Source organism: Paenibacillus sp. P3E (genome assembly GCF_001909045.1).
Lineage (GTDB): Bacteria > Bacillota > Bacilli > Paenibacillales > Paenibacillaceae > Paenibacillus_AQ > Paenibacillus_AQ helianthi.
Window position 1 is genome coordinate 1 of sequence record NZ_LVWH01000161.1, and the last position, 57,671, is coordinate 57,671.

At 47.2% G+C, this 57,671-nt stretch carries 58 protein-coding genes and 1 pseudogene (1 of these 59 running past the window's edge); all 59 read left to right on the forward strand.

Annotation, left to right across the window (positions count from 1 at the left end; all coding sequences use genetic code 11):
- Positions 1–55: 55 nt before the first annotated feature.
- Positions 56–520 (forward strand): MarR family winged helix-turn-helix transcriptional regulator, encoded by a 465-nt coding sequence (locus A3842_RS13675; RefSeq protein ID WP_074088073.1) that lies wholly within the window; start codon positions 56–58, stop codon positions 518–520.
- Positions 521–871: 351 nt separating this feature from the next.
- Positions 872–2,029 carry an ADP-forming succinate--CoA ligase subunit beta gene (sucC, locus tag A3842_RS13680; protein WP_074088075.1) on the forward strand — a complete coding sequence of 386 codons (1,158 nt, stop codon included), beginning with the start codon at positions 872–874 and terminating at the stop codon, positions 2,027–2,029.
- Between the two features lie 30 nt (positions 2,030–2,059).
- The gene (sucD, locus tag A3842_RS13685; protein ID WP_074101788.1) at positions 2,060–2,989 is read left to right on the forward strand and encodes a succinate--CoA ligase subunit alpha; all 930 of its coding nucleotides are present in this window, start codon (positions 2,060–2,062) and stop codon (positions 2,987–2,989) included.
- 203 nt (positions 2,990–3,192) lie between these two features.
- Complete coding sequence (dprA, locus tag A3842_RS13690) at positions 3,193–4,311, forward strand: DNA-processing protein DprA (RefSeq protein ID WP_074101789.1); 1,119 nt, start codon at positions 3,193–3,195, stop codon at positions 4,309–4,311.
- A 32-nt stretch (positions 4,312–4,343) separates the two neighbouring features.
- Complete coding sequence (gene topA, locus A3842_RS13695; RefSeq protein ID WP_074101790.1) at positions 4,344–6,440, forward strand: type I DNA topoisomerase; 2,097 nt, start codon at positions 4,344–4,346, stop codon at positions 6,438–6,440.
- A gap of 23 nt (positions 6,441–6,463) precedes the next feature.
- Positions 6,464–7,822, forward strand: coding sequence for an FADH(2)-oxidizing methylenetetrahydrofolate--tRNA-(uracil(54)-C(5))-methyltransferase TrmFO (gene trmFO / locus A3842_RS13700; protein ID WP_074101791.1), 1,359 nt, complete (start codon positions 6,464–6,466; stop codon positions 7,820–7,822).
- 115 nt (positions 7,823–7,937) lie between these two features.
- Positions 7,938–8,480, forward strand: a complete 543-nt coding sequence (gene hslV, locus A3842_RS13705) for an ATP-dependent protease subunit HslV (RefSeq protein ID WP_074088084.1) — start codon at positions 7,938–7,940, stop codon at positions 8,478–8,480.
- Positions 8,481–8,512: 32 nt separating this feature from the next.
- Positions 8,513–9,913 (forward strand): ATP-dependent protease ATPase subunit HslU, encoded by a 1,401-nt coding sequence (hslU, locus tag A3842_RS13710; RefSeq protein ID WP_074088086.1) that lies wholly within the window; start codon positions 8,513–8,515, stop codon positions 9,911–9,913.
- A gap of 378 nt (positions 9,914–10,291) precedes the next feature.
- Complete coding sequence (flgB, locus tag A3842_RS13715) at positions 10,292–10,699, forward strand: flagellar basal body rod protein FlgB (protein ID WP_074101792.1); 408 nt, start codon at positions 10,292–10,294, stop codon at positions 10,697–10,699.
- Between the two features lie 6 nt (positions 10,700–10,705).
- Positions 10,706–11,155, forward strand: coding sequence for a flagellar basal body rod protein FlgC (gene flgC, locus A3842_RS13720; protein WP_074088089.1), 450 nt, complete (start codon positions 10,706–10,708; stop codon positions 11,153–11,155).
- 33 nt (positions 11,156–11,188) lie between these two features.
- Complete coding sequence (fliE, locus tag A3842_RS13725) at positions 11,189–11,497, forward strand: flagellar hook-basal body complex protein FliE (protein ID WP_074101793.1); 309 nt, start codon at positions 11,189–11,191, stop codon at positions 11,495–11,497.
- Positions 11,498–11,531: 34 nt separating this feature from the next.
- A complete protein-coding gene (fliF, locus tag A3842_RS13730) occupies positions 11,532–13,121 on the forward strand; it encodes a flagellar basal-body MS-ring/collar protein FliF (protein WP_074088092.1) in 1,590 nt (529 codons plus the stop codon).
- 4 nt (positions 13,122–13,125) lie between these two features.
- Positions 13,126–14,142 (forward strand): flagellar motor switch protein FliG, encoded by a 1,017-nt coding sequence (gene fliG / locus A3842_RS13735; protein ID WP_074088093.1) that lies wholly within the window; start codon positions 13,126–13,128, stop codon positions 14,140–14,142.
- The gene (locus A3842_RS13740; protein WP_074088095.1) at positions 14,135–14,986 is read left to right on the forward strand and encodes a FliH/SctL family protein; all 852 of its coding nucleotides are present in this window, start codon (positions 14,135–14,137) and stop codon (positions 14,984–14,986) included. Before fliG ends, A3842_RS13740 begins: the two co-directional genes overlap by 8 nt.
- Positions 14,967–16,292, forward strand: coding sequence for a flagellar protein export ATPase FliI (gene fliI, locus A3842_RS13745; RefSeq protein ID WP_074088096.1), 1,326 nt, complete (start codon positions 14,967–14,969; stop codon positions 16,290–16,292). The genes A3842_RS13740 and fliI overlap by 20 nt, the downstream gene beginning before the upstream one ends.
- Before the next feature lie 6 nt (positions 16,293–16,298).
- Positions 16,299–16,742, forward strand: coding sequence for a flagellar export protein FliJ (gene fliJ, locus A3842_RS13750; RefSeq protein ID WP_074088097.1), 444 nt, complete (start codon positions 16,299–16,301; stop codon positions 16,740–16,742).
- 18 nt (positions 16,743–16,760) lie between these two features.
- Positions 16,761–17,708, forward strand: a complete 948-nt coding sequence (locus A3842_RS13755) for a MotE family protein (RefSeq protein WP_244169767.1) — start codon at positions 16,761–16,763, stop codon at positions 17,706–17,708.
- 193 nt (positions 17,709–17,901) lie between these two features.
- Positions 17,902–19,245 (forward strand): flagellar hook-length control protein FliK, encoded by a 1,344-nt coding sequence (locus A3842_RS13760; protein WP_178382351.1) that lies wholly within the window; start codon positions 17,902–17,904, stop codon positions 19,243–19,245.
- A 24-nt stretch (positions 19,246–19,269) separates the two neighbouring features.
- Positions 19,270–19,755, forward strand: coding sequence for a flagellar hook assembly protein FlgD (gene flgD, locus A3842_RS13765; RefSeq protein ID WP_074088100.1), 486 nt, complete (start codon positions 19,270–19,272; stop codon positions 19,753–19,755).
- Positions 19,752–20,135, forward strand: coding sequence for a TIGR02530 family flagellar biosynthesis protein (locus tag A3842_RS13770; protein WP_074101795.1), 384 nt, complete (start codon positions 19,752–19,754; stop codon positions 20,133–20,135). Before flgD ends, A3842_RS13770 begins: the two co-directional genes overlap by 4 nt.
- 121 nt (positions 20,136–20,256) lie before the next feature.
- Positions 20,257–21,075 (forward strand): flagellar hook-basal body complex protein, encoded by an 819-nt coding sequence (locus tag A3842_RS13775; RefSeq protein WP_074101796.1) that lies wholly within the window; start codon positions 20,257–20,259, stop codon positions 21,073–21,075.
- A 121-nt stretch (positions 21,076–21,196) separates the two neighbouring features.
- Positions 21,197–21,421, forward strand: a complete 225-nt coding sequence (locus tag A3842_RS13780) for a flagellar FlbD family protein (RefSeq protein WP_074088105.1) — start codon at positions 21,197–21,199, stop codon at positions 21,419–21,421.
- Positions 21,418–21,885, forward strand: a complete 468-nt coding sequence (locus A3842_RS13785; protein WP_074088107.1) for a flagellar basal body-associated FliL family protein — start codon at positions 21,418–21,420, stop codon at positions 21,883–21,885. Before A3842_RS13780 ends, A3842_RS13785 begins: the two co-directional genes overlap by 4 nt.
- A gap of 38 nt (positions 21,886–21,923) precedes the next feature.
- Entirely contained in the window at positions 21,924–22,922 is a 999-nt protein-coding gene (gene fliM, locus A3842_RS13790) for a flagellar motor switch protein FliM (protein WP_074088109.1), read from the forward strand.
- Positions 22,912–24,207 carry a flagellar motor switch phosphatase FliY gene (gene fliY / locus A3842_RS13795; protein WP_074088111.1) on the forward strand — a complete coding sequence of 432 codons (1,296 nt, stop codon included), beginning with the start codon at positions 22,912–22,914 and terminating at the stop codon, positions 24,205–24,207. Before fliM ends, fliY begins: the two co-directional genes overlap by 11 nt.
- A gap of 27 nt (positions 24,208–24,234) precedes the next feature.
- Positions 24,235–24,600 carry a response regulator gene (locus A3842_RS13800; RefSeq protein WP_019910416.1) on the forward strand — a complete coding sequence of 122 codons (366 nt, stop codon included), beginning with the start codon at positions 24,235–24,237 and terminating at the stop codon, positions 24,598–24,600.
- Positions 24,601–24,609: 9 nt separating this feature from the next.
- The gene (locus tag A3842_RS13805; protein WP_074088113.1) at positions 24,610–25,140 is read left to right on the forward strand and encodes a flagellar biosynthetic protein FliO; all 531 of its coding nucleotides are present in this window, start codon (positions 24,610–24,612) and stop codon (positions 25,138–25,140) included.
- Complete coding sequence (fliP, locus tag A3842_RS13810; protein WP_074088115.1) at positions 25,137–25,901, forward strand: flagellar type III secretion system pore protein FliP; 765 nt, start codon at positions 25,137–25,139, stop codon at positions 25,899–25,901. Before A3842_RS13805 ends, fliP begins: the two co-directional genes overlap by 4 nt.
- Before the next feature lie 22 nt (positions 25,902–25,923).
- Positions 25,924–26,193: a flagellar biosynthesis protein FliQ gene (gene fliQ, locus A3842_RS13815; RefSeq protein WP_074088117.1), complete on the forward strand. Its 270-nt coding sequence runs from the start codon at positions 25,924–25,926 to the stop codon at positions 26,191–26,193.
- Between the two features lie 10 nt (positions 26,194–26,203).
- Positions 26,204–26,989, forward strand: a complete 786-nt coding sequence (gene fliR / locus A3842_RS13820) for a flagellar biosynthetic protein FliR (protein ID WP_074088119.1) — start codon at positions 26,204–26,206, stop codon at positions 26,987–26,989.
- Between the two features lie 21 nt (positions 26,990–27,010).
- Positions 27,011–28,105 carry a flagellar biosynthesis protein FlhB gene (gene flhB / locus A3842_RS13825; protein ID WP_074088120.1) on the forward strand — a complete coding sequence of 365 codons (1,095 nt, stop codon included), beginning with the start codon at positions 27,011–27,013 and terminating at the stop codon, positions 28,103–28,105.
- Positions 28,106–28,126: 21 nt separating this feature from the next.
- Positions 28,127–30,160 (forward strand): flagellar biosynthesis protein FlhA, encoded by a 2,034-nt coding sequence (gene flhA / locus A3842_RS13830; protein ID WP_074088122.1) that lies wholly within the window; start codon positions 28,127–28,129, stop codon positions 30,158–30,160.
- Positions 30,157–31,578, forward strand: coding sequence for a flagellar biosynthesis GTPase FlhF (gene flhF / locus A3842_RS13835; protein ID WP_074088123.1), 1,422 nt, complete (start codon positions 30,157–30,159; stop codon positions 31,576–31,578). Before flhA ends, flhF begins: the two co-directional genes overlap by 4 nt.
- A complete protein-coding gene (locus A3842_RS13840; protein ID WP_074088124.1) occupies positions 31,575–32,456 on the forward strand; it encodes a MinD/ParA family protein in 882 nt (293 codons plus the stop codon). The genes flhF and A3842_RS13840 overlap by 4 nt, the downstream gene beginning before the upstream one ends.
- Positions 32,457–32,491: 35 nt before the next feature.
- A complete protein-coding gene (locus A3842_RS13845; protein WP_074088125.1) occupies positions 32,492–33,892 on the forward strand; it encodes a protein-glutamate methylesterase/protein-glutamine glutaminase in 1,401 nt (466 codons plus the stop codon).
- Positions 33,893–33,926: 34 nt separating this feature from the next.
- A complete protein-coding gene (locus A3842_RS13850; protein WP_074088127.1) occupies positions 33,927–36,005 on the forward strand; it encodes a chemotaxis protein CheA in 2,079 nt (692 codons plus the stop codon).
- A gap of 28 nt (positions 36,006–36,033) precedes the next feature.
- Positions 36,034–36,495, forward strand: a complete 462-nt coding sequence (locus A3842_RS13855; RefSeq protein WP_074088129.1) for a chemotaxis protein CheW — start codon at positions 36,034–36,036, stop codon at positions 36,493–36,495.
- A gap of 36 nt (positions 36,496–36,531) precedes the next feature.
- Complete coding sequence (locus A3842_RS13860) at positions 36,532–37,125, forward strand: chemotaxis protein CheC (protein WP_371915998.1); 594 nt, start codon at positions 36,532–36,534, stop codon at positions 37,123–37,125.
- Positions 37,118–37,615 carry a chemotaxis protein CheD gene (locus A3842_RS13865; RefSeq protein ID WP_074088133.1) on the forward strand — a complete coding sequence of 166 codons (498 nt, stop codon included), beginning with the start codon at positions 37,118–37,120 and terminating at the stop codon, positions 37,613–37,615. Before A3842_RS13860 ends, A3842_RS13865 begins: the two co-directional genes overlap by 8 nt.
- Positions 37,616–37,617: 2 nt before the next feature.
- Positions 37,618–38,037, forward strand: coding sequence for a hypothetical protein (locus A3842_RS13870; protein WP_074088134.1), 420 nt, complete (start codon positions 37,618–37,620; stop codon positions 38,035–38,037).
- Positions 38,038–38,087: 50 nt separating this feature from the next.
- Positions 38,088–38,876: a FliA/WhiG family RNA polymerase sigma factor gene (locus A3842_RS13875; protein ID WP_074088136.1), complete on the forward strand. Its 789-nt coding sequence runs from the start codon at positions 38,088–38,090 to the stop codon at positions 38,874–38,876.
- Positions 38,877–38,903: 27 nt separating this feature from the next.
- A complete protein-coding gene (locus A3842_RS13880; RefSeq protein ID WP_074088138.1) occupies positions 38,904–40,307 on the forward strand; it encodes a flagellar assembly protein A in 1,404 nt (467 codons plus the stop codon).
- Between the two features lie 79 nt (positions 40,308–40,386).
- Positions 40,387–40,698, forward strand: coding sequence for a hypothetical protein (locus A3842_RS13885; RefSeq protein WP_074101797.1), 312 nt, complete (start codon positions 40,387–40,389; stop codon positions 40,696–40,698).
- A 35-nt stretch (positions 40,699–40,733) separates the two neighbouring features.
- The gene (locus tag A3842_RS13890) at positions 40,734–41,309 is read left to right on the forward strand and encodes a hypothetical protein (protein ID WP_083609584.1); all 576 of its coding nucleotides are present in this window, start codon (positions 40,734–40,736) and stop codon (positions 41,307–41,309) included.
- Complete coding sequence (locus tag A3842_RS13895; RefSeq protein ID WP_074101799.1) at positions 41,306–41,950, forward strand: hypothetical protein; 645 nt, start codon at positions 41,306–41,308, stop codon at positions 41,948–41,950. Before A3842_RS13890 ends, A3842_RS13895 begins: the two co-directional genes overlap by 4 nt.
- Before the next feature lie 188 nt (positions 41,951–42,138).
- On the forward strand, positions 42,139–42,840 hold the full coding sequence (gene rpsB / locus A3842_RS13905) for a 30S ribosomal protein S2 (RefSeq protein ID WP_020434093.1): 702 nt from the start codon (positions 42,139–42,141) through the stop codon (positions 42,838–42,840).
- Positions 42,841–42,973: 133 nt separating this feature from the next.
- On the forward strand, positions 42,974–43,624 hold the full coding sequence (tsf, locus tag A3842_RS13910) for a translation elongation factor Ts (RefSeq protein WP_074088145.1): 651 nt from the start codon (positions 42,974–42,976) through the stop codon (positions 43,622–43,624).
- A 98-nt stretch (positions 43,625–43,722) separates the two neighbouring features.
- Complete coding sequence (pyrH, locus tag A3842_RS13915) at positions 43,723–44,451, forward strand: UMP kinase (RefSeq protein WP_074088146.1); 729 nt, start codon at positions 43,723–43,725, stop codon at positions 44,449–44,451.
- Positions 44,451–45,005, forward strand: a complete 555-nt coding sequence (gene frr / locus A3842_RS13920) for a ribosome recycling factor (RefSeq protein ID WP_074088147.1) — start codon at positions 44,451–44,453, stop codon at positions 45,003–45,005. The genes pyrH and frr overlap by 1 nt, the downstream gene beginning before the upstream one ends.
- Before the next feature lie 78 nt (positions 45,006–45,083).
- Complete coding sequence (locus A3842_RS13925) at positions 45,084–45,854, forward strand: undecaprenyl pyrophosphate synthase (RefSeq protein ID WP_074088149.1); 771 nt, start codon at positions 45,084–45,086, stop codon at positions 45,852–45,854.
- A gap of 21 nt (positions 45,855–45,875) precedes the next feature.
- Positions 45,876–46,679 (forward strand): phosphatidate cytidylyltransferase, encoded by an 804-nt coding sequence (locus tag A3842_RS13930; protein ID WP_074101800.1) that lies wholly within the window; start codon positions 45,876–45,878, stop codon positions 46,677–46,679.
- Positions 46,680–46,700: 21 nt separating this feature from the next.
- Positions 46,701–47,840, forward strand: coding sequence for a 1-deoxy-D-xylulose-5-phosphate reductoisomerase (locus A3842_RS13935; protein ID WP_074101801.1), 1,140 nt, complete (start codon positions 46,701–46,703; stop codon positions 47,838–47,840).
- 146 nt (positions 47,841–47,986) lie between these two features.
- Entirely contained in the window at positions 47,987–49,261 is a 1,275-nt protein-coding gene (gene rseP, locus A3842_RS13940; RefSeq protein ID WP_074088155.1) for an RIP metalloprotease RseP, read from the forward strand.
- A 138-nt stretch (positions 49,262–49,399) separates the two neighbouring features.
- Positions 49,400–50,848, forward strand: coding sequence for a proline--tRNA ligase (gene proS / locus A3842_RS13945; protein WP_074101802.1), 1,449 nt, complete (start codon positions 49,400–49,402; stop codon positions 50,846–50,848).
- Between the two features lie 181 nt (positions 50,849–51,029).
- Positions 51,030–55,355, forward strand: coding sequence for a PolC-type DNA polymerase III (locus A3842_RS13950; protein WP_074101803.1), 4,326 nt, complete (start codon positions 51,030–51,032; stop codon positions 55,353–55,355).
- 244 nt (positions 55,356–55,599) lie between these two features.
- On the forward strand, positions 55,600–56,067 hold the full coding sequence (rimP, locus tag A3842_RS13955) for a ribosome maturation factor RimP (protein ID WP_074088160.1): 468 nt from the start codon (positions 55,600–55,602) through the stop codon (positions 56,065–56,067).
- 26 nt (positions 56,068–56,093) lie between these two features.
- A complete protein-coding gene (nusA, locus tag A3842_RS13960) occupies positions 56,094–57,191 on the forward strand; it encodes a transcription termination factor NusA (RefSeq protein ID WP_074088162.1) in 1,098 nt (365 codons plus the stop codon).
- A 35-nt stretch (positions 57,192–57,226) separates the two neighbouring features.
- Complete coding sequence (rnpM, locus tag A3842_RS13965) at positions 57,227–57,535, forward strand: RNase P modulator RnpM (protein ID WP_019910454.1); 309 nt, start codon at positions 57,227–57,229, stop codon at positions 57,533–57,535.
- Positions 57,528–57,671, forward strand: a pseudogene (locus A3842_RS32520) (YlxQ family RNA-binding protein) (its annotated part continues 175 nt past the right edge of the window); the annotation flags it as partial. The gene rnpM and the pseudogene A3842_RS32520, both read left to right, overlap by 8 nt.

Consider the following 57,671-nt stretch of genomic DNA (forward strand, 5'->3'; position numbering starts at 1 on the left):
TGATATTAATTAGAAATTGTGATAAAATAATGTCACAAAGGCAGGTGAAGAAGATATGCAAGAGACAACTACAACCCCCGAGCTGCTGCTTGAGAATCAACTGTGTTTTACCATTTACGCCTGTTCACGTGAATTCACAAAGCTATACCAGCCACATCTGGACAAGATTGGACTAACGTATTCCCAATACCTTGTAATGCTTGTACTGTGGGAACGACACCAGTGTACAGTTAAAGAGCTGGGAGAAGCGCTTTTTTTGGATTCAGGCACATTAACGCCGCTGCTGAAGAGGTTGCAGGCTGCCGGTCTGATTCTTCGCGAACGATCACTTCAGGATGAACGGAAGGTACTGATCTCCTTAACCGAACAGGGTAAGGCTCTACGGGGTGAAGCAGCATGCATCCCCGGAAAAATGGCGGAAGGTACGATGTTATCGGCAGATGAATTTGTGGGTCTGCTGGGGCAATTCAAGGACCTGCTTGCCCGTGTACACGAAGCCAATACCAATGCCGTAAAATAGCTTGTTTATGTAAAGTCAATGCAATCGTTCGCATTCCGGCATGAAATCGAGCGAAAATGTATGTATAAATCATGAAAGTTTTTAAGGAAAGCGTTTTTAAAACATGTTACAATATTCTGGGTTTCATATTATGGCGCTGGGCGGAAATCGGTTCAAAACGATATTTTCGTCCCGGATGTCATAGACAGAAACCTGTGCCGATTTCATATAATTCCGGCACGGGTATTCTGTATGTACCGGGATATTACTATATTTTACCGGTCTGGACCCGGCTTTGGACAATCAAAACGGAAAGCGGAATGGCAGCAGGCTGCCTGCTTCGCCACCGCAATACTTTAGGAGGCTTCCGGTATGAATATCCACGAGTATCAGGGAAAAGAAGTACTTAAGAAGTACGGCGTGGCCGTACCGAACGGAAAAGTAGCTTATACAGTGGAGGAAGCGGTAGAAGCCGCAGCGTCGCTGAGTACCCCGGTTGTAGTGGTCAAAGCGCAGATTCATGCTGGCGGACGCGGCAAAGCCGGAGGCGTAAAGGTCGCCAAAACAAGCGAAGAGGTTCGTGCATATGCGGAAGAGATTCTCGGAAAGACGCTGATTACCCATCAGACCGGGCCGGAAGGTAAGGTAGTAAAACGGCTGCTGATTGAGGAAGGCTGTCAGATTGTAAAAGAATACTATATTGGACTTGTTGTTGACCGTGGCTCCGGCCGTGTGGTGATGATGGCATCGGAGGAAGGCGGAACTGAGATTGAAGAGGTTGCGGCTACGCATCCTGAAAAGATTTTCAAGGAGATTATTGATCCGGCGGTAGGATTGCAGACGTTTCAAGCCCGGAAATTAGCGTACAGTATTGCGATCCCAACAGAACTGGTTAATAAAGCTGTCAAGTTCATGCAAGCGCTCTATTTGGCTTTTGTGGATAAGGATTGCTCCATTGCTGAGATTAATCCTCTCGTGGTTACGGGGGATGGAAACGTTATGGCACTTGATGCGAAGCTGAATTTCGATTCCAATGCCTTGTTCCGGCATAAGGATATTCTGGAGCTGCGTGACCTGGACGAAGAGGATGCGAAGGAGATTGAAGCTTCCAAATTCGATCTGAGCTACATCGCCCTGGACGGCAACATTGGATGCATGGTGAACGGTGCCGGACTGGCCATGGCCACGATGGATATTATCAAATACTATGGCGGTGAGCCGGCTAACTTCCTGGATGTAGGGGGCGGTGCCACCACCGAAAAGGTTACTGAGGCATTCAAAATTATTTTGTCCGACGACAAAGTAAATGGAATATTCGTCAATATTTTCGGCGGAATCATGCGTTGTGATGTTATCGCCAGCGGAGTAGTTGAAGCTGCAAGACAGCTTGGACTGACCAAGCCGCTTGTTGTCCGTCTTGAAGGCACCAATGTTGCACTGGGCAAGCAGATTCTTGCCGGGTCTGGGCTGAATATCGTAGCTGCGGATTCCATGGCGGATGGAGCCCGTAAGATTGTAGCTCTTGTGTAAAGACAATTCTAAGTAGGGATGTGACTATAGATGAGCATTCTTGTAGATAAAAATACGAAGGTCATCACGCAAGGGATCACAGGCTCGACCGGCTTGTTCCATACCAAGGGAGCCCTGGATTACGGTACCCAGATGGTAGGCGGGGTTACCCCGGGCAAAGGCGGGACCACTGTCAATATTACTTTGGACAATGGCAGTGAGGTCAGTCTGCCAGTATTCGATACGGTTGTAGCTGCCAAGGCAGCTACGGGTGCGACGGCAAGCGTAATTTATGTGCCGCCGGCTTTTGCTGCGGACTCAATCATGGAGGCAGTGGATGCCGGCCTTGAGCTGGTCATCTGTATTACTGAAGGAATCCCAGTGCTGGATATGGTAAAGGTTTCACGCTATATGGAAGGACGCCCTACCGTACTGATCGGCCCTAACTGTCCGGGTGTCATTACACCAGGGGAGTGTAAAATAGGCATCATGCCGGGATATATTCATATGCCTGGTTACGTGGGAGTTGTGTCCCGCAGTGGAACGCTTACCTATGAAGCGGTACACCAGTTGACTGAGCGCGGAATCGGACAGTCTTCAGCAGTCGGTATTGGTGGTGACCCTGTAAAAGGTTCGGAGTTCATCGATATTTTGAAGCTGTTTAATGAGGATCCTGGAACCAAGGCTGTTATTATGATCGGAGAGATCGGTGGTACAGCGGAAGAGGAAGCGGCGGAGTGGATCAAAGAGCATATGACCAAGCCAGTTGTCGGCTTCATTGGAGGTGTAACCGCGCCTCCGGGTAAACGGATGGGGCACGCCGGAGCTATTATTTCTGGTGGGAAGGGGACGGCCAGCGAAAAGATTGCTGTACTGGAATCCTGCGGTATCAAAGTTGCGCCAACTCCAGCCGAAATGGGCTCTACCCTTGTGAGCGTCCTGGAAGAACGCGGCATTCTGAACGCTTTTACGACTCACTGATATTTCACAATACATTTGCGTCCAGATTAGGTATAATCAGCTTATAAGGTAAGCAACCTTTTGTTCTCTTTCATGGGGATAAAAGGTTGCTTTTTTGGCGTTCGGCCTTTTTTTACAAGGAGGATTCCTGCTATACCTTACCTCAGGTTGGGATGCTTATTTTATTTAGAAGGCTTGCCTTCATCTAAAGGAGAGAAGTACATATGGAAAGACGCGGACTGTTGATCGGATTGAATGAAGTAGAGGGTGTTGGCTGGAAAACCATCGACAGAATTCTCCAAGCGGGACTTTTGACGGAAAATGCATTTTTGTGTAGCTATGAGGATTGGGTAAAAGCGGGGATCCCTGCGAAAATTGCTCAGAAGCTCGCTGCTGATTTTAATGAAGAATGGATTTGTACCCGCTGCTATTTAATGAAGGAAAGCGGTGTAGAGGCGGCTACTCTGTTGGATGAAGATTATCCGGAGCGACTTAAAGAAACGCCGCAGCCCCCTTGGGTGTTGTATTACAGAGGTAATCTGAAGCTCGCTTCCTGTCCTTCAATCGCAATGGTTGGAACCCGTGTGCCAACGGCCTATGGGCGTAAGGTTGGTGAAATGCTGGCTTCAGAGCTAAGTGCGGCAGGCTTCACAGTGGTAAGTGGCCTTGCCCGGGGCATTGACAGTGTCTGTCATGAAGCTGCACTGGGGAGCAAAGGCGGTACCGTTGCTGTGGTTGCTACAGGACTCGACAGGATATATCCTCCGGAGAATAGGGAGCTGGAGCGGCAGATTTCGCGTGAAGGCCTGGTACTCAGTGAGTATCCGCTGGGAACCAAAAGCCATCCCGGACTTTTCCCTCAGCGGAATCGAATTATTGCGGGACTTACACTGGGAACGCTGGTTGTCGAAGCGGATGCCCGGAGTGGCTCGCTGATTACCGCTGACGCCGCCCTTGAAGCCGGGAGAGATGTGTTTGCCGTACCGGGACCAATCACTTCACCCAAAAGCCGGGGAGCACTAGACTTAATTAAGCAAGGGGCAAAACTCGTAACCGGAGCCTCTGATATTATTGAAGAATACCTGTCGCACGTGCCTTCAAAGTCTATAGGAGATACAGAAAATGCCGTTTTGCTGCCGGTAGGTGAAGACAGGCTCAGGGAAAAGAAATTGACAAGTGAGGAGTCTCACCTATACCATATACTGCATCAAGGCCCTTTTACACTGGATGAGCTGCTGCTCAGAACGGGATGGGATTTTGGACATTTGCATTCAGTTCTGTTATCTTTAATCATAAAAAAAGCGGTATCACAATTACCAGGGGCAATTTATAAGGTAATTTAATATAGAAGGAACACTTTTAGGAGGAACAACCTATGGCGGAAGCATTGGTTATTGTCGAATCGCCGGCAAAAGCGAAGACAATTGGCAAATATTTAGGAAGTAAATATATCGTAAAGGCTTCTATGGGACATATCAGGGATTTGCCGAAGAGTCAGATTGGTGTAGAAGTGGAAAATGACTTCAATCCCAAGTATATTACGATCCGCGGTAAGGGTTCGATTTTGAAGGAACTTAAGGACGCCAGCAAAAAAGTGAAAAAAGTCTATCTGGCGGCTGACCCGGACCGCGAAGGTGAAGCCATTGCCTGGCATCTGGCGCATGCGCTGGATCTGGACAACACACAGGAATGCCGGGTCGTTTTTAATGAGATTACGAAGCAGGCTGTAAAAGATGCCTTCAAGACACCGCGCAAGATTAATATGGATCTGGTTAACGCTCAGCAGGCACGGCGTATTCTGGATCGTCTGGTCGGCTACAAGATTAGCCCGCTATTATGGAAGAAAGTCAAAAAGGGTTTGTCCGCCGGCCGTGTGCAATCTGTTGCCGTCAAAATCATTATGGACCGCGAGAATGAAATTTCGGCATTTGTACCTACGGAATATTGGAGTATTACCGCGAAGCTGGGCATTCGGGATTCACTCTTCGAAGCCAAGTTCCACAAACTGAATGGTGAAAAGAAAGAACTTGGTCAGGAAAGCGATGTTCAGGAAGTCCTGAAAGCAATCAAAGATGCTGCCTTCAAGGTAAGTGAAGTAAAAGAGAAAGAAAGACAACGGCATCCTTCCGCACCATTCACGACGAGCTCCTTGCAGCAGGAAGCAGCACGAAAGCTGGGCTTCCGTGCAGCCAAAACCATGTCTGTGGCTCAGCAGCTGTATGAGGGTGTTGAGCTCGGCAAAGAAGGAACGGTCGGTTTGATCACTTATATGCGTACCGACTCCACTCGTCTATCCGTAACCGCGCAGGATGAAGCCAAGGAATTGATCTTATCCAAATACGGTGAGAAGTTCGTCCCTGAGACACCTCGTCAGTATTCCAAAAAAGCCGCCGGATCACAGGATGCGCATGAAGCTATCCGCCCTACCTCTGCACTTCGCGAGCCTGAGATGGTTAAAGAATACATGAGCCGTGACCAATTCCGGCTGTATAAGCTGATATGGGAGCGGTTTGTTTCCAGTCAGATGTCTTCTGCAGTTCTGGATACGCTCTCGGTAGATATTACCGCAGGTGCTGCCGTGTTCCGGGCCGTCGGTTCCAAAGTGTCTTTTGCGGGTTTTATGAAGGTATATGTCGAAGGCAATGATGACGGAACCACGGATGAGGAAAAGTATTTACCTCCGCTCAAAGCCGGCGATGACCTGGTTAAACATGAGATTGAGCCGAAGCAGCATTTCACACAGCCGCCTCCGCGATACACAGAGGCACGTCTGGTTAAAACGTTGGAAGAGCTGGGAATAGGGCGTCCAAGTACTTATGCCCCTACACTGGAAACGATCCAAAAGCGTGGTTATGTGGCGATTGAAGAGAAGAAGTTCATGCCGACAGAACTTGGAGAATTAATCATCGAGCAGATGGAACAGTTTTTCCCTGAGATTCTGGATGTAGAATTCACGGCGCATATGGAAGGCGATCTTGACCATGTTGAAGAAGGCGCGGAGGATTGGGTAAAAGTATTATCTGAATTCTACACTTCCTTTGAGAAGCGGCTGGTGTTTGCTGAGGAAGAAATGAAGGAAATTGAAATTGAAGATGAAGTGTCGGATGAGCTGTGTGAGAAATGCGGCAAACCGATGGTATATAAGCTTGGTCGGTTCGGTAAGTTTCTGGCTTGCTCCGGATTCCCGGATTGCCGGAACACCAAGCCGATTGTCAAGGATATTGGGGTAAGTTGTCCGAAGTGTCATGAAGGTAAAGTCGTAGAGCGCCGTAGTAAAAAAGGCCGTGTCTTCTATGGCTGCGATCAATACCCTGGCTGTGATTTTGTATCGTGGGACAGACCATCCATTAAACCATGCCCTGTCTGCGGCTCATGGATGATTGAGAAGCGTAATAAGCAGGGGACAAAGCTCCAGTGCACTTCTTGCGATCATACCGAGGTTGTACTTGAAGGCGAAGAACTGGCAGAATAAATGCTCTACAGGAGGAAAGGAAATTGACAGAATTAGCTAAGGTTACAGTAATAGGGGCCGGCCTCGCAGGGAGCGAAGCGGCCTGGCAGATAGCTTCCCGGGGGGTTCCGGTTAGATTATATGAGATGAGACCTGTTGTGAAGACTCCTGCGCATCATACCGATCAATTTGCAGAACTGGTATGCAGCAACTCGTTGCGTGCCAATGGACTGGGTAATGCAGTTGGGGTGCTTAAGGAAGAAATGCGGCGTCTGGATTCACTGGTGCTGGGTGCAGCCGACCGTCACGCAGTTCCTGCTGGCGGAGCACTTGCTGTTGACCGTGATGGATTCTCCGGTGAAATTACTGCCAAACTGCACAATCATCCCCTAGTAGAAGTCATAAATGAAGAACTTACGCATATACCGGAGGAAGGGATCGTTGTGGTTGCGACCGGCCCGTTGACTTCTCCGGCATTATCCGCCGAGATCAAAGGCCTGTTAGGTGAAGAGTACTTTTACTTCTATGATGCCGCCGCTCCGATCGTGGAAAAGGATACCATCGACATGAGCAAGGTATATCTGGCCTCCCGTTATGATAAAGGTGAGGCGGCTTATCTGAACTGTCCGATGACGGAAGAGGAATTTGACCGTTTTTATGATGCGCTAATTTCTGCAGAGACTGCAGCAATCAAAGATTTTGAGAAAGAGATTTATTTTGAAGGCTGTATGCCGATTGAAATCATGATGAAGCGCGGCAAACAGACCGCCTTGTTCGGACCCATGAAACCGGTGGGGCTCTTGAATCCTCATACAGGTAAACTTCCTTACGCGGTTGTACAGTTACGTCAGGATAACGCTGCCGGAACGCTTTATAATCTGGTTGGCTTCCAGACACATCTGAAGTGGGGCGAGCAGAAACGGGTATTCTCACTGATTCCGGGCCTGGAGAATGCCGAGTATGTCCGCTATGGAGTAATGCACCGTAATACATTTATTAATTCTCCGAAGCTCTTGCATCCTACCTATCAAATGAAGGGCCGGGAAAGACTTTTTTTTGCCGGTCAAATGACGGGGGTTGAAGGTTACGTAGAGTCCGCTGCATCGGGGCTGATTGCTGGCGTGAATGCTGCGAGGGCAGCGCTTGGGGATGAAGGCCTCATCTTCCCTCAGGAGACCGTGCTGGGCAGTATGCCTGCTTACATCACGTCTGCCGATCCGGAACATTTTCAGCCGATGAATGCCAATTTTGGTCTATTGCCCAAGCTTGCGCAAAGAATCCGCAGCAAAAAAGAAAAAAATGAGTTTCTTGCTCATCGTGCCCTGGATAGTCTCGCCGCGTACGCCGCTCATACGGGCCTTCCGCACAATGAACCGGAGAATGCGGATCAGACTTCTCAATAAAAGAAGATATGCAGCAAAACTCATAAAGCTTAGGGTTATGCTTTCGAAGCAAGTTTTGTACGTAGATGATTCCTGGCAGTAACGCTCACAAAACTTTTAGGAGGTTGCTTAAATTATGTTACCTAGCTTTCATGCAACTACAATTTGTGCGGTGAGACATAATGGCCATGCGGCAATAGCAGGAGATGGCCAGGTTACATTTGGCGAGAGTGTTATTATGAAAACAACGGCCAGAAAGGTACGTCGTTTATATAGGGGGCAGGTTATCGCCGGCTTTGCGGGATCCGTGGCGGATGCGATTACGTTGTTCGAGAAGTTCGAGGGCAAGCTGGAGGAGCATCATGGAAACTTACAGCGTGCGGCAGTAGAACTGGCCAAGGATTGGCGCCAGGACCGCATTTTGCGGAAGCTGGAAGCGCTGATGATTGTGATGGATAAAGAAGGTATGCTGCTGATTTCCGGAAATGGAGAAATTATTGAGCCGGATGATGATGTGCTTGCCATCGGTTCAGGAGGTAATTTCGCGCTCGCTTCAGGACGTGCTTTGAAACGTCATGCCTCCAATCTAAGCGCTGCAGAAATAGCCAAAGAAGCGCTGACGATTGCATCCGAGATATGTGTGTATACCAATTCAAATATTATTGTCGAAGAACTGTAGGCACGGTGCCACAGAAAAGGGAGGAAGTCACAATGGTGAATCAATCGCTTACACCCCGGCAAATCGTAGCAGAACTAGATAAATATATTGTAGGCCAGAAGCAGGCTAAGAAATCAGTGGCTGTTGCGCTCCGCAACCGTTATCGCCGCTCGCTGCTGTCTGAAGACCTGCGGGATGAGGTTGTCCCGAAGAATATTCTGATGATCGGACCTACTGGTGTCGGCAAGACTGAGATTGCACGGCGTCTGGCCAAGCTGGTCAATGCCCCGTTTATTAAAGTGGAGGCCACCAAGTTTACAGAGGTTGGTTACGTTGGGCGTGACGTAGAGTCAATGGTCCGTGATTTGGTGGAAACCTCTATTCGTATGGTGAAACTGGAGCGGACCGAGAAAGTAAAGGACCGAGCTGAAGAAATGGCCAATGACCGGATTGTGTCTATTCTGGTGCCTGGGGGATCCAAAAATAAATCACAACGGAATCCGTTTGAGATGATTTTTGGCGGTAACAACAGCGGAAGCGATGATACCAAAGAAGAAGCGGAGGATGGCAGTCTTAGTGAGCGCCGCCGTGGAGTCAAGTTCAAATTGCTTGCAGGACAGCTGGAGGACGACATCATCGAGGTGGATGTTGAGGATACGGCACCTAATATGCTCGACATGTTCGCTGGACAAGGTAATGATCAGATGGGTATGAACATGCAGGAAATGTTCGGCAGTCTTTTACCTAAGCGGACCAAGAAGCGTAAACTTCCGATCAGAGAAGCACGGAAAGTCCTGATCCAGGATGAAGCCGCAAAGCTGATCGATATGGATGATGTCATTCAGGAATCGGTATCACGTGCCGAACAGTCTGGGATTATATTTATCGACGAGATCGACAAAGTAGCCAGTCAAGGCAAAGGCTCGGGACCTGATGTATCCAGAGAAGGGGTACAGCGTGATATCTTGCCTATCGTTGAAGGTTCTACAGTAATGACCAAGTATGGTCCAGTTAAGACTGACTATGTATTGTTTATGGCTGCTGGAGCTTTTCATGTTGCCAAACCTTCGGACCTTATACCTGAGTTGCAGGGCCGGTTTCCAATCCGTGTGGAACTGAGCAGTCTGACACTTGAGGATTTTGTCTCTATTCTGACTGAACCGGAGAACGCTCTAACGAAACAATATGTCAATCTGCTGAGAACGGAAAATATCGAAGTTCAGTTTCAGCAAGAAGCGATTTATGAGATCGCTAGGATTGCAGCCTCAGTAAACCAGAATATGGAGAATATAGGTGCGCGTAGACTGCATACTATTTTAGAGAAACTGCTGGAAGACCTATCTTTTGAAGCTCCTGAGCTTACTTTGGATACAATGGTCATTACTCCAGAGTATGTTCGTGAAAAATTGGTAGGAATCGCACAGGATCGCGACTTAAGCCAATATATCCTGTAGTACATTGAGACTTGGGACAATTCAAATTTAGGTATTTGGAATTAGCTATATACAAAATACCCCCTTAATCGGGGGTATTTATGTAATTATATGTTAAAAACAGTCATATCATGGCATTGAAAAGTAAAAAAATAGAAAAAACATGCTGTAAGCCCTCTCTTTTCAGAAAAGATAGGGCTTATTTCTTATTGTAATAATATACAAATTCTAAGAGAATCAATGTATATGAGATTGACATTATTTTTGTCCATCGACAACTTTCGACCTATATTCGGCAAGTGTGGAAGAATTTTAGCTTTTTTTGTCGAATCAAGCAGGAATTCGTAAGGCGTTTGTGGAATTCTTTTCATCACAAAGGTTTTGGAAGGGGGATTTCCATTGGGTTTATTGAACAGTGTCAGTTTTCAAAGATTGCAGGGAGGCCTAGATGCCGCCACCAAACGACAAAGTGTTCTGGCTAATAATGTAGCCAACGTTGACACTCCTAATTTTAAACGCTCTGATGTCAATTTTGAGAGCTTTTTACAGCAACAGGAGAGTGGACTTCAGTCAACACTTAATGCGAAGGTGACAGATTCCCGGCACTTCCAATTCGGAACAGGTACTATAGTACCAGCAGCAGTAGTCAGTACAGATGAAACTACATCAATGAACAATAACGACAATAATGTGGATATGGATCGTGAGCAGGCGCTAAGCGCTGAGAATCAGCTCAGATACAATGCATATGTAGAGCAGTTGAACAGCCAGATTACAATGATGCGTACAGTGGTTGAAGGGAGATAATGAGAAATGAACTTTGGTAGCAGCTTTGGAATCAGCGCTTCAGCATTAACCGCCCAGCGCTTAAGAATGGATGTGATTTCCTCTAACATTGCAAATGCAGAGACAACAAGAGCCTCTGTGGTTGATGGAAAAGCCGTTCCTTACCGGCGAAAGATGGTTGTACTTGAAACAGCCCAGAATGACAGCTTCTCCAATATCCTGCATTCGAAAATGAATAGTGGTGGAAGCCAAGGGGTTAAGGTACAGTCCATCATTGAAGATTCATCACCACTGAAGCCGGTGTACAATCCGAGTCATCCGGATGCGGATGCCGATGGGTATGTGTACATGCCAAACGTGGATATCACCAAAGAAATGGTGGATATGCTGTCTACGACTCGATCCTACGAAGCTAATCTCACGATGCTGAATGCATCCAAATCCATGGTAAGCAAAGCGCTCGAAATCGGGCGGTAAAATAAAATATAAAACACATCAGGAGGGAAACAGTTGATACAAAATTTAAGTATCGGGGCGCAGGCAATCAAGCCGTTAGCTATGAAAACCCCAGCTGCTGAGTCAACAACCGTTGAAGGTTCAGGCCAGAGCTTTAGTTCTTATTTGCAGAATGCTTTGGATCAGGTAGCGGGTCAAGAACAGCAGGCAAAAGATATGAATAACAAATTCGTCCTGGGTGAAGTCAATGTTGATCAAGCAATGATTTCTTCCCAACAGGCATTGCTGAGTTTGCAGTTGACTACACAAGTCCGGAACAAAGTGATTGAAGCCTATCAGGAAATTATGAGAACTCAAATCTAAATAATCCTAGCTTAGTTTCGGATGGGGTGACACTGTGAATGAAAGATTTGCCCAGTACCGGGAAAAAATTACCCAGTATTGGAACAGATTCAGCGGTAAACAGAAAATATTATTTTTTTCCACGCTGTTTATCATCATAATCATAATCGTAGTTTTATCGATGCAATTATCGAAGACGGAATACGAAGTGGCTTTTCAAGATTTAGATAGTACCGATTCAGCCGGAGTAATGAGTTACCTGGACACAGCTGGAGTTTCTTATCGCCTGAGTCCTGACGGTAAAAGCATCTCCGTCCCTAGTACAGATGCCGCCCGGGTCAAAGTGGACATTGGTTCGCAGGGGATTGTACAGGGGGGGTCAATCGGATACAAGGTTTTTGATGAATCATCGTCGATGATTGGTACAACGGACAGTGAGTTTAATGTGAAGTACAACAATGCTTTGAATGGTGAAGTAGAGCAGCTAATGAGAAGAATGCAGGGCATTAAAGATGCCAAGGTTCTGATCAATCTGCCCAAGGAAACTGTTTTTGCCTCACAGGAGGATCAAGAAAAGGCTTCTGCTTCCGTGGTGCTTAGTTTTGACCCTGGATTTCGACCATCCCAGGAAAATATCGATGGTTACTTCAACCTTGTGAAGACTGCTGTGCCAAACCTGCCGATTGACAACATTACGATTGCCAATAATGAAGTTGAATTAATGCCAACGGCCAAAGGCGGGCAAGCGGGAGTTTCTAGTCAGGTTGAAGAAAATTTCACTCTCAAAAAGAAATTTGAAGAGGAAGTTAAAAAGAATGTAAAGCAGTTCCTGAGTACACTCACGGGTCCGGATAAAGTTGATGTTCTAGTCTTCTCCCAATTGAATTTTGATAAGGAGAACAGACAGGAGAAACTGGTAACGCCGGTAGATACGGAGAATATGAAAGGGATTGAGATCAGCTCGCAGATTATCAGCAATTCCTATTCAGGTAAGGGAAACACTACCGGAGGGGTTGCAGGTACAGGCTCTCAAGATGTCGCGGGTTATCCAGCGGATACAGGTTCAGGAAATTCTTCTTCTGAGGAGTCTTCGGAGACGAGAAACTTTGAAGTGAACCATATCACTAAGGATATTATTGCAAGTCCATATTCTGTTAAAGATTTAACCATAAATGTTGCGGTTGAACCACCTGCAGGACAAACAACTTTGGATGCTACTACTTCGGCAGCCATTCAGAACATTTTGGTGAATATCGTTCGGGCATCTCTTGCTGATTCTGGTGTCACTTATACAGACGCAGACTTAGCTAAAAAAGTTTCGGTATATTCCCAACAATTCGGAAGTACGGATGCTAATGCAGCTGCAGGCGGACTTGCAACATGGATGATTTGGGCTATTGCCGCCGCTGCTTTACTGGTTGGTGCAGGAGGCGGGTTCCTTATCTACCGCAGCCGTAAGAAGAAGGCAGAAGAAGAAGTGGAAGAAGATATTCCGCTTCAGATTCCTACCGAATTCCCATCAATTAATATGGAGAGCGTGACGAACGAAAGTCAGGTTCGTAAGCAACTGGAAAGTCTGGCGAAGAAGAAACCGGATGAATTCGTAAATCTGCTGCGTACATGGCTAGCAGACGAACAGAGGTGAAATAATGGCAAAAGCCGCTCAGCAGGTGCTTAGCGGCCGTCAAAAGGCGGCTATCCTGCTAATCACACTTGGGCCCGAGGTATCGGCGCAAATATTTAAACATCTGAGGGACGAGGAGATCGAACAGCTGACTCTGGAAATCGCCAATGTCCGCAAGGTAGACAGTTCGGAAAAAGAGTCCATTATGGCTGAGTTTCATCAAATCTGTCTCGCTCAGGAATATATATCGCAAGGCGGTATCAATTACGCCAAAGAGATTTTGGAGAAAGCGCTTGGCTCGACTAAGGCGATGGAGGTTATCAACCGCCTGACGGCAACACTTCAGGTACGGCCGTTCGATTTTGCCCGTAAGGCTGATCCGAACCAAATCCTGAACTTTATCCAGAATGAAAATGTACAGACGATAGCGCTTGTGTTGTCTTATCTGCAATTTGAACAGGCGGCATCCATTCTGTCTTCGCTTCCACAGGAGAAGCAAGCTGAAGTGGCCAGAAGAATTGCAATTATGGACAGCACTTCTCCTGAGGTAGTCACACAAATTGAGCGGGTGCTGGAGCAAAAGCTGTCTGCTACAGTAACGCAGGACTACACTAATGCCGGCGGTATAGAATCGATCGTCCAGATCCTGAATGGTGTTGACCGCGGTACAGAGCGCACGATTCTGGATTCACTGGAGATTCAGGATCCAGAGCTTGCCGAAGAAATCAAGAAACGGATGTTCGTGTTCGAGGATATCGTCAATGTGGACAATCGTTCGATCCAGCGAATTATCCGCGACATCGAAAATGCGGATTTGCAGTTGGCTCTCAAGGTGGCCAGCGAGGAAGTACGGGATGTTATTTTCCGCAACATGTCCAAGCGTATGGCCGAAACCTTCCGCGAGGAAATGGAATATATGGGTCCGGTACGGCTGCGTGATGTTGAGGAAGCTCAGACCCGCATCGTAGGAACGATCCGCAGACTCGAAGAATCAGGTGAAATAATCATCGCCCGTGGTGGAGGAGATGACATCATTGTCTAGGCTGATCAAACATTCACAATATGTTCCGGTTGATGTACTGAAACGGCTGGAACAAGCCAGACAGCATGCAGGTCTGGATGAGGAGCCCACTGCCTCTGATGAAGCGACAGGTGAGGTGCATATTCAGGACTCTGCCAAGGAAGCGGCGGAACAGGCCCGTAAGCAAATGCTGAAGGATGCACAGGAGTTTGCTGAAGGACAGGTCAGAAACGCAGCGCAGGAAGCAGAGAATATTGTGGAATCGGCTCGGACAGAGGCTGAAGAATGGTGGCGGCAGCGCAGGGAGCAGGATGAGCATCTTGTAGAGGCTGTCAAATCCGAGGCTTATCAGCAGGGTTATCAGGAAGGGCTTGCGCAGGCTGAACAGGAAATGTCGCTTAAGCTGGCTGAAATCATGGAGGAAGCAAGACAAGTCCTTCAGGATGCCTACCGCGCCAAAGAAGTTATTATTCAAGAGGCTGAGCCCTTTTTGGTAGAACTCAGCTGTGATATAGCTGAGAAAATTGTGGACAAGCAACTGACTGTGGAGCCGCAATTTGCAATGGATCTGATCCGCAAGAATCTTGCCCGCAAGCGCGAGCAGGGGCTGATCTCCCTATGTGTGTCACCTGCGCAGTTCTCCTTTGTGAATGCAGCTAGGGAAGAACTGGCTATGGCGGTTGATTCGCAGGCGGAACTGCAAATACTCCCTGATTCAACCGTTAGGGATCATGGTTGTGTAATCCGCTCATCTTTTGGCAGTATTGATGCACGAATTGATACACAGCTTGCCGAAATCAAAAAAGAACTGATTCGAATAGCACTGGATACCGATGAGAACAGAAATGGGGAAGAGGATGCTTGACAGCGGACGGTATAAGGAGCAATTGCGGAATTTTGACCCTGTCAGAATCAACGGGAAAGTCACCCAGGTGATTGGACTAATGGTCGAGTCGGAAGGGCCGGATGCCAGCATAGGTGATGTATGCTACATCTACCCGGCCAAAGGCAATAAGCCGCTACAGGCTGAAGTTGTTGGCTTTCGCGATAACAAGGTGCTGCTGATGCCGCTCGGAGAGCTGCAAGCCATCGGACCAGGCTGTGATGTGGTGGGAACTGGCAAACCGCTTAGTGTACAAGTGGGTTCTGAGTTGCTTGGCAAGGTGCTTGACGGTTTGGGACAGCCGCTTGATGGTTCACTTATACCGGCACGAATGCCACACAGCTCAACATTCAACATTCCATCGAATCCATTAAACCGCCCACGGGTTCATGAACCCATCAGTATCGGAGTTAGAGCGATCGACGGGTTGCTTACCATAGGTAAAGGCCAGCGGGTGGGTATCTTTGCGGGATCAGGGGTTGGCAAGAGCACACTAATGGGTATGATTGCACGCAATACGTCAGCTGACGTAAACGTGATTGCCTTGATCGGAGAACGGGGCAGAGAGGTGCTGGATTTCATTGAACGCGATCTTGGACCAGAGGGTCTCCAGCGCTCAGTCGTTGTTGTCGCTACCTCTGACCAGCCCGCACTTATCCGCATCAAGGGTGCCCTTATTGCCACAACGATTGCTGAATATTTTCGTGATCGCGGCTTGAATGTCATGCTGATGATGGATTCGGTCACACGATATGCCATGGCACAGCGGGAGGTTGGGCTGGCAGTTGGTGAACCTCCTGCGATGAGGGGCTATACCCCTTCAGTATTCGCAAGTTTGCCGAAGCTGCTAGAAAGAGCCGGAACAGGGCCTTCGGGATCGATCACTGCATTCTACACAGTTCTTGTAGACGGTGACGATATGAATGAGCCTATTGCAGACGCAGTTAGAGGGATTCTGGATGGTCATATTGTGTTGAACCGGAATATCGCCAATAAGGGTCACTTCCCAGCCATAGATGTACTCTCAAGCATCAGCCGAGTGATGAAGGATATCGCTCCAGAGGAGCAGATTGCTGCAGCCGAGAATGTAAAACGGCTTATGGCTGTGTATAAAGATTCAGAGGATTTAATTAACATCGGTGCCTATCAGAGAGGCTCCAATGCCCAAATCGACGAATCAATGCACTATATCGACAGCATTTGGAATTTCACCAAGCAGAAGGTGAATGAGAAGGTCACGCTAGCCGAAGTCCAAGAGTCTTTAATTTCTCAGTTCTCAAGGAGTTGATTGATAGTGAGATTCCATTATACTTTTCAAAAAGTTGTGGACTTGAAAGCAAATGAAAAAACACAGGCAGAGTGGTTGCTCTCAAGCGCACTCGGAGAACTGCAGGCCCAGGAGAAAAGTCTTGAAGACTTAATTCAGCAACGCCGTGAGCTAATGCAGTCACTTCAGCAAGCCGCTGAACAAAAAACGCCCTTGTCTAAGCTACGAGAAATGCAGGATTATGTGGATTACCTGGATCACTGCATAGCCCGGAAGCATTCAGATATCAGCCGTGCGCATGTTGAAGTACAGCATAAGCAGGACCACCTCAGCACGAAGGTTCTGGATGAAAAGGTGTGGCTGAAGGCCAAAGACAAAGCACAGACCGCTTTTCAGCAGAACATGACTTTACGGGAACAAAACGAACTGGATGAGATGGCTACCGTCCGCTTCGCGATGAAATCCCTCTAACCCAGGAGGTTTCTGCTAGTGGCTAAAAATGAAATGGAATTTGATAACGAAGGGTCAGCCAGTAAATTTGAACGGTTTTTATTTTTAATGATACCAATTATTTTTACACTTGTGCTGCTTGGAGTACTATTGACCCTGTTCAATATGGATATCCGCCAAAATGTGCTTTCGATTGCGAATAAGATTCCTTTTGTGGAGAAGTGGGTTCCTGATCCTAAGCCAACGACTGAAGATGGTGCAAAAACAGATCCGCAGAAGCAATTGAAAGAACAGGCAACGAGCTCGGCAACTACGATTAAGGAATTGAAAAGTCAGTTAGCGGCTCAGGCGGAGCAGCTCAAGAAGTCTAATGAAGACAAGACCGATCAAGTTGCCAAGACAGAAGCGCTGCAAAAACAGATTGACAGCATGAAAGACGAAGCTGCAGCTGCGGAAGCAAAAACAGGGGAATCAGAAGATCCCTATGTGAAACAGGTGACTGAGCTGGCGAAGCTGTATGCAGGCATGAAAGCCTCCAAAGCTGCTCCAATCATGGAGAATTTAACCACGGATGAAATGGTGCAAATCTTCAGTGTAATGAATAATGCGAGCAAAACGGCGATTTTAGAAAAAATGGATCCCAAAAAAGCAGCGGATGTATCCGTGAAGCTAAAGGAAACTACGAATTCAACCGATATGGCTATTGCAGCCCTTCAATCCAGACTGAAGCAGGACGCGGCTGCAACAACGACGGCCAAAACAACAGGCAACCTGGATAAAGAGAAACTAAGCCAGACCTTTACTACAATGCCTGCTGCAGATGCTGCTTCGCTGCTGGGGTCAATGTATACCATTAACCCTGATAAAGTGATCACAATTCTTAATACGGTAAGTGACAGTGTCCGATCCTCCATTCTTGGGGAGATGACTAAGAAAAATAGTGAACAGACCGCTAAGGTTGTTAACCGGCTGATGGGCGGCAAATAATCCACTTGAGAGGAGGTGAAAAAGAATGAGTTTAGTCGTTCAATCAATGAGTGGCGGTAACACTGCTGTGACTAACGGAACGCCATCTGCGGCAAACGCGGGAACAGCGGCCGCCGGTGGGACCACACCAGTTCTCCCTTTTGCTCAGACTCTTGTTCAGAGCATGGGTGGAGCACAGACCAAAGAAACGTCAATGCCCGCAGTTTTGGGGAATTTGGCTTCCTTGCTGCAAGGACTTATGAACGCTGTACAAGCAGCTGGTGAAAAAACAGGTACAGGTGCGGAAGATACTGCGAATAGTACCGGGCAGATACAAGCACTTGCAGAGGATGTAGAGAAGCTGGATGACACTATAAGCAGTGATCCTTCTTTGATAGCAGCGCTGCAAGGATGGTTGCTCCAGGTATCGGCTTTGTTGTCTGGTAGTACTCCTGCTAATGGAAAAGTCAATGCAGAAGCTGGGAACAGCTCTACAGCAGCATTATCCCCACTAGCACAGAACCCGGAGACTTTGCGGTTTGCTGTTCAAGATGAGCTTAACAGCCTTGTTAACCTTATACAGCAATCTGCTGCTGGGGGGGATGCGAAATTAGCCTCAGAGGGTATTGCAATGTTGAACAATTTCACAGCAATCCTTGCAGAAGCGCAGGTCCCAGATGTAAAAGGTAAGCCGGTTAAAACAGCAGTCAGCACAGAAACCTCGCCAGTGGTTTTGACACCATTGTCCGAAACGGAATCCAAAGCTGATCCAAAAGCGAAAGCTCCGGTTTTTACAGACCTTCGTACAATTCAGACAGCTACAGTAAAGACTGAAAATGCTACAACTGCTACCCCTGTTATAACGGCAACGGAAGATGCTGCTGCAGAACTCACTGCAACGCCACTAACCAAAGCAACTGGAACAACTGAAGCTTCTAAGAACGGGGCAATTGCAGAATCGATACCAGGCGCAAAGCCGGTTGAAGAACATAATGAAGTCGTCACTGCAGGACAGTTATCCTTGCGGGGTGGGATTACCGCACCACTTAAGGCAGAGACACCACCAGTTCCGGTCCACCAGTTCGCGCAAGAGATGACTTCGTTTATTACTGGTAAACTGGAAATTGTTAAAAAAGGCGGGGTGGCTGAGGCTTCGATTACGCTGTTTCCGGAGAATCTCGGACAAGTCGATGTAAAGATCACTATGCAAAACGGCCATTTAGTAGCCCAGTTCTTAACGCAGCATACGGGTGCCAAAGATATGCTGGAACAACAGATGAGCCAGTTGAGATCAGCTCTTCAGTCTCAAGGGCTTCAAGTTGAGAAGCTGGAGGTCACTCAGAATAACACACCTTTGCAGTCTCAGTATAATGGTAGTCAGCAGGGTCGTGGAACTGGTTCTGGTGGTCAACAGCAAGAGAAACGTTCCAAGGAACGTACAGAGGAAATTGGAGATGCGGTACTTGCAGCTGAGCTGAACAGTGAATGGAATGAATGGGTTGCAAACACCCAACAGGAAAACCGCTCACAGGGCGGAGGTTTCTCAGCCAAGGCATAACTTAAGACAAGCGAGGTGAAAAAAATGGCATCATCAACTAATCCTATATCAACAAAGGATCAATGGAATTATCAAGTCCCTGACAGCTCGAAAAAAACTACCGGTAATTCAACACTCGGCAAGGACCAGTTCCTGAAGATACTCATTACGCAGCTTCAGAACCAGGACCCTATGCAGCCGATGGAGGATAAGGAATTTATTGCCCAGATGGCCCAATTCTCGTCTGTAGAACAGCTAATGAATATTTCAACACAAATGACAGCGATGAATCAGTCTCTTGGTGCGGTATCTGGTCTGATTGGTAAGGATATCACCTGGACGGATGCAACAACGGAGCAGCCCAAATCAGGGAATGTAGAGTCTATAGTAGTCAGCAGTGGTGTACAGTACGCTGTTGTAGGCAAAGACAGAGTTGCATTATCCGACGTCACGCAAATTAAGAATCCTGTAACGCCAGTGGAGAATGCGGCTGACAATACCGGTTCTGCAGATGGCGGGGCGACATCATGAGCGACAGACTTACAATAGGCCAGCTGTATCCAGCCAGTGTGCACCCGACAACACTTCAGCGGTCAGCAAACGCTAAGAACACTGTGAATTCAGAGGTTTCATTTGAAAGTGTGCTGCAGAAGAATATGCTGAAGTTCAGCAATCATGCAGCCAAACGATTGGAACAAAGAGGAATAGAGCTTGGCAGCCGCCAATTGGATCAAATCTCTTCCGCAGTCGATAAGGCAGCCGCCAAAGGCAGCAAAGAATCACTTATATTAATGAAAGACATGGCGTTAATAGTCAGTGTAGCGAACCGAACAGTAGTGACTGCTATGGATGGAAGTTCCATGAAGGACAATGTATTCACACAAATAGATAGTGCAGTTATCATTTCTTGACCGGCCGGTCCTTACTGGAGAGCCGGAATGACCGCCGACCGACTGACGCGGCCATAGCTCAAAACAAGTTTCCATACAAATACGGAGTCTAAGAACTCCATTATCCGGGAGGAATTCAATAATGTTAAGATCAATGTACTCAGGTGTTTCAGGTATGCGCGGTTTTCAGACAAAGCTTGACGTTATCGGCAATAACATTGCAAATGTAAATACCATTGGCTTCAAATCAGGCCGCGTAATGTTCAAAGACATCATGAGCCAGACAGTATCCGGGGTAACAGCACCTGTTGATGGAGGTCAGGGTGGTGTGAATGCCAAGCAGATCGGGCTTGGAGTTAGTATTGGTTCTGTTGATACCATGCACTTAGCTGGAAGTGCCATGACTACCAATAATCCGACAGATCTGCGAATTGATGGTGACGGTTTTTTCCTTGTTAAGCTCGCCGATGAGCAGGAAACACCGTTCCTTACTCGCGCTGGAGACTTTCATGTGGACGCCAGCCGCAACCTTCTTACCTCGGACGGTTTGCATGTGCTTGATTCTGGTGGTGCACCGATTCAATTGAATGCTGAGACTACCGCATTCACCATCTCTAATGATGGTACGGTATTACAGACATTGGGAGATGGAACGATAGATTCAGATTTGAAAGTTGGTGTAGCAAAGGTAAGTAATCCGCAAGGTCTTGAGAAAATTGGTGGTAATCTTTATCGGATGACGCTGAATGCAAATGCCGATGGTGTGCTTACTCCAACAACAGCTAACAATGCTGCAGATGGAACGGGAGCCATTGTATCCGGCCAACTGGAAATGTCCAACGTGGATCTAACCAGTGAGTTTACAGAAATGATTGTTTCCCAGCGCGGGTTCCAGGCCAACTCCCGCATTATCACGACCTCCGACGAAGTGTTGCAGGAAGTCGTGAACCTCAAGCGTTAATTTGAAAGGCCATAATCAAAAACTTGCTGTACAATAGTAACGTTTCGCCTTCTGGTGCAAAGGTTATTGCGAAGTCGTGGGGGAGGAACTCCTCCCCCTATTTTTTGTTAGGAGGCCTGTTATGATTTCGGTAACCAGATTGAATGGAACACCCATGTTTTTAAATGCTTTATTGGTAGAAATGGTAGAAGAAAGTCCGGATACGTATATTACGCTCGTAACTGGAAAAAGGCTGATCGTGCTGGAAAAGGCCGATGAAGTCATCCGTAAGATCCGTGAGTATAACAGGGACATTGGCACATATGCTGCCACCATTAAAGTCCAGTCAATGGAGGAGCTTTCATGAAAAAGATGCTGCCGTGGCTCATTACAATTCTATTAGCAATAACTCTTATCGTAGTAGCTGCATTTTTACTTATGGATAAGATCTTTCCGAGTGATTCGAACGACGTGAATACGGCAGTTCAGAAGGTTGAGACCAAAAAACTCAGCGCTGATGAGATCGTCGAATTGACTGCACAAATCACCGACATCAAAACTAATCTTGCCGATCCCGATTATATCCTTTCAGTAGACATCGCGTTCCAACTGGATTCAGCGAAGTCCAAGGAAGAATTCGAAAAGATAAAAGCTATAAAAATTACGCCGCTAATTATCAAGGCGATTGCCGATACCAAGCCTGAGGAACTAAATGGGGCAAGCGGCAAAGATCAATTCAGCAGCAAGCTGGTGAATATAATAAATAAGAATTTGACCGAAGGCACTATAACCCAGATCGAATTCACTAAATTCATTTTGGCTTCCATGTAGCTGCTGAAGGATTATTCTTTGATAGGGGGGTGATTGAATTGGTTGATGTACTATCACAAAACGAAATTGATGCTCTGCTTGCCGCTCTTTCATCCGGTGAAATGGATGCTGACGAACTTAAAAAAGAAGAAACCCAGAAAAAAATCCGCTCTTATGATTTCAAACGGGCTGTACGTTTTTCAAAAGACCATATCCGAAGCTTAACCCGGATACACGATAACTTTGCCCGCTATCTTACGACCTACTTTTCGGCCCAATTGCGCACCTTCGTACAGATCAATGTCGTTCAAGTAGAGCAGCTCCCTTATGATGAGTTTATCCGCTCCATTCCGAAGATGACGATCTTAAATATTTTTGAAGCTGAACCGCTTGAAGGCCGGATGGTAATGGAAGTGCATCCGAATATAGCCTTTGCCATGCTGGATAGACTGCTAGGCGGCTTTGGTACGGCACCTTCCAAGATCAATGCTTTGACTGAAATTGAAACCACTATAATGGAGAGGATATTCAGCAGATGCTTTGAAAGTCTGCAGGAAGCCTGGAAGACAGTGCTTGATATCAATCCCCGCATGGAGGCTTTGGAGACAAATCCTCAATTCATGCAAATCGTATCGCCCAATGAGACCATTGCACTTATTTCCTTAAGTACCAAAATTGGCGATACAACAGGGATGATTAACCTGTGTATACCTCACGTTGTTCTTGAACCTATCATGTCCAGGCTGTCGGTACACCAATGGTTTGTTTCTGAAAAAAAGGCGCGTGATGAAGTTGAGCTTGAGGCAATACGGGCGAGAGTTCATAGAGCGCAGCTGCCGATTGTGGCAGAGTTGGGTGAATCGAGTCTATCCATTGCTGAATTTCTCGGGCTCAGCGTCGGCGACGTGATTTCTCTCAACAGGACTGTGGATTCAGGACTGTCAATCAAGGTGGGGGACAAGCTGAAATTCATCGGAAGTCCTGGGATGATTAAAGAGCGTGTAGCTGTGCAAATAGACGAGATAGTCAGCGAAGGAGTTGAAGATTTTGACGAGTAAAGATTATTTGTCCCAAGAAGAAATAGATGCTCTGCTCAGACAGTCTGCAGAAGGATCGCTAGCTCCCTCGACGAAGACGGTGGATGATTACTTGACACCCTTTGAACAGGACGCACTGGGAGAGATCGGGAATATCACATTCGGGAGTGCAGCTACAGCGCTGTCCACCCTTCTGGGTAAGAAGGTAGATATCACCACTCCTGAAGTATCCATTATCACCCGCGGAGAGTTCGAAGAGGCTTTTCCAAAACCTCATGTTGCGGTACATGTACAATATGTAGATGGTTTTCAGGGCATCAATTCATTGGTCATTAAAATCAGGGATGCACAGGTTATTGCTGATCTGATGCTTGGTGGTGAAGGGGATCCAAAGGATGAAGAGCTGAATGAAATTCACATCAGTGCTGTTCAGGAAGCGATGAACCAAATGATGGGTTCTTCGGCAACATCCATGTCTACTATCTTCAATCGCTTCGTGAATATTTCCCCTCCGGGAATCGACATTTTGAATATGTCCAGCGGAGAAGGCGTAGGCAGTCTTCCGGATGATGAGACACTTATACAGATTTCATTCCGGCTCAAGATTGGGGATTTGATTGATTCCACCATTATGCAGCTGCTCCCGGTGCAATTCGCCAAAGATATGGTGACTATGCTTCTGGGAGATGTGTCGCAATCGGATCAGGAGACGGCAGCAGCAGCGGTAGAAGCGCCGCCTAAGCCAGCAGCAGCTCCGGAACCTCCGGTAGCGCCTCCGGTGCAGCAAACCCCTCCAGTACAGCCTGGAGCAGTTCCACCGCCATATCCACCTCAGGGTATGCCGCCGTATCCGGGAATGCCGGAGGGAGGTTATTATTATCCTCCAGCAGGAATGCCAGCTTATGGAATGCCGCCTTATGGAATGCCACCTCAAGGTATGCCATACCAACAGGCTCCGCCCCAGCAGCCCGCTCCTAACCGCAATGTAAATGTACAACCGGTGCAGTTTGCCAACTTAAGCAACGGCGCCTTTGGTAATATTGATGAAAATAATTTAAATTTATTGATGGACATACCACTGAGAGTAACCGTAGAATTAGGAAGGACCCAGAAGCAGATCAAAGATATTCTGGAAATGTCGCAAGGCTCAATCATTGAGTTGGACAAACTTGCCGGTGAACCTGTAGACATCCTGGTTAACAACAAGCTTATTGCCAAAGGGGAAGTCGTAGTTATCGACGAAAACTTCGGAGTTCGCGTTACGGATATCGTCAGCCAGTGGGACCGAATTCAAAAATTACAATAAAGCATACTTAGGGAGGATTTTGTAAAAATGGCTAACCGAATTCTAATCGTGGACGATGCAGCATTTATGAGAATGATGATCCGTGACATTTTGTCGAAAAACGGATTTGAGGTTGTGGGTGAAGCCCAGGACGGGTCGCAGGCTATTGAGAAATTCAAGGAACTGCGTCCTGATTTGATCACGATGGATATCACCATGCCTGAAATGGACGGAATTGCCGCCCTTAAAGAAATCAAAAAAGTAGATGCCAACGCCAAAGTCATCATGTGTTCTGCCATGGGTCAGCAGGCTATGGTTATTGATGCAATTCAAGCGGGTGCCAAGGACTTTATTGTGAAGCCTTTCCAGGCAGACCGTGTTATTGAAGCGATTAATAAAACACTGGGTGTGTAATAAGAAATCATGCCAGTCACTGTAGAGCCGCATCTGGGAACGGGTAACAATCTGCTGAATCTTTTAAATGTTATTTTTGTCCTTGCGGTAATTGTTGTGCTCATAGTGCTGCTTATCCGTTTTCTGGGACGCCGTAATCAGACTCTGATGAGTGGGCGTTCCATCCGTACACTAGGCGCTTTGGGTCTTGGACCTAACAAGTCCATACAAATTATTGAGCTCGGAGGCAGCCTCTATCTGATCGGGGTCGGTGAGAATATATCCATGATGGATAAAATCACCGACCCGGCTGAGGTAGCGTTGATCATTTCGGCATTTGAGGATCAAACTTCAGGACAGAATAACTTTCTTGCGCCGCTCGTCGCCAAGATAAGAGCCAAATTCCGTGGAGAAGTACCATCACAGGAAATTGAACTTAGTGAAACATCCTCTTTTTACGAGACACTGCAATCCAAACTTGCGCTGGCACCTGAACGTAAGGAGAAAATGGAAGAGCTGCTTCGTGATGATGTACTCAAGGATGAGTCGAGGGATTTATGAAAAATAAACTGATTCTTTCATTTATACTGCTTGTTGCATTCAGTGCTCTGCTAATGCACCCCGTTCATGCTGATCCTATTCCTAACATTGATATTAAGGTTGGAGGCAGTAACGGTTCTAGCGGCGGTACCAGTTCCATCTCTATACTGCTTCTTGTAACAGTTCTGAGTGTGGCTCCGGCTTTTCTAGTGCTAATGACTAGTTTCACTCGGATTGTCATTGTTCTGGGCTTTGTCAGAACCTCGCTCGGTACTCAACAGATGCCTCCCAACCAGGTGCTTGTAGGATTGGCGTTGTTCTTAACGCTATTCATCATGTCACCGACTCTTGCAACGGTCAACGAGACGGCGCTGCAGCCGTACATGAAGGGGACAATTACCCAGACCGAGGCGCTTAACAAAGCAGCAGATCCAATGAAGGCGTTTATGTTCAAACAGACCAACACCAAAGATTTGTTGTTATTCATGAATTATACCGGCAACAATGCTTCGGTTAAGCCTGCGTCATACAGCGACATCCCATTGACGGTGATCGTGCCTGCCTTTGCCATCGGAGAGATGAAAAAAGCTTTTACTATGGGATTTATGATTTTTATACCTTTTCTAATTATAGATATTGTGGTAGCCAGCACCCTGATGGCTATGGGGATGATGATGCTGCCTCCGGTAATGATTTCATTACCATTCAAAATAATGCTCTTTGTACTGGTAGACGGGTGGTACTTAGTCGTTAAATCACTTCTGTTAAGTTTTAACACCTGAGATTCAAGAGGAGGCATAAGGGATGAATGCGGACTTTATTATCGGTCTAGCCGGCCAAGCCGTATATTTGGTGCTCGAAACCAGTGCTCCCATGCTGATTCTTGGTCTGGTGGTAGGACTGATTGTCAGTATTTTTCAAGCAACAACGCAAATTCAGGAGCAGACCTTGGCGTTTGTTCCCAAAATTGTTGCTGTGCTGCTTGCTCTGCTCTTGTTCGGACCGTGGATTATCACGAAACTGGTGGATTTCACCAGCCAAATTTTGGGCAATCTCAATATGTACATCGGTTAATTAGATGAATATGGAAACCTTGCTGCAAAGTATTCCCGTCTTTCTGTTGATTTTTTGTCGAATTTCCGCTTTTTTTGTTGTAGTACCGGTATTTTCTTCTCAAAGTGTGCCACCCACCTTCAAAATTGGGCTTTCTTTTTTTGTAGCCATGGTTGTCTTTAGCTCAGGTGGAACAGGAATTACCGTGCCGCAGGATCTCACTTATATTCTGTTAATTGCCCGGGAAGTTTTAATCGGACTATTGCTGGGTTTTATTGGGTATTTGATGTTTATGGCGATTCAAACCGCTGGTTCATTCATTGATATTCAGATTGGATTCGGGATTGCGAATGTAATTGATCCTATGACTGGAGCGTCCGCACCGATTATCGGTAACTTCAAGTATATGATTGCTCTGCTGATGTTCCTGAGTATGAATGGTCATCACTACCTGTTGGACGCGATCGTATACAGTTACAAATGGGTGCCGATAGATAATGATCTGTTCATTAAAATGATAGATGGAAGCCTTTCGGAGTTCTTTGTCCGTACATTTGCACAATCCTTTATTTTGGCTTTCCAGATGTCAGCACCTTTAGTGACGGCTTTATTTCTTACAGATGTGGGGCTTGCATTTCTGGCTAGGACCGCACCGCAATATAATGTATTCGTCATCGGGGTGCCTCTCAAAATTATTGTTGGCCTTGCGCTGCTTCTTATTCTGATGCCGGGTCTGGCTATGCTGTTCCAGAATCTCTTCGACATTATGTTTGAGTCCATGCACAATGTGCTGGGCCTGATAGGGAAGAGTCCTTAGGTGGCTGATAGGGGGAGAGCTATGCCGAAGACGAGACGTTATAAGCTTAATCTTCAGCATTTTGGGGGAGACAAGACGGAAAAAGCTACCCCGAAGAAACGGCAAGACGCCCGTAAAAAGGGTCAGGTGGCCAAAAGTGCCGAACTGTCTGGGGCAGTTGTGCTTTTATCTGCATTGTTAACTTTGTCTTTGTTTGGCGGCTTCATGAAAGAACGGTTCATCACACTGTATACAGATGTTTTTCAGAACCGGATGATGATGGAAGTGACTCCGGAAAATGTATCTGATATGTTCAATCACTATGGCATTCAAATCTTGATTTTATTGGCTCCTTTGCTGGGTATTACGTTTGTATTGGCTCTGGTGGCAAATTTGGCGCAGGTTGGTTTTATGGCAACGGGGGAAGGAATTACACCCAAATTCAGCAAAATCAATCCGATAAAAGGTTTCAAAAATATTTTCTCCATGCGTTCCTTTGTGGAGTTTTTGAAATCCATCTTCAAACTCATGCTGATTGCTTATCTGGTCTACAGTACACTTTGGGGACAAAAGGAGAGCTTTGCTGCATTGTCTCATGTCAATGCCGAAGGCGTGTATCGGTTCGCTGCCAAGCTCGTAATGAGCCTCGGCATCAAAATTGGAGCGGCTCTGTTAATCATGGCGGCTCTTGATTATATCTACCAGAAATATGAGCACGAAAAAAGTCTTAAGATGTCAAAGCAGGATATCAAGGATGAGTACAAAAAAATGGAAGGCGATCCCATCATCAAAGGCAAGATCAGGGAACGCCAGCGAAGAATGGCTATGCAGCGCATGATGCAAGAGGTACCCAAAGCGGATGTTATTATTACCAATCCTACGCACTTTGCAGTCGCTTTGAAATACGACGGTTCTAAAATGGAAGCTCCGCAGATTATTGCTAAAGGCCAGGATTATGTAGCGCTTCGAATCCGTGAGTTGGCCAAAGAGCATGGTGTTATGACTATGGAGAACAAACCGCTCGCGCGGGCGTTGTTTCAAAGAGCGGAGATTGGTGATGTAGTTCCTGCAGACCTATTCCAGGCGGTTGCAGAAGTACTCGCTTATGTATACAAGCTTAAAGGTAAAAGGAGATAAGTCGGGGGAGGTTCACGGACATTGAAAGCTAGAGATCTAACAGTTCTACTGGGTGTTATCGGTATTGTGCTTATGATGATTCTGCCCATCCCGGCTTGGCTTCTGGATGTTCTGCTAATTATCAATATATCAATTGCCTTAACCATCATCTTAGTAGCAATGAATACAAAGGATCCGCTGCAGTTCTCGATTTTCCCCTCGCTGCTGTTGATCACAACACTATTCCGGCTTGCGCTGAACATTTCTACGACCAAACTGATTCTTTCCAGTGGTCATGCAGGTGAGGTAGTAGCCACGTTCGGAAGTTGGATTGCCCGGGGACAAATTGCAATAGGTTTTGTTGTCTTTCTTATTCTGGTGGTAGTTCAGTTCATAGTTATCACTAAGGGTTCAGAACGGGTTGCTGAGGTGGGCGCCCGCTTTACACTCGATGCAATGCCCGGTAAACAGATGAGTATTGATGCTGATTTGAATGCGGGGATGATTAATGAACAGCAAGCCCGGGAGCGCAGACGTAATGTTGAACGTGAAGCGGACTTCTTCGGGGCAATGGATGGTGCGAGTAAATTCGTCAAGGGTGATGCTATCGCCAGTATAATTATCCTGCTGATCAACCTGATCGGCGGGTTTATTATCGGAGTATCTATTCACGGACTTCCTTTTAAGGATGCACTGTCAACATACTCTGTACTTACGATCGGGGATGGTCTGGTCAGCCAGATTCCGGCACTGCTTATCTCTACTGCCTCGGGTCTGATTGTTACCCGCGCGGCATCTGAGGGCAATCTGGCAGAGGATTTGACGGGTCAGCTCCTGTCCTACCCTAAGCTTCTGTACATTGTTGCTGTAACCATTGCTTTTCTGGGATTCTTCACACCTATTACCGTGATGTCTACACTGCCGCTTGCTGGCTTAATGGGATATGCAGCTTATAGCATGAGCCAAAAAGCCAACCGTAAGCAAATTGCAGAAGAACAGCTGGTTGAAGAAAAACAGATAGAGGAAGTACGCAGTCCGGAAAGTGTAATCAACTTACTGACTGTAGATCCGATTGAATTTGAGTTTGGATACGGACTTATTCCTCTGGCAGATACAGGACAAGGCGGCGATTTGCTAGACCGGATTATCATGATCAGACGGCAATGTGCCTTAGAGATGGGTCTGGTAGTTCCTGTAATTCGCATTCGCGACAATATTCAACTAAAACCGAATGAATATGTTATAAAAATTAAAGGAAATAACGTTGGCGGTGGTGAATTATTACTTAATCACTATCTGGCTATGAGTCCTGGGTATGATGATGAGTCGATTCATGGCATCGAGACAGTGGAACCGTCATTTGGTTTGCCAGCGTTGTGGATTGACGAGTCTGTCAAGGAAAGGGCGGAATTATCGGGATATACGGTAGTGGATCCCCCTTCTGTAGTAGCTACTCATTTGACTGAACTTATCAAACGTTATGGGCACGAACTGCTTGGACGACAGGAGACCAAACAACTGGTGGACAATCTCCGCGAGAATTATCCAGTACTTGTGGATGAGTTGATTCCTTCTGTTTTGGCTATTGGGGATGTACAGAAGGTATTAGGCAAGCTGCTGCGTGAGAAAATATCCATCCGCGATTTGGTAACTATTTTTGAAACATTAGCTGATTATGGTACCTATACCAAAGATCCTGATATTCTGACAGAGTATGTCCGTCAATCGTTGTCCAGACAAATTACCCAACAATTCTCACAGGCTGGAGAGACGTTGCGGGTCATCACAGTCGGACCCAATCTGGAAAAGAAAATTTCGGAAAGTGTGCAGCAGACGGAACAGGGTAGCTATCTTGCGCTGGATCCAGTCTCGACACAGACAGTGTACCAGCGCCTCACTGAACAAATTAACCGTCTTCTTCAATCCGGACAGCAGCCTATCGTGCTCACTTCTCCAACGATACGGATGTATTTGCGTCAAGTGATTGAACGGACAATGCAGGACATTCCAGTATTGTCTTACAGTGAGCTGGAGCCTAATATTGAAATTCAGAGCGTTGGGGTGGTGAATCTATGAGAGTGAAGCGTTATGTGGTCGATACGATGCCTGACGCCATGCATTCCATCCGCACCGAGCTGGGAAGCGACGCCGTCATCCTAAGTACCAAAGAGGTCAAAGTTGGCGGTTTCATGGGAATGTTCAAAAAGAAAAAGATCGAGGTTGTCGCGGCTGTTGAGGACGCTCAAAAGCCGGGTGCATCTGGGAAAAAACCAGCAGCTCCCCAGAGCATTCCGCGTAGCGCAGTTCCCCAAGCATATCTGAAAGCCGCTGCAGCTTCTTCTGCAGTAGCAGCAGGTGGTGCAAATGAATCTGTGGCTTTGGCATCCTCCTCGGCGAACGAGGCAGCAGCGAAACGGGCATTTGCCGAGATCGCCGCTGCCTTGTCTGATGCATCAGAGAATAGAGGGGCTGTAGCAGTACTGCCTGCCGTTGAAGACGAAGAGGATGAAATCTTCATTGAACCTCAATCTGCTCTGCCTATTAACAATTATCCCAGCATGTCGTCTATAGATGAGGCAAGGGGTAAGGATACTGTTGCAGCAACATCAACTGGCTTGGAGGGTGAGGTGCTCAGGGAAATTCGCGATATGAAACAGTGGATGGAGCGGATCGCCCGGTATTCTTCAGGCGCTGTTGAGCTTCCAGAACAGTTGGAGCAACTGAGGGATCAACTGATTGAACAGGAGACAGATGTCGTTCTGGTAGATGAATGGATCAGTAATATTTTTGAGCAATGGAGTGAGGAAGGCCGTACTTGGCTTCCGCAACAGTTTGCTGAGATGCTTGAAACTCAGGTGGAAGGATTTTTGTCCGGACGCATTGCAAACGGAATTGCACCTGATACACGGATTGTCTACATCGCAGGACCTACGGGTGTAGGAAAAACAACTACGATTGCTAAGTTAGCTGCAGAGCAGCTTTTCAAGCAAGGGCGTAAGGTAGGTTTAATAACCTCCGATACGTATCGTATCTCGGCAGTTGAGCAGCTTCGTACTTATGCGGCTATATTAAATATGCCTCTAGAAGTTGTTCAGTCACCGGGTGATCTGCAGAGGGCGTTGTTCCGTTTGGAAGGCTGCGATCTGGTATTAATGGACACGGCAGGCCGCAATTACCGTAACGAAATGCTGGTTGCAGAACTTCAGAGCCTGCTGGCTAGGGAGCTTAAGAGTGAAACTTTTCTGGTGCTCAGTCTTACATCAAAAAGCCGCGATATGAAGAAAATTGCCGAGCATTTCGGCCGATATCAGCTGGATAAAGTCATCTTTACCAAGCTTGATGAGACTGGAACCTATGGCCCGCTTTTCAATGTTTTGAATGATTTTCCGCTTAAGCTTTCATATATTACCAACGGTCAGAATGTTCCTGATGATCTGCTGTTGGCTACCAAAGAGCAGATCAGCGGGATGATTTTGGGAACAGGAGGCGTATGATGGATCAGGCGCAATCCCTGAGACAGCTTGTGTCCAGCCAGGAGCCCAAACGATCATCCGGTGGAGGAACATCAGCCCGGATTATCACCGTCTGCAGTGGGAAGGGTGGTGTCGGAAAATCGAATTTCACCTTGAACTTTGCGCTTGCACTTCAAGCGATGGGCAAGAGAGTGTTATTGTTCGATGCCGATATTGGTATGGCCAATATAGATGTGCTTATGGGGGTGTCAGCCAGATATAATCTCTATCATTTACTGAAAAGAGAGGCGGACATCAGCCAGATCATTCAGAAAGGCCCCAGTGGGCTTCCTTTTATCGCAGGCGGTTCGGGAATGGATGAGCTTTTTTCGCTCTCCGAGGGTGACTTAAGCTATTTTACAGACCAGATTGCCGGGATTGCAGACTCGATGGATTTTATCCTGTTTGATACTGGAGCCGGACTCTCTAAAGAGACGATGAAATTCATCACTTCAGCAGACGACTGCCTAGTGGTGACTACACCTGAGCCAACTGCAATAACTGATGCTTATGCACTGATTAAGGTAGTGAATAACTCATATCCTGATGTTTCATTTAAGCTGATAGTTAATCAGGCAGGGGATGAGAAAGAGGCAACTGGAACCAGCGATAAAATTCGCATGGCAGCCAGCCGTTTTTTGCAGCTGGAGATTACTTTTCTCGGATTTATCAGCAGTGATACTCATGTGGTACAGGCAGTGAAGAAGCAAATTCCATTCTCAGTGGCTTTTCCGAACAGTGCGGCAGCCAAAGATGTACACCGGCTTGCGCTAAGCTATTTGGCCGCAGATTCGGCAGACACCACTAAAGTACAAGGCATCAAGGGATTTATCAGCAGGTGGTTGAAGCGAAAACATTAATTGTTCTGAATTTGAGGAACAGAGGTGGAAATGGTATGAAGCCATATCGAGTTTTGGTTGTTGATGATTCTGCGTTTATGCGCAAAATTATTTCCGATTTGATTGAAAATGATGCTAACTTTCAGGTTGCGGCTACGGCTGCTAACGGCCGTGAAGCCATTGACAAAGTAAATGAGCTTTCTCCGGATCTTGTAACCATGGATGTTGAAATGCCGGAGATGAATGGCCTGGAGGCGCTGAAAATAATCATGGCACAGCGTCCGTTGCCGGTAATTATGCTCTCTGGCATCAATGAAGAGGGGATGAAGGAAACCATTCTGGCTCTGGAATGGGGGGCATTTGACTTTATACGCAAACCGTCCATTTCGAACTCACAGGATATTATTTCTGTGGGAGTAGCGCTCAGGGAGCAAATGAATGAGGCTATGCTTGCCCGTAAGCAGCGGGAAGCCAGAGCTTCTGCATATAAGACGCCTGAGCTTCCGGCTGCAGATGTGCCTTCAGTACCTGAGCCGATGCAGAGTCCTGCCAAACGAATAATGGAGCCGATCAAGAAGTTTCCGGATCCTGCAAGTAAATTAGTGGAGAAACCAAAGGTAAAGCCGGAAATGAACCTTGCACCAGACAAGAACAAGGGCAAAAGTTCACCTGGAAGAACAGCTCCAGAGAGTGGTTCTCCGCAATTGGGGGCCAAATCGGCGGCTGCACTTTCTAAACCGGCATCTGATACAATGAAAAACCGTTCCAAGGAGGAAGCTAAACCGGCATTACCGGATTCAAAACCGGTACCTCAGACATCAACCGGTGCCAGGAATGACCCTCCTTCCGTTGCTGGGGACCGCAAGTCCTCGTATACAGGTTTGAGCAAGCTGGTTGCTGTTGGTTGTTCCACAGGAGGACCAAGAGCTTTAAAAGAATTCCTCGAACATATTCCTGCTGATTTCCCAGCACCGATTGTTATTGTGCAGCATATGCCGCCCAATTTCACCAAGTCGCTGGCACAAAGGCTCAATACGTTCAGCCCCCTTGAAGTTTCAGAAGCAGAACAGGGAATGATTCTGCGTAAGGGGGCGGCATATATTGCTCCTGGCGGTTATCATATGAGGGTTGTTCCGGCAGCAGGAGGCCAGTATTCGATTGATCTGACTTTGGGAGAAGCCCGAAATGGACATCGTCCTTCAGTGGATACACTCTTCGAATCCATACTCCCTTATACCTCACTGGAGCGGCACGCAGTGATTATGACAGGGATGGGAAGCGATGGTGCCAAAATGATGAAATCTCTTTATGATTCGGGTGTAACTTCCACCTTTGCTGAGAGCGAAGAAACCTGTGTGGTTTACGGTATGCCGCGTTCCGCTGTGGAGTTGCATTGTGTAAGACATATCCTGCCGTTGCAAGAAATTGCTCCAAGGCTGGTACAAGCCGTTAAATAACGGAAAAGTGAACTTGAAGGGGAGGTGCTCGTTAGTGGACATGAACCAGTATTTATCCATGTTTATTGATGAGTCAAATGATCATCTGCAGTCATTGAACGAAAGTATGATGGGGCTTGAAGCAAATCCTGAAGACCTGAGCATTGTGCAGGTCATTTTCCGCTCAGCACATACTTTAAAGGGTATGGCAGCTACAATGGGCTTTGAAGATTTGGCTTCACTTACACACCAAATGGAAAATGTTCTGGATTTAGTGCGCAATAACAAGCTGCGGATGCAGGATTTCATTTTTGACACGCTGTTCAAGAGTCTGGACGCCCTTGAATCCATGGTTGAGGATATTACGGGTGGTGGAGCAGGCAAAGCCGATGTATCGGCTATTGTCGCTTCATTGCAGGCAATTGTCCGCGGTGAGATCCCGACTGCTGCCGGTGCTGCGTCTGAAGCTACAGCAGCAGCGGCTCCAAAGGCTGCAGACGCTCCCGTATTCCTTGATGAGTTTCAATACTCGGTCCTGGAGCAGTCGCTCCAGGAAGGCCACAAGGTGCTGTACGTTGATGTTGCAATCCGTAAGGACTGCCAGCTCAAAGCAGTGCGGGCATATATGGTCTTTGATCTTCTCGAACGTTCGGGCGAGGTGGTCAAATCCTTCCCTTCGGTTCAGGATATAGAGCAGGAGAAATTCGAACATAGTTTCTCCCTCTATTACATAACCCAGAAGGAAGCAAGTGAAATTCAGGCGATGATCCTGAATCTGTCTGAGATCGAGAAGGTCACTGCGGTTGCACTTGATCAAGAATCACTACGTCAAATGGGTCAGGAAACGGTGGCAGCTACTTCAGAAGCACCTGCACCTGTCAAAGCATCAGAACCTGCTGTGGGCAACGGGAATGCATCTCCTGCAGCTGCTGCTCATGCCAAAGAAGAGAGCAAAGCCGCTCCAGCGAGAACTGGAGGCGCGCCTTCACGGACCATCCGTGTAGACATTGAACGCCTTGATGTATTGATGAATCTGTTCAGCGAACTCTTGATTGACCGTGTTCGGCTAGAACAGCTTGCTTCAGAAGTCCAGAACGGAGACCTGACAGAAACGGTCGAACACATGAGCAGGGTCAGCGGTGATCTTCAGAACATTGTTATGAAGTTGCGCATGGTTCCTGTTGATACCGTATTTAACCGTTTTCCGCGCATGGTTCGGGATCTGGCCAAATCATTGGATAAGAAAATTGATCTGGTGGTTACTGGTGCTGAGACTGAACTCGACCGCACGGTTATCGATGAGATCGGCGATCCACTAGTACACTTGCTGCGAAATGCTGTAGATCATGGTGTTGAAGGTATACAGGAACGTTTAGCTGCCGGTAAGTCCGATACAGGAACAGTTAACCTGCGGGCATTTCATAGTGGCAACCATGTATTTATCGAAATCGAAGATGACGGCGCTGGAATCAATCCGCAAAAGATTTTGCAGTCGGCGATAAAAAAAGGCATTCTTACCCAAGAACAAGCATCGAATTATTCCGATGATGAGGCAATACAACTTTTGTTCGCTCCGGGATTCAGTACCGCAGAGGTTATCTCCGATGTGTCGGGCCGCGGTGTGGGACTGGATGTCGTCAAATCAAAAATCACCTCATTGGGCGGGAATGTGGTGATTTACTCCACTCAAGGTAAAGGTACCAATTTCTCTGTTCAGCTCCCACTGACTTTGTCCATTATCGCAGCAATGCTTGTGCGTTTGGGTTCAGAGAAATATGCAATTCCGCTCTCGTCCATTGTAGAAACTGGCATTGTGAAGCAGTCCCAGATCAGGACAATTCACGGTAACAAAATGCTGGAATTCCGCAACAGCCACATTCCGCTGGTTTCGCTTAGCAAGATCTTCTCTATACCGGATTATGATGAAAGCACGGAAGAGGAGACTGAAATCGTGGTGATTCGCAAGGGAGAACGTCTGGTCGCCCTCGCAGTTCAAGATTTTATTGGGCAGAACGAAATTGTGATCAAGAATCTGGGCAAGTATTTGCCGGAGGTTCAAGGCATTTCAGGTGCTACTATTCTCGGTGACGGACAAGTTGCACTCATTATCGATCCGAACGCTTTTATTAAATAATTTAGGATAGAACAGGGAGGTTCATTCCATGGCTGAAGACATCAAGGTGATTGTGTTTAAACTCGGAACTGAAGAATATGGCATTGAAGTGGAAAAGGTGCAAACGATCGAGCGTATGATGCCGATTACCCGTGTACCCAAGACGTTTTCCTTCATCAAAGGGGTGATCAACTTACGTGGTGTAGTTATTCCGGTTATTGATCTGCGCGGCCGTTTTGGCATTGCGGAGGCGGAACATACGGATCAGACCCGTGTGATCATTGTAAACGTTAATGAAATGGAAGTTGGCTTTATTGTTGATTCTGCTAATGATGTCATTGACCTGAACCGGGATTCCATTGATACACCTCCAGACGTTGTGGGGGGCATCAAAGCTAAGTATCTAGACGGGGTGGCCAAAATCGGAGAAGACCGTTTGCTGATTATGCTTAACTTATCCGAAGTGCTGAACAAGAACGAAATCGTGCAATTGGAAAGTCTAGAGGGCTAACCTGTGGAGCTATTCAAAAACTTTAAGGATTTTAAAATGGATGTGCTCAAGGAAGTCGGGAATATTGGAGCTGGCAATGCAGCCACCGCGTTGTCGCAGCTTCTGGGCAAACCGATTGATATGGCTGTCCCTAAGGTGCAACTTCTGAATTTTGATGAAATTACTGACAAAGTCGGTGGTGCTGAAGAACTGGTATATGCCGTGTTCCTAAGAGTGGAAGGTGAAGCACCAGGTAATTTGTTCTTCATACTCACACCAGAGGCAGCTATTAATCTGCTTAGCCGAATTGCCGGCATTGAGCTAATGGAGGGTGACGAATTGGGAGAGATGGAACTATCCGCGCTGAACGAAATCGGCAATATTCTCGCGGGTTCCTATTTATCTTCTCTTGCAGATTTCACTTCGTTGTCTATGTACCCGACTGTACCTGCACTTGCTATGGACATGGCTGGCGCGATATTGAGCTATGGCCTGCTGCAATTTGGGCAAATGGGGGATGACGCTTTGCTGATTGATACGACTTTTCTTGAAGGGCAGAACGAAATTGAAGGGCAATTTTTCCTTATTCCCGATCCGGAATCTTTCCCGAAAATCTTCAAATCATTAGGAGTACCATTCGAGAATGATTGAAGAACAAAGCATCATCAAAGTAGGCATGGCGGATCTTAACGTAGGCAGTCAAGAAAGCCTTGTCCGTACAACTGGACTTGGCTCCTGCGTTGGAGTAACCTTGTTCGATCCTGGGAAAAAGCTTGCAGGGATGGCACACGTTATGTTGCCTTCATCTGAGATCGCCCGGGAAGGACAAATGAATATCGCCAAATTTGCGGATACCGCTTTGCCGGAGCTATTATCCCGCTTGCTTGCGCTTGGCGCCGTCCGGAGCCGTCTTGTAGCCAAAATGGCTGGCGGCTCACAGATGTTCGCTTTTGCCGGGGGGAGTGACACCATGAGGATCGGGCCTCGTAATGTGGAATCCTGCAAGATTGCTCTTCAAGCCTTGAATATTCCGCTGCTTGCGGAGGACACAGGTGGAAATTTTGGCCGAACGATAGAAATTGCCTGTAGCACCGGAATATTGTATATTCGCAGTGTTCAAAAAGGCACTAAGGAAATATAGCGATGAATGGTAAACTTCTATTAAGTCTGTTGTTTGGATTGCTTGGCTTTGGCTTTACCTTTCTAATTAACTATGGGCATAACTTACTGGGAACCAGCTTGATTCGAGGGATTTTTGGATTTATTGTCTGGTTTCTGCTTGCCTTTCTCTTAAGATGGGTATTGGGTTTTATTGTTAAGCAATCCGGTTCTCCGGAGAACGGCGAGACAGCTTCCATTGATGGGAGTGAGAACCTCGGTAGTAATTTCGATATCAGCACTCCGGGCGAAGATGAAGAACTAATCAATATGCTAAAACAGAAACCGGAACAACAAGGGAGTGGGGATGTGGAGGACTTTACACCGCTTCAACCTCCCAAACTGGTTTCTATGAAAGATCCTGAAGAATTGGCCAAGGCCGTTCGTCACCTGAAAGAAGAATAAGCGGGTTCTGCTTATGCCCGCTGACTAAACTTTGGGAAGGGTGAAAGCCGTTGAACGAGCATAAAGCTTCTCAATCGGAAACTGACGGGCTCTGGGAACAGTGGAAAGAACACGGGAATCCTGATGCCAAGAAGAAACTGATTGAGAGTTACCTCCATATTGTTGATTATGTGTCCAGCCGCTTGGCAGTGGGGTTACCCAAGAATGTCTCCAAAGATGATTTGGCCAGCAATGGTGTGATGGGCTTGATTGATGCTATAGAGAAATTCGACTACAAACGGGGGCTGCAGTTTCAGACCTATGCCTCCTGGCGGGTGCGTGGAGCGATTCTTGACTCTTTGCGCCAAAGTGATTGGGTTCCCAGATCGGTCAGGGAAAAAGCAAAGAAAATCGAGGACGCCTACCAACAGCTTGAACAGAAATACTTGAGATCTGTGAGTGACGAGGAAATGAGCCAATATCTGAACATTACAGAGCCGGAATTTCAAAATATGCTGCAGGACGTGGCAGTCATGTCACTATGCTCACTTGAAGATCCTATCCGTGAAGAAGAATCAGAGACCCGCATGTCAATATTGGTGGATGATAAGGCTAAGAATCCAGATCGAAAAGTAAATGAATTTTATTTACGTGATACCCTGACCAAAGGCATCGAGAAACTAACAGTGAAAGAACGGACAGTCGTGTCCCTTTTATATTATGAAGATTTGTCTTTGAGCGAGATCGCCGAGGTGATGTCACTGTCGCCTTCACGGATTTCGCAGCTTCATTCGAAAGCTATTTTGCGGCTGAGAGGAACACTTGAAAAAAACCGTGATCTTCTCATGCAAAACGACTAACCGGGCGACGGTGAGGGGGAGCAGAAATTGATCGGTCATTATGCTTTGAGCCAGTATATTAGTATTACCTTTTCGGAGGATAAGGGGATTGCTTACCTTCAGTTTTCTAAGAAGGATGAAAATTTCTCTTGTACGATTGAAGATCTGGAAAGCTTCCTGCACAGTCACAACATTCGCTACGGGATTCAGCGGGACATCGTTCAACGTATCAGCAGCAATCCAGAGGAATACTTTTTCAGCAGGGTGCCTATAGCAATAGGACAACCTTCTGTGAATGGTACAGACGGCCGAGTAGTACTCACTGTCGATCTGGAAGAGGACCGCAAACCGCTGGAGATGGCGGATGGGAAAGTAGATTACAAGGACCTGGTAAGGCTTCATAATGTTCTAAAAGGTCAGATTATCGCCAAAGTCATTCCGCCTCAGCCAGGAAAAACCGGCATGATGGTTACCGGTGAAGAACTGCCGTCCAAACCGGGCAAAGAAGCTCATTTCAAAGTAGGGAAGAATGTGCTTGTTGATCAGGAAGAGACGGCTATGTATGCGGCTATTGATGGTCTAGTGACTTTAACAGACAAGGGAAAGATCAATGTTTTCCCGGTATATGAAGTCAATGGTGATGTTGATTACAGCACGGGTAATATTGATTTTGTCGGAACGGTTGTGATTCGGGGCAACGTACTGACGGGCTTCACTGTTAAATCTGCAGGCGATATCCGTGTAGTTGGAGGAGTTGAAGGCGCAGAGTTGATCTCGGGCGGTTCAATCGAAATTACCGGAGGAATCATAGGCTATAACAAGGGTCTTGTGAGTGCAGGGAAAAATGTGAAGGTTTCCTTCATCCAGGATGGGAATGTAGTGGCAGGTGAGGATGTTATCGTGTCACAGAGCGTAATGCATTCTAATATCAGAGCTGGCAAGGATGTTTTATGCAATGGAACAAAGGGTTTGATTGTTGGTGGCGTAGTGCAGGCTGGTGAACGTGTAGTGGCACGGACCATCGGTAACACAATGTCGACAGCAACGGCTATAGAGGTAGGCGTAGTACCCGAACTGAGAAATGAGATTAACGAACTACGTCAAGAGCTGCGCCATCTCCTTGAGAATGAAGATAAGACTAACAAAGCGCTGTATCTGCTTAATCAACTTGCAAACAACGGCCAACTCTCTCCAGACAAGGTGGCGCTTCGCGTGAAACTGAACGCAACCAAGCAATCTCATATGCGTGATGAGAAGAAGATCAAAGAGCGCGTGCTCGAGATCGAAAAAATGCTTGAGGATACAGGCAGAGCCAGAGTAGAGGTTATTAAAACCATCTATGGAGGTTCTAAAATTGTGATTGGCAGGTATACCCGCTTCGTCAAGGACCCAACAGAAAGGGTTACCTTCATCTACAGTGATGGGGATATCTCTATGAGTCCTAATATTTAAAAATGAGGACGATACTTATCTGATTGGCGTTGCTTTGGAAAACCGGTTCTGTAACCACTTCAGTGAGGAGAGGGTATTTATGAGTCTGAAACCGGTGGAACTTCAAATTGCTTTGCCCCGGACAACTGAAGCAGGAAAGATTCAAAATGGGCTGCAGCATCGGCCTGCACTGGATCAGCAGCAGTTGGCAGGCCAGAATGTGAAACAAACGGAGCAACTCGCTCAGCGGAGCAGCGAAGTAGATGAGTCCGCTGAATCTGCTTTACGTGATGACCGAAGCGGACAACATCAATCTGGCAGTCATCCCCCCCCTCACAAACATCAGAAGCCGGAGACCAGTCATGATGCCGAACACCCTTATAAGGGGCATCGCATTGACCTCAGTCTATAATATTCTTGATTTGAACTTCTAAAGGAGATATGCACTTGCAACCATGGGTATACATCGTGCTGGTAGGCGCTGTCGCTATCGTTTATGCCCTGAGACTGCCAGTACGTGCTAAAGACGAGTCAGCAGACAGACAGAGTCTGAAAGAAACGGAAGCCGCGCTTGAATTGTATATGGCCGACATCGAGCGTGATCATGACAATATGCTGCAGCTGGTCGGCAGTATCAAACAACAGTCGCAAAACAACCGGGCTGCGCTGCAAGAGGAGATTGCCGGATTGAAGGAGCAAGTAGCTGAGTTGCAAAAAAACTCAATGTTGCTTGACGCCAGGCTGACAGCTGAGGAAAAAAGTCTATTACAGTTATCAGCGGCTTTTGGTAAAGGGAATGCGGCTGTTTCACCGGCCACCGGTCAGAGTATGCATACTGAGTCTGTAATTGATGCACCTGTTCCCAAACAGAAACCGGTCAGTTCAATCAAACAGCGTTATCCCAGGTTGTTTGAGCTGCATGAAGAAGGAAAATCTATTGACTCTATTGCCAAGACGGCAGGTCTTCAGCGTGGTGAAGTTCAGCTGATCTTGCAGCTTGCCAAACAGGAGGAGTCGGTATGATCAAGAATCGTTCGTTCATGTTGGGATTGGGTGCTGGCCTGATTATTGGTGCATTGCTGCTACAGTTAATGCTCTCCGGAGGAGCTGCACCCATGACCAAAGATGAGCTGGTCAAGGAAGCGGCTAAACTTAATTTAACCGTTAACGATCCTGCCGCAAAAGCATCAGTTGAAGACGGAACTGATCCTGCGCAGGGAACAGAGGGGACTGCCAAAGAAAATGATACTACAGCAGTTGCCGGATCTCCCAAGCCATCTGCTTCACCGAAAGCCTCTCCTGCAGTTTCACCTAAGGCTACAGTTAAGCCAACAGATGCTAACAAACCAGTGAAGCCTTCAGCTCCCGCCAAACCATCCTCCTCAGCTGCAGTTAAGCCAAAGGTAACTTCGTCGACGGTGAATACGCCTGCTACACCTGCTCCTGCGGTTGCTGGCACCATATCTGTTAAGATTCCTACGGGAATTACACTCTCCGAGACTGCTGACCTTTTGGCAGAGGCAGGTGTCATTGATGATAAAGCTGAGTTTTTGAAGAGTGCGAACAACCGTAAAGCTAATACTAAAATTCAATATGGCGGCTACAGCTTTATAAAAGGTGAGGGTATTAATTCTATCATTGACAAACTGATCACTGTAAAGTAGTTGTTTGCGGAGGAAATTTATTTGAAGCGTTGCATACGTTATTTTAATATGGTATAGTAATAAACGGTGTTAAAACACACGCCGGTTGATTTCGACAAGGGGTGCTTTCTTCTGAAGAAAGTCTTGTAGAAAGATGACACGCGGCGGAGGAGACACACAAAAAAACCAATACTAGGAGGTGTGTGGAGATGGCAGTAATTTCCATGAAGCAGCTTCTCGAAGCTGGGGTTCACTTCGGTCATCAGACTCGTCGTTGGAATCCAAAGATGGATCGTTATATCTTCACTGAAAGAAACGGAATTTACATTATTGACCTGCAAAAAACGGTTAAAAAGGTAGAGGAAGCTTACAACTTTGTAAAGAGCGTCGCTGGCGACAACGGCACAATCCTATTCGTAGGAACAAAGAAACAAGCACAAGATTCCGTAAAAGAAGAAGCTGAACGTTCGGGTATGTTCTTCATTAACCAACGTTGGCTGGGCGGTACCCTGACTAACTTCCAAACTATTCAGAAACGGATTGACCGTCTGAAGAAATTGGAACTTTGGGAAGAAGACGGTACCTTCGCAGTTCTGCCTAAGAAAGAAGTAATCCTTCTCCGCAAAGAGAAAGATCGTCTTGAAAAATTCCTGGGCGGTATCAAGAACATGAAAGGTCTGCCTAGTGCGCTGTTCATCATTGACCCGCGTAAAGAGCGCATCGCTGTTGCGGAAGCTCGTAAACTGGGTATCCCAATTGTAGCTATCGTTGATACTAACTGTGATCCGGATGAAATCGACTACGTGATCCCGGGCAATGACGACGCGATTCGCGCCGTGAAATTGCTTACTGGTAAAATGGCTGATGCAGTTGTGGAAGCTCACCAGGGCGAAGATACAACTACAGCTTAAGTAGTAGCCGGAACTTAACTAGAACTTAAATGAAAAGGGTGGTTGGCAGGTGGATAACCTCTCACTGCCCTTTTTTTAGGATAATAGACATGAAGCGTGTAACATAACGACAATCATCTGGAGGGAATTAACAATGGCAGTAGATGCAAAAGCAGTAAAAGAACTTCGCGAAAGAACAGGCGCGGGAATGTTGGATTGCAAAAAAGCGCTGGAAGAAGCTAACAACGATATTTCGAAGGCAGCAGATTTGCTTCGTGAAAAAGGTCTTTCAGCCGCTGCTAACAAAGCTGGACGTATTGCTACAGAAGGCGTTGTTGAGTCTTATATCCACGCTGGCGGACGTATCGGTGTGCTTGTCGAAATCAACTGTGAAACTGACTTCGTAGGTAAAACGGATTCCTTCAAAGAATTCGCTCGCGATATCGCTATGCAGATCGCTGCAGCAAATCCGCTGTATGTTCGTCGTGAAGAAGTACCAGCTGAAGCTGTGGAAAAAGAAAAGGAAATTCTGAAGGCTCAAGCCCTGAACGAAGGCAAGCCTGAGAAAATCGTCGAAAAAATGGTTGAAGGACGTATCAGCAAGTTCTATGAAGAATATTGCCTGCTTGAACAAACCTTCGTTAAAGATCATGAAAAGACAATCTCCCAACTTCTGAACGAAAAAATCAGCACTATCGGTGAAAATATCTCTATCCGTCGTTTTGTTCGTTACGAACTGGGCGAAGGCCTGGAAAAGAAAGTCGACAACTTTGTAGAAGAAGTTATGGCTCAAGTGAATCAATAATAGTAATCTGCATACAGAATTGAATAAAGGCAAGCATCAAAAGAGCGGAACACATACACGTAGTGTTCCGCCTTTTGTAAGAAAGTGAGGGTATACAATTGGAACAGCCGGTATTTAAGAGAGTAGTCCTTAAGGTTAGCGGTGAATCACTCGCAGGACAAAACGGATATGGCATTGATGCGGAGACGATTATTTCCATCGCGGAACAGGTCAAGGAAGTCGTTGAGCTAGGGGTTCAGGTTGCCATTGTGTGCGGTGGAGGCAATATCTGGCGTGGAATCGCGGGCAGCGCAAGTGGAATTGACCGGGCTACAGCTGATTATATGGGGATGCTCGCCACGGTTATGAACTCGCTTGCACTTCAGGATGCGTTGGAACAAATTGATGTGCCGACACGGGTGCAAACTTCAATTTCCATGCAGCAGATTGCTGAGCCCTATATTCGCCGCCGTGCTATTCGGCATTTAGAGAAGGGCCGTGTGGTTATTTTTGCAGCGGGTACGGGTAATCCGTTCTTCTCCACGGATACAACGGCAGCTCTAAGAGCAGCCGAAATTGAAGCGGAAGTCATTCTAATGGCGAAGAATAAAGTAGATGGTGTATATTCTGCTGACCCATTCAAAGATAGTACAGCCGAAAAATACGAGCAACTCACGTATATGGATGTGCTCAACAAAAATCTTGGTGTTATGGATTCCACCGCTTCCTCTCTGTGCATGGATAATAATATACCGCTCATTGTGTTTGCTATTACAGAGCAAGGCAATATCAAACGTGTCGTTCTCGGTGAGAAGATCGGAACGATTGTTAAAGGGAGTGTAGATTAATGCCACAATCGGTTAAGAAGAATGCCGAAGAGCGTATGGAAAAAGCGATTTTATCTCTGAAACGGGACTTGGCAACACTGCGGGCAGGACGTGCTTCTACATCACTCCTGGACCGTATTCAGGTAGAATATTACGGTGCGCCTACTCCAATCAACCAGTTGGCCAATATCAGTACTCCAGATTCACGGACCCTGCTGATCCAGCCTTGGGATAAAACCTCGATGTCGGACATCGAACGCGCGATTATGAAATCGGATATTGGGATTACTCCAGCCAATGACGGTACTATTATTCGCCTTTCTATTCCGCCGCTTACTGAAGAACGCCGCAGTGAACTTGTGAAGTTCACCAAGAAATTTGGTGAAGAGGCCAAGGTAGCCATCCGCAATATCCGTCGGGATGCCAATGATGACATCAAAAAGATGGAGAAAAACGGTATTTCGGAAGATGAGTCCCATGGGCACCAAGAAGACATTCAGAAGTCAACGGATAAGTTCATAGCCGAAGTTGATAAAGTGCTCTTGGCCAAAGAAAAAGAGATTATGGAAGTATAATGAAATTCAAGAGACTTCAGGCCCCTCCGTATATGGTGGGGTTTGTCTCTTTCTGATAAGAGCTTGGAGGAAACGGAAATGATCAAACGGATTCAAGCGTGGCTGAGCCGTAAAGACAGGCAGCAGGAGCCAATTGAGATTTCACCGGATAACATTCCCCGTCATGTGGCTGTCATTATGGATGGCAATGGCCGCTGGGCTAAACGTCGAGGATTACCGCGGATCGTTGGCCACCAGAACGGGATGAAGGCAGTCAAACGTACTACAATTGCTGCGAATGATCTGGGTGTGGAGTTCTTGACCATGTACGCTTTCTCTACCGAAAACTGGAAACGGCCGAAGGAAGAAGTGGATTTTTTAATGCGCTTGCCAGTCGAGTTTCTGGCTCTAGAGCTTGACGAACTTATTGAAAAAAATGTGCAAGTACGTGTGATGGGCGATACTGACGCACTGCCATCTCATACCCGTAAGGCTATGGAGGAAGCAGTCAACCGTACTAAGCACAATACAGGCCTTATTTTGAATTTTGCCTTAAATTATGGTTCGCGCAAAGAAATAGAAGATTGCATGCGGGGATTGGGACAGGACATTCAGGATGGAGTATTATCACCAGAAGATATTACATCTGAACTGATCGACAGCAGACTATTGAGTTCAGGAATGCCTGACCCTGACCTTCTTATCCGTACAAGCGGAGAGATGCGGCTAAGCAACTTTATGCTCTGGCAGGTTGCCTACAGTGAGTTCTGGTTTACAGATGCATACTGGCCGGAATTTGATAAGTCGCATTTGTTGCAGGCTGTAGCGGAGTATCAGCGACGTACACGCCGTTATGGTGGACTGAAGTAGCCTGATGGGAGATGGGAACCATTGAAGCAGCGATTGATTACCGGAATTATAGCCGGCGCGGTATTTTTAGGATTGTGCTTTTGGGGAGGCTGGCCGTACCAGCTGTTGCTGACAGCTATGGCTCTCATCGGTTTTTATGAATTTTTGAAAATGACAGGCACACAGACTTTCGGTGGTACCGCTATTGTAGGTTATCTGTCCGTAATGTGTTTTATGATCCCTTGGGATTTAATCGGTATCTCTGAATGGTTTTCTTGGGAGCAAGGGATTTGGCTATTAATGCTGGTGTTCCTCTTGCTTACAGTAATCAGCAAGAATAAGTTGGATATTAAAATAGCAGCTACATTGTTTACTGGAATTGTATACATAGGAATGGGTTTTTCCTATATGTCTATTGCACGTGGTGCGGGGGACGGGCATGGTTTGATCTGGACTTTCCTGCTGCTGTGCTGTATCTGGGGCAGTGATGCTGGTGCTTATTTTGTAGGCAGAAGCTTTGGCAAAAACAAGCTGTGGCCAGCTATAAGTCCCAACAAAACCGTGGAAGGAGCCCTTGGCGGGGTGTTGATCTCCATTCTGATTGCAATTGGTTTTGCTTTATTTGTTCCTGATCTCCTGACTATAGGACGTGCGCTTCTTATCGGAATTTCATGCGCGGTTCTGGGTCAGCTGGGTGATCTTGTACAATCTGCCTATAAACGGGTGTACGGTATTAAGGATTCAGGCTCGCTGCTGCCTGGTCATGGAGGTATTCTTGACCGCTGCGACAGCTGGATTATCGTATTTCCTTTCGTACATATCGTAATGCTTATGCCATACTACTAACGCCAGGGAGAAGGTTCTACTGTGAAAAGAATAAGTATTCTCGGCTCCACGGGTTCGATCGGGACACAGACGCTGGATGTAATCGCCATGCACCCGGATGCCTTTGAAGTGGAGGGCCTGGCCGCTGGAAGCAATACTGCCCTACTGTTAGAGCAGATTCAACGTTTCAAGCCACGCCGCGTTTCTGTGTCCTCCAAAGAGCTGGCTGAGGAGATCAGAACGAGTCTTCCTGAGGGCGTGGAGCTTTTTAGCGGGAATGAAGGACTGGTTGAGATCGCTGCAGGCGGAGATGCGGATACTTTGGTAACAGCGGTAATGGGTAGTGTCGGGTTACAGTCCACGCTTGCGGCAATTGATGCTGGAAGACATATTGGCTTAGCCAATAAGGAAACACTCGTTACAGCCGGACATCTGGTGACTGAGCGTGCCGTGAGAAAAGGCGTTCAAGTGCTCCCAGTCGACAGTGAGCATTCTGCTATATTCCAGTGTCTTAATGGTGAAAACCGTGAGGATATTGCCAATATTACGCTTACTGCCTCCGGCGGCTCATTTCGGGACTATTCCCGGGATCAGCTTAAGGAGGTTACGGTTGAAGATGCCCTGCGGCATCCGAACTGGAGCATGGGGTCCAAAATCACGATTGACTCGGCCACTATGGTGAATAAGGGCTTGGAAGTAATTGAAGCTCATTGGCTGTTCGGTTTGCCGTATGAACAAATCCAGGTAATACTGCATCCGGAAAGCATTATCCATTCTTACGTGGAGTTCCGGGACAGCAGTATAATAGCTCAGTTGGGTAACCCGGATATGCGCGTTCCTATCCAGTATGCGCTCACCTATCCGGACCGGTGGGCTTCACCGGCCAAACGATTGTCTCTGTCTCAAGTCGGTCAACTAACCTTCAGGGAAATGGATTATGTGCGTTTTCCAGCGCTGAAGCTTGCGATAGAATGCGGGAAGGCCGGAGGGACGAACACTACTGCCTTTAATGCCGCTAACGAAATCGCAGTTGCCCGCTTCCTGCGTCATGAGATTCCTTTCTTACGGATTGAAGAGATTATTGAAGAAGTACTGCAGCATCATGTAACGGTTGCATTCCCGGATCTGGAACAAATTGAGTATTGCGACTATACAACACGTGAACTTGCAAGTAAGTTGTAATCCCCTCTAAATAAGATATATCCGTGGATTTTTGCTTTACCCTGAAAAATAGGCTGGGGCTGTTGATTCTCTTGTGCAGGGTCTTGGAATAATGATAAATTAAGAGGACATACTTCGGTCTTACACCTAAAGGGGGAAAGTTACGCATGGAAATGGTAAGAGTCGTTTTTTTAACGGTGTTCATGTTTTTTGTACTGGTAACAGTGCATGAATGGGGACATTATTATTTTGCCAAACGCGCCGGTATTCTTGTGCGGGAATTTGCCATCGGTTTCGGCCCGAAACTGTTTTCTTATAAACGAAATGAAACCCAGTTCACACTTCGTTTGCTGCCCTTTGGGGGTTATGCTAGGATGGCCGGTGAAGATCCGGAGATTATTGAGATTGGTCCTGGACAAACTATTGCTGTTAGGCTGGGACAAGATAACAAGGTTAAGAACATATACCTGGATTCTCTCGACACGCGCAGAAATGTGATTCGCGGGGAAGCGCAGTACACGGATCTGGAGAACGAACTGAAGATCCGTCTGGACGTAGACGGGGAAGTAACCGTATATGATGTTCATCCGCAAGCAATGCTCATTAAAGGTACCCAGCAGACACAAATTGCACCTAAGGACCGCCAATTCGGCAGTAAAACCGTTGGTCAGCGTGCGATTGCTATTTTTGCCGGACCGGTGATGAATTTTATTCTCGCCTTTGTGCTGTTTGCTCTGCATCTGCAAATGGCGGGAATTCCCATCGAAAATCCTACGTATGTGAAAATCGGTGATGTTAGTGCCAACATGCCCGCAGAAGAGGCCGGACTGCAGAAAGGCGATATCGTCGTATCTGTAAACGGGGAGAAAATCGGCGGGGATTATCAAAAGATGATCTCGTTAACCTCCGCTTCCAAAGGCAAAGAGATGCAGTGGACATTACAGCGTGGTGAAGAAACCTATAATGTGGCTATGATTCCCCGCAGTATGGAGGGAGAAGAAGGCGGTAAAGTAGGTATTACTCCGGAGTTGCCTACTCGTCAGGCCGGGTTTGGGGAGACGTTCTCCAAATCAGGTATAGCGATGGTGGATACGACCAAGGCGATATTCATGGGCTTTAAACAATTAATCAATAATTTTAACATGGATGATATTTCAGGACCTGTTGGTACAGCAAAAATGACCGGCCAGATCGCACAGCAGGGGATTCAGTATTTAACCTATTGGGCGGCTATACTGAGCCTGTATCTGGGAATATTTAATCTGCTGCCGATTCCTGCGCTGGACGGAAGCCGGCTGGTCTTCCTTGGTGTGGAAGCATTGCGCGGCAAGCCGGTTGATCCTGGCCATGAGGGTATGGTCCATTTCGTCGGCTTTGCGATGCTGTTCCTGGTAATGATTGCTGTTACGTATAATGATATATTGCGTCTCATAAGCGGTTGATTTTCCTTGTTTCACCTAATTTTTATCATTACGTTTTTCACTTGGGTCTACACTTTTGGGGGTCCCCGCAAAGCACCTGAATCAGCTTTTATGAATATTCAACACTTTGTGGGGCTATTTTAGGAGGAGTTTCACTACATGGCCAAAGATAAGCAGTTCGTTACAGAGATTACGCCGCAGGGCGAGGATTTCTCACGCTGGTACATTGATGTTATTAAAAAGGCGGATTTGATGGACTACTCACCGGTCCGCGGTTGTATTGTGTTCAAACCGGATGGCTTTGAAATCTGGGAACATATCCAGGAAGAAATGAACCGGCGCTTCAAGGAAACAGGACATCGTAACGCTTATTTTCCGATGTTCATTCCAGAGAGCTTTTTCCAAAAGGAAAAGGACCACATCGAAGGTTTTAATCCTGAACTGCCTTGGGTCACGGAAGCGGGCGGCGATAAATTGGAAGAACGTCTGGCAATCCGGCCTACGTCGGAAACCATGATTGGGCATATGTATTCCAAATGGATTCAGTCTTACCGTGATCTCCCGGTTCTGATCAATCAATGGGCCAACGTGGTCCGTTGGGAGAAGCGTACACTTCCATTCATTCGCACGAGTGAATTCCTCTGGCAGGAAGGACATACCGCTCATGAGAATGAAGCTGAAGCTCGTGAAGAAACGATGCAGATGCTGGAGATCTATCGGGATTTTGTAGAAGGGTATCTGGCGATTCCGGTAATTACCGGACAAAAGACCCCATCGGAGCGTTTTGCCGGCGCGGTAGATACGTATTCCATTGAAGCCATGATGAAGGATGGACGAGCTGTACAGGCGGGAACTTCGCATTACCTGGGCACCAAATTTGCAGTTGCTTTTGAAATCCAGTACCTGAGCCGGGAGAATGTGCTTGAGCATGTACATACCACTTCATGGGGAACAAGCACACGTCTGATCGGTTCCATGATTATGGTTCACGGTGACGACCGGGGCCTCGCGTTGCCGCCGAAAGTTGCACCTACACAGGTTATTATGATACCGATCGGACCGCCTAAGACTCGTGACGCTGTCATCGGCCGAACAGACGAGCTGTTCAAGGAACTCAAAAACGCAGGTGTTCGCGTACGCGTGGATGACCGGGCGGATGTAACCCCAGGATGGAAGTTCAATGAGTATGAAATGCGCGGAGTGCCAATCCGTCTTGAGCTGGGGCCACGTGATATGGAGAACGGCGTCTGTGTGCTGGTCTCGCGTATCAGCGGAGAGAAGAAGGTCATCCAGCAAGCGAATCTGGTGGAAGAAATACAGGCGATGCTAGAGCAGGTGCATAACGAAATGTTCGAGCGCGCGCTGAAATTCCGTGAGGATCACTTCTATTCGGTGGATACACTCGATGAAATGAAGGCTTCCATGGAGGAGAAACGAGGCTTTGCACTGGCAGGCTGGTGCGGCTCCGAGGCGTGCGAATCCAAGGTGAAGGAAGAGACGGGTGCTACAAGCCGCAACATTCCTTTCAACCCTGCCGAGACGAAGCAAGTGTGCATTTGCTGCGGCAAACCAGCGGCGCATACGGTTGTTTTTGCCAAAGCCTATTAATTTGTTTCAGCATTGTTTATGATAAAGATTCTAGTACGTTAATCTAGCTTCTGGTGAGAGGAGTCGGCGGGCCGAAAGAACCCAAAGCTTTTTGACCCGGAAGCTTTTTAAAATCTGTCTCATTCTTATGATTTGCTGAAATCAGGCGTTTTTATTATTGCGTAAGTTAGGTGGGGGAAGCATGGAACTGAACATGGAGAGAAGAAAGCGGTTCGAGCTTTTGATGAAGCAAGGTGAAATTCCGCCCGCGATTATTGATCCTTACTTCTTGGATGGATACATTGAACGTGTGGAAATCAGCCGAGGCAATCATGACTGGCATATCGTTATTGTCAAAAAAAGTTTGGTTCCGGCCCAGACGTACCGGACCTTTGTACTGAGAATGCGTGAGAAGCTGCAGCATATTGCCAAAGTCAGCTTCTTGTTCCTATATGATGACAAAATCAGCAGAGCGGAGCTTGTGCAGGAATATTGGGGGCTTTTTCTGGAATGGGCGCAGCGTGAAATCCCTTCTGTCAATGGCTGGTTGACACGCTCCAGCCAGGAGCTGCAGGACGGTACACTTTTACTGAGCCTGAATGACTCCATGTCCCTGGAGCTGGCCCGCAAAAAAGGGATCGAAGGCGCGATTGTGAAATTTTACGATAAATTCTTCGGTCTCCCTCTGAAGGTTAAGCTCCAGATTGCCGAGAGTGAGAGCAAAGCGGATGCCTATGAGGAATTCCAGCAGAAACTGCAGCAAGAACAGCGTGAACTGGTGGAAATGATGATGATGGCCAGTGAACCTGATGAGCCTGTAGAGGAAGGGGATCCGAACGAGGTTATTAAACTCCAGGTCGGTTATGAGATTAAGGAGCAGGCTGTGCCCATTCTTGAGATTCAGGATGAGGAAAAGAAGATCACGATACAAGGGACTATTTTTGGTCTTGAGAGCAAGGAGCTTCGCAACGGAAATACGCTGTTCACTTTCTGTATTACAGATTTTACGGATTCTCTGCAAATCAAGATGTTTGCCAAGACCAAAGAAGACTTGAAGGTCATGGGACAACTGGCTAACGGCAAATGGGTCAGAGCACGCGGTAAAGTAGAATATGACCGGTTCATGCAAGTTCCCGAGCTGGTGATGATTCCTTCGGATCTGTCCGAAGTTCAGGCACCACCTGCCCGTAAAGATACAGCCCCCGTGAAGCGTGTTGAATTCCATCTGCATACGACAATGAGTACAATGGATGCGGTCGCACCGATCGATGCGTATGTTAAAACAGCCGCGAAATGGGGTCACCCCGCAATTGCCGTCACGGATCACGGTGTGGTTCAGAGCTTCCCTGATGCAGATCACGCGGCCCATAAGCACAAAATCAAAATGCTTTATGGCGTAGAAGCCAATGTTGTCAATGACTCGGTGAATATTGTAGAAAATCCGCAGCCCTTGGAGCTGAAGACAGCGACCTACGTTGTATTTGATATAGAGACCACGGGTTTATCAATTACACGCAACAATATTACCGAGCTTGCAGCGATCAAGATGTGCGAAGGCAAGGAGCTTGACCGGTATTCAACATTTGTGAACCCGCATGAAAAGATTCCTTATCATATCCAGCAACTGACCAATATTACGGATGAAATGGTGAAGGATGCACCGGACCTGGAGCCTGTGCTTCAGGAATTCGTGGATTTTGTAGGTGATAGCATCCTCGTAGCCCACAATGCAAGATTTGATATGGGATTCATTCAGGCATCACTAACGAAGCTGGGCAAACCGATATTATCAAACCCTTCGCTGGACACTCTGGAGCTGGCGCGTCTGTTGTTTCCGAGCATGAAAAATCATAGGCTGAATACATTAGCAGACAAGTATAAAGTACTGCTGGAGAGCCATCACCGTGCGGTAGATGATACCGTTGCGCTGGGGGGAATCCTAAACGGCCTGCTGGCTGATGCTGAGAAGCTCAAGAACCTTACCCGGCTTGACCGGTTGAATGATTATGTCGGTAATGATCTCTCCAACACCCGGCCGTTTCACTGCGGTATTTATGCGCTGAATCCAGTAGGGAAAAAGAATCTGTATAAGCTGATTTCCATGTCTCATACCGAATTTTACAAGCGGGTACCGTGTATACCAAAGTCCAAGCTAGAACAGTATAGAGACGGTTTGCTGGTGATTTCCGGTTGTGAACGGGGCGAGTTTTTTGAGGCGGTGCTGAACAAGACTGTGGAAGAGGCAATGGAAGTTGCGCAGTTTTATGATGTTCTTGAGATTCAACCGCTGACCATGTACATGCATCTGGTAGACAAAGGTTTTGTTGCCAGTCCAGAGGATTTACGGGGAGTGGTGCGTAAAATCTGCGAAATTGGCGAGCAGTTGAACAAGCCGGTTATTGCCACTGGAAATGTGCACTACCTGGAGCCAAGGGATAAGCTGTTCCGTGATATAACGATTCATGGAATTACCGGTTTCAGCCCGCTGAAGGATCAGCGTAAGCCGGACGCCCATTTCCGCACTACGGATGAGATGCTGGCTGAATTTGAATTCCTGGGTGCGGAGAAAGCGATGGAGGTTGTTGTTACTAACACCGTAGCCTTAGCTGAGCGTTTTGAGGAATATCCGCTTTTTCCAAGCGACCTGTTCACACCTATAATTGAAGGGGCAGACGACGAGATCCGGGAAACCTGCTACAATACGGCAAAATCGATCTATGGTGAAGAACTGCCGGAGGTTGTCGTTGCCCGGCTCGAAAAGGAGCTTGCGCCGATTATTAAATACGGTTTCTCTGCCAACTATCTAATTTCTGAGCGGCTTGTCAAGAAATCCAATCAGGATGGTTACCTGGTAGGGTCGCGTGGTTCCGTAGGATCATCTGTGGTGGCAACCTTTCTCGGAATCTCCGAGGTAAATCCGCTGCCTGCCCATTATATCTGTACAAATCTGGAGTGCAAGCATAACGAATGGTTTCTTGACGGCAGTGTGCCGAGCGGCTTCGATCTTCCAGATAAAACATGCCCAAACTGCGGAGGCAAACTCAAAGGCGAGGGGCAGGATATTCCGTTTGAGACGTTCCTTGGTTTTAAGGGAGACAAGGTTCCCGATATCGACCTTAACTTTTCGGGTGAGTATCAGCCGAATGCGCATAACTTCACCAAGACCATGTTTGGACCGGACAATGTATTCCGTGCCGGCACCATTGGTACTGTTGCAGAAAAGACCGCTTTTGGCTTCACAAAAAAATACGAGGAGCATCATCAGAAACGGTGGCGCGGAGCCGAAGTCGGGCGCCTGGCAGCAGGCTGCACCGGTGTGAAACGGAGTACGGGGCAGCATCCCGGCGGTATCGTTGTTTTGCCGGATTATATGGAGATTGAAGATATCACCCCGGTTCAGTTCCCGGCGGATGATGTCACCGCAGAATGGAAGACGACCCATTTCGATTACCATGCGTTTGATGCCAATCTGCTAAAGCTCGATATACTGGGCCACGATGATCCGACGATGATGCGTATGCTCCAGGATTTAACTGGTGTTGACCCAACGACCATTCCGATGAACGATCCGAAGGTCATGAGCATGTTCAACTCTACCGAAGCGCTGGGGGTAAGGCCCGATCAGATCCGGACACCTGTGGCAACCTACGGAGTACCTGAGATGGGGACCAAATTTGTCCGCCAGATGCTAGTGGAGTCGAAGCCGTCCAGCTTTGCCGACTTGCTGCAGATCTCGGGTTTATCCCACGGCACCGGAGTTTGGCTTGGTAATGCTCAAGAGCTTATTAAGAACAACACCTGCAACATTAAGACAGTTATTGGTTGCCGCGATGATATCATGCTCTTTCTAATTTATAAGGCGGGAATGGATGCAGGCCTGGCTTTCAAAATTACCGAAAGTGTTCGTAAGGGCAAGGGGTTGTCTGCCGAATGGATAGAGGAAATGAAGAAATGCAAGGTTCCGCAGTGGTATATTGATTCTTGCCTGAAGATTCAGTACATGTTCCCGAAGGCACATGCTGCCGCCTATGTAATTTCTGCAGTACGGACCGCCTATTTCAAGCTTTACCATCCTATTGAGTATTATGCGACTTATTTTACGGTGCGGGCAGCTGATTTTGACATTGAGTTGTGCTGTAAGGGCTATGAGGCTATTGCCCGGCAAATTGTTGAGATTGAGCAAAAAGGCTTCCAGGCACTTCCGAAGGAAAAAGCGATGCTGCCTGTGCTTGAAATGGCTCTGGAGATGACCGCACGCGGCTTCACCTTCAAAAATATCGATTTGTACCGTTCCGATGCAACCAAATTCACCGTTGATGGCAATAGCCTGATTCCTCCGTTCTCTTCACTTGCTGGAATTGGCGATAACGCAGCGATCAATATTGCGGCTGCCAAGAATGCCGGGGAATTTCTGTCCATCGAAGATTTCCAGCAGAAATCCAAGGCGAGCAAGACGGTTATCGAACTGCTGAACAATATGGGCTGCTTCCGCGGATTACCGGAGAGCAACCAGCTTTCGTTGTTCTAACAGCCGCAACAAGTGGAGTAATGCAAAGGGTAATCCTATAAAAAGCCCCCTTCGAAACAAGGAGACAGCAGGTTTTTACGACTTGTTACATGAGGCAGTCAAGGGCTGGCACTTGTCAGTGCTGATGCACTATGGTATAATTTTTTTGGTAATAATGAGATAAGTCCGTTGTGTAAAGAGTGGGGAAACCCACTCTTTATCTTTGGTATATAGCAAAAGACAAGTTCGTGGAGGTTATTTTCTTTTGAGCACACCTAAATCCCAAATTAAACAAACGGTAGAGCAGATGCTTGGGCCCTATCTCGAGGACAATGGTTTCGAACTGGTGGACGTTGAATATGTGAAGGAAGGCTCCAACTGGTTTTTGCGCATATTCGTAGATAAAGAAGGCGGCATTGATATTGATGATTGTGGTGCCATCAGCGAATATTTCAGTCAGAAGCTGGATGAGAATGATCCTATACCTGAGGCTTATTTCCTTGAGGTATCCTCACCGGGTGCTGAACGCCCGCTCAAAAAAGCTGCGGATGTCGCCAAAGCGGTTGGCAAGGACGTCTATGTAACGGTGTATGAGCCGATTCAAGGACTTAAGGAATTCGAAGGTCGTTTGCTCTCGTTCGAGAACGAGGAACTGCTCATCTCCGCGGGCAAAAAAGAACATGTTGTACCGTATGCCAAAGTCGCCAGTGCGAGATTGGCCATCATTTTTTAACGTCTTGAAAGGGGGACCGGAATTTCATGAGTATGGATTTTATCGAAGCTATGAATGAACTGGAAAGGGAGAAAGGCATCAGTAAAGATGTGCTGTTCGAAGCCATCGAAGCTGCGCTGATCTCCAGCTATAAACGCAACTTCAATGCGGCGCAGAATGTGCGTGTGGATATGAACCGCAACACAGGCGTAATCAAGGTGTTTGCCCGCAAACTGATTGTTGAGGAGGTACTGGATACCCGGACTGAGATCTCGCTGATGTCTGCCCGGGAGATCAACCCTCATTTTCAATTGGAGGATATCGCCGAGCTTGAAGTAACGCCGCGTGATTTTGGCCGTATTGCCGCCCAGACGGCCAAGCAGGTGGTGACTCAGCGTATCCGTGAAGCAGAGCGCGGACTCATCTATAACGCTTTTATCGACAAGGAAGATGACATTGTTACCGGCCTTGTACAGCGTCAGGACATGCGCAATATCTACGTTGACCTTGGTAAAATCGAAGCAGTTCTGCCGCTCAGCGAGCTGATGCCGGGAGAAAAGTTCAAGCAAAGTGAGCGTATCAAGGCATATATCACTAAGGTTGAGAACACGACTAAGGGGCCGCAGATCATGCTGTCGCGCAGTCATCCCGGCCTCTTGAAACGCCTGTTCGAGCTTGAGGTTCCGGAAATTTTTGACGGTGTCGTCGAAATTCGTTCTGTAGCCCGCGAAGCTGGCTTCCGTTCCAAGATTGCTGTCTTCTCTCGCAATCCTGAAGTAGATCCAGTCGGTTCGTGCGTAGGCCCTAGAGGCACACGAGTTCAGACGATCGTTACGGAGCTGCGCGGCGAGAAGATTGATATCGTCCGTTATTCCGAAGCGGTTCAGGAGTATGTAGCCAACGCGCTTAGCCCGTCTAAGGTGCTTGAGGTTCAAGTCTTTGAAGCGGAAAAGATGGCTCGTGTCATTGTTCCTGATTATCAATTGTCGCTCGCAATCGGCATCAAGGGACAGAATGCCCGTCTCGCCGCGAAGCTGACCGGCTGGAAAATTGATATCAAGAGCGAAAGCCAGGCAGAGCAGGAATACGGCAGACCAAGAACTTCTAATGATGAAATGCATCAGGATTCCGTCTCCATTGACTAATCAACCTGCTCTATTTTAGAGGGGAGGCGATTGACATGAAACAGCGTAAGGTACCGCTGCGCAAATGCGTTGCAAGCCAAGAGATGATGCCCAAGAAAGAGCTGATTCGCGTGGTGAGAACGCCTGAGGGCGAAGTGCTGATAGACCTGACTGGCAAAAAGTCGGGCCGGGGAGCTTATATTTGCGGCAAACTGGAATGTTTTAAGCTGGCACAAAAGAATAAAGCACTTGACCGTGCACTCAAATGTCAAGTGAGTCCTGAAATCTATGCCCAGCTTGCACGGGATTTTGCATCCGTCGAGGAGCAGTTTCTGGCAGCAAAGGATAGTGAGGACAATGAGTAAGGCACTTTCTTATTTAGGGCTTGCCATGAGAGCAGGCAAGATTGTCACCGGCGACGAAGCTGTGCTCAAAGCAGTACGGTCTTCGGAGGCGAAGCTGGTCGTCCTCGCAGGTGACGCTTCAGAAAATACTCAGAAA

Excerpts from the sequence above, each read along its gene's own strand:
- dprA (WP_074101789.1), top strand. The coding sequence starts at position 3,193 with ATGGAAAGACGCGGACTGTTGATCGGATTGAATGAAGTAGAGGGTGTT.
- rseP (WP_074088155.1), top strand. The coding sequence starts at position 47,987 with ATGGAAATGGTAAGAGTCGTTTTTTTAACGGTGTTCATGTTTTTTGTA.
- flgC (WP_074088089.1), top strand. The coding sequence starts at position 10,706 with ATGAACTTTGGTAGCAGCTTTGGAATCAGCGCTTCAGCATTAACCGCC.
- nusA (WP_074088162.1), top strand. The coding sequence starts at position 56,094 with ATGAGTATGGATTTTATCGAAGCTATGAATGAACTGGAAAGGGAGAAA.
- fliI (WP_074088096.1), top strand. The coding sequence starts at position 14,967 with ATGGGGAAGAGGATGCTTGACAGCGGACGGTATAAGGAGCAATTGCGG.
- frr (WP_074088147.1), top strand. The coding sequence starts at position 44,451 with ATGCCACAATCGGTTAAGAAGAATGCCGAAGAGCGTATGGAAAAAGCG.
- rnpM (WP_019910454.1), top strand. The coding sequence starts at position 57,227 with ATGAAACAGCGTAAGGTACCGCTGCGCAAATGCGTTGCAAGCCAAGAG.
- rpsB (WP_020434093.1), top strand. The coding sequence starts at position 42,139 with ATGGCAGTAATTTCCATGAAGCAGCTTCTCGAAGCTGGGGTTCACTTC.
- A3842_RS13760 (WP_178382351.1), top strand. The coding sequence starts at position 17,902 with ATGCCCGCAGTTTTGGGGAATTTGGCTTCCTTGCTGCAAGGACTTATG.
- A3842_RS13895 (WP_074101799.1), top strand. The coding sequence starts at position 41,306 with ATGATCAAGAATCGTTCGTTCATGTTGGGATTGGGTGCTGGCCTGATT.
- A3842_RS13865 (WP_074088133.1), top strand. The coding sequence starts at position 37,118 with ATGATTGAAGAACAAAGCATCATCAAAGTAGGCATGGCGGATCTTAAC.
- fliQ (WP_074088117.1), top strand. The coding sequence starts at position 25,924 with ATGAATGCGGACTTTATTATCGGTCTAGCCGGCCAAGCCGTATATTTG.
- A3842_RS13770 (WP_074101795.1), top strand. The coding sequence starts at position 19,752 with ATGAGCGACAGACTTACAATAGGCCAGCTGTATCCAGCCAGTGTGCAC.
- fliR (WP_074088119.1), top strand. The coding sequence starts at position 26,204 with ATGGAAACCTTGCTGCAAAGTATTCCCGTCTTTCTGTTGATTTTTTGT.
- sucC (WP_074088075.1), top strand. The coding sequence starts at position 872 with ATGAATATCCACGAGTATCAGGGAAAAGAAGTACTTAAGAAGTACGGC.
- A3842_RS13870 (WP_074088134.1), top strand. The coding sequence starts at position 37,618 with ATGAATGGTAAACTTCTATTAAGTCTGTTGTTTGGATTGCTTGGCTTT.
- A3842_RS13885 (WP_074101797.1), top strand. The coding sequence starts at position 40,387 with ATGAGTCTGAAACCGGTGGAACTTCAAATTGCTTTGCCCCGGACAACT.
- hslV (WP_074088084.1), top strand. The coding sequence starts at position 7,938 with ATGTTACCTAGCTTTCATGCAACTACAATTTGTGCGGTGAGACATAAT.
- tsf (WP_074088145.1), top strand. The coding sequence starts at position 42,974 with ATGGCAGTAGATGCAAAAGCAGTAAAAGAACTTCGCGAAAGAACAGGC.
- sucD (WP_074101788.1), top strand. The coding sequence starts at position 2,060 with ATGAGCATTCTTGTAGATAAAAATACGAAGGTCATCACGCAAGGGATC.
- A3842_RS13845 (WP_074088125.1), top strand. The coding sequence starts at position 32,492 with ATGAAGCCATATCGAGTTTTGGTTGTTGATGATTCTGCGTTTATGCGC.
- A3842_RS13775 (WP_074101796.1), top strand. The coding sequence starts at position 20,257 with ATGTTAAGATCAATGTACTCAGGTGTTTCAGGTATGCGCGGTTTTCAG.
- A3842_RS13855 (WP_074088129.1), top strand. The coding sequence starts at position 36,034 with ATGGCTGAAGACATCAAGGTGATTGTGTTTAAACTCGGAACTGAAGAA.
- A3842_RS13800 (WP_019910416.1), top strand. The coding sequence starts at position 24,235 with ATGGCTAACCGAATTCTAATCGTGGACGATGCAGCATTTATGAGAATG.
- A3842_RS13925 (WP_074088149.1), top strand. The coding sequence starts at position 45,084 with ATGATCAAACGGATTCAAGCGTGGCTGAGCCGTAAAGACAGGCAGCAG.
- flgD (WP_074088100.1), top strand. The coding sequence starts at position 19,270 with ATGGCATCATCAACTAATCCTATATCAACAAAGGATCAATGGAATTAT.
- A3842_RS13780 (WP_074088105.1), top strand. The coding sequence starts at position 21,197 with ATGATTTCGGTAACCAGATTGAATGGAACACCCATGTTTTTAAATGCT.
- proS (WP_074101802.1), top strand. The coding sequence starts at position 49,400 with ATGGCCAAAGATAAGCAGTTCGTTACAGAGATTACGCCGCAGGGCGAG.
- A3842_RS13675 (WP_074088073.1), top strand. The coding sequence starts at position 56 with ATGCAAGAGACAACTACAACCCCCGAGCTGCTGCTTGAGAATCAACTG.
- A3842_RS13840 (WP_074088124.1), top strand. The coding sequence starts at position 31,575 with ATGATGGATCAGGCGCAATCCCTGAGACAGCTTGTGTCCAGCCAGGAG.
- hslU (WP_074088086.1), top strand. The coding sequence starts at position 8,513 with ATGGTGAATCAATCGCTTACACCCCGGCAAATCGTAGCAGAACTAGAT.
- A3842_RS13860 (WP_371915998.1), top strand. The coding sequence starts at position 36,532 with ATGGATGTGCTCAAGGAAGTCGGGAATATTGGAGCTGGCAATGCAGCC.
- topA (WP_074101790.1), top strand. The coding sequence starts at position 4,344 with ATGGCGGAAGCATTGGTTATTGTCGAATCGCCGGCAAAAGCGAAGACA.
- A3842_RS13805 (WP_074088113.1), top strand. The coding sequence starts at position 24,610 with ATGCCAGTCACTGTAGAGCCGCATCTGGGAACGGGTAACAATCTGCTG.
- A3842_RS13785 (WP_074088107.1), top strand. The coding sequence starts at position 21,418 with ATGAAAAAGATGCTGCCGTGGCTCATTACAATTCTATTAGCAATAACT.
- flhB (WP_074088120.1), top strand. The coding sequence starts at position 27,011 with ATGCCGAAGACGAGACGTTATAAGCTTAATCTTCAGCATTTTGGGGGA.
- flhF (WP_074088123.1), top strand. The coding sequence starts at position 30,157 with ATGAGAGTGAAGCGTTATGTGGTCGATACGATGCCTGACGCCATGCAT.
- fliP (WP_074088115.1), top strand. The coding sequence starts at position 25,137 with ATGAAAAATAAACTGATTCTTTCATTTATACTGCTTGTTGCATTCAGT.
- A3842_RS13950 (WP_074101803.1), top strand. The coding sequence starts at position 51,030 with ATGGAACTGAACATGGAGAGAAGAAAGCGGTTCGAGCTTTTGATGAAG.
- fliG (WP_074088093.1), top strand. The coding sequence starts at position 13,126 with ATGGCAAAAGCCGCTCAGCAGGTGCTTAGCGGCCGTCAAAAGGCGGCT.